Annotated in this window: 58 protein-coding genes and 1 tRNA gene (2 of these 59 cut by a window edge); 17 read left to right on the plus strand and 42 right to left on the minus strand. The window is 67.6% G+C overall.

The features are described 5' to 3' along the window. On the plus strand, positions 1 to 653 hold the end of the coding sequence (locus IPK65_00815; GenBank protein MBK8161725.1) for a peptidoglycan DD-metalloendopeptidase family protein. Its footprint begins 664 nt before the window's first position; only the last 653 of its 1,317 coding nucleotides appear in the window; its start codon lies off the left edge, out of view; its stop codon occupies positions 651 to 653. A 77-nt stretch (positions 654 to 730) separates the two neighbouring features. Next, a complete protein-coding gene (locus tag IPK65_00820; protein MBK8161726.1) occupies positions 731 to 1,852 on the plus strand; it encodes an anhydro-N-acetylmuramic acid kinase in 1,122 nt (373 codons plus the stop codon). 98 nt (positions 1,853 to 1,950) lie between these two features. Here the strand turns inward: IPK65_00820 and erpA are convergent, their stop codons facing one another. The 6 genes from erpA to IPK65_00850 form a co-directional block, all read right to left on the minus strand. After that, positions 1,951 to 2,319 (minus strand): iron-sulfur cluster insertion protein ErpA, encoded by a 369-nt coding sequence (erpA, locus tag IPK65_00825; protein ID MBK8161727.1) that lies wholly within the window; start codon positions 2,317 to 2,319, stop codon positions 1,951 to 1,953. Between the two features lie 51 nt (positions 2,320 to 2,370). Beyond that, the gene (locus IPK65_00830; GenBank protein MBK8161728.1) at positions 2,371 to 2,802 is read right to left on the minus strand and encodes a polymer-forming cytoskeletal protein; all 432 of its coding nucleotides are present in this window, start codon (positions 2,800 to 2,802) and stop codon (positions 2,371 to 2,373) included. A gap of 17 nt (positions 2,803 to 2,819) precedes the next feature. Then, positions 2,820 to 3,545, minus strand: coding sequence for a hypothetical protein (locus IPK65_00835; protein ID MBK8161729.1), 726 nt, complete (start codon positions 3,543 to 3,545; stop codon positions 2,820 to 2,822). 60 nt (positions 3,546 to 3,605) lie between these two features. Beyond that, on the minus strand, positions 3,606 to 4,646 hold the full coding sequence (locus IPK65_00840; protein MBK8161730.1) for an N-acetyl-gamma-glutamyl-phosphate reductase: 1,041 nt from the start codon (positions 4,644 to 4,646) through the stop codon (positions 3,606 to 3,608). Between the two features lie 75 nt (positions 4,647 to 4,721). After that, positions 4,722 to 5,564 carry a c-type cytochrome gene (locus IPK65_00845; GenBank protein ID MBK8161731.1) on the minus strand — a complete coding sequence of 281 codons (843 nt, stop codon included), beginning with the start codon at positions 5,562 to 5,564 and terminating at the stop codon, positions 4,722 to 4,724. A gap of 104 nt (positions 5,565 to 5,668) precedes the next feature. Next, positions 5,669 to 6,724 (minus strand): c-type cytochrome, encoded by a 1,056-nt coding sequence (locus tag IPK65_00850; GenBank protein MBK8161732.1) that lies wholly within the window; start codon positions 6,722 to 6,724, stop codon positions 5,669 to 5,671. A gap of 138 nt (positions 6,725 to 6,862) precedes the next feature. Here IPK65_00850 and IPK65_00855 point away from each other — a divergent pair, with 138 nt between their 5' ends. Both IPK65_00855 and IPK65_00860 read left to right on the plus strand, forming a co-directional pair. Then, complete coding sequence (locus tag IPK65_00855) at positions 6,863 to 7,612, plus strand: hypothetical protein (GenBank protein MBK8161733.1); 750 nt, start codon at positions 6,863 to 6,865, stop codon at positions 7,610 to 7,612. 49 nt (positions 7,613 to 7,661) lie between these two features. Further along, positions 7,662 to 8,777, plus strand: a complete 1,116-nt coding sequence (locus tag IPK65_00860) for a 6-bladed beta-propeller (GenBank protein MBK8161734.1) — start codon at positions 7,662 to 7,664, stop codon at positions 8,775 to 8,777. Positions 8,778 to 8,817: 40 nt separating this feature from the next. On the opposite strand, the gene IPK65_00865 is transcribed toward IPK65_00860, so the two are convergent. The 14 genes from IPK65_00865 to ccmA all read right to left on the minus strand — a co-directional run bounded on the left by IPK65_00865 (position 8,818) and on the right by ccmA (position 21,344). Further along, a complete protein-coding gene (locus tag IPK65_00865) occupies positions 8,818 to 10,725 on the minus strand; it encodes an EAL domain-containing protein (GenBank protein MBK8161735.1) in 1,908 nt (635 codons plus the stop codon). A 31-nt stretch (positions 10,726 to 10,756) separates the two neighbouring features. Next, positions 10,757 to 12,007, minus strand: a complete 1,251-nt coding sequence (locus tag IPK65_00870) for a regulator (GenBank protein MBK8161736.1) — start codon at positions 12,005 to 12,007, stop codon at positions 10,757 to 10,759. Positions 12,008 to 12,130: 123 nt separating this feature from the next. Next, on the minus strand, positions 12,131 to 13,225 hold the full coding sequence (locus IPK65_00875) for a regulator (protein ID MBK8161737.1): 1,095 nt from the start codon (positions 13,223 to 13,225) through the stop codon (positions 12,131 to 12,133). Beyond that, the gene (locus tag IPK65_00880) at positions 13,222 to 13,500 is read right to left on the minus strand and encodes a c-type cytochrome (protein MBK8161738.1); all 279 of its coding nucleotides are present in this window, start codon (positions 13,498 to 13,500) and stop codon (positions 13,222 to 13,224) included. Before IPK65_00880 ends, IPK65_00875 begins: the two co-directional genes overlap by 4 nt. 121 nt (positions 13,501 to 13,621) lie before the next feature. Then, the gene (locus IPK65_00885) at positions 13,622 to 14,152 is read right to left on the minus strand and encodes a TlpA family protein disulfide reductase (GenBank protein MBK8161739.1); all 531 of its coding nucleotides are present in this window, start codon (positions 14,150 to 14,152) and stop codon (positions 13,622 to 13,624) included. Between the two features lie 40 nt (positions 14,153 to 14,192). After that, complete coding sequence (ccmI, locus tag IPK65_00890) at positions 14,193 to 15,434, minus strand: c-type cytochrome biogenesis protein CcmI (protein MBK8161740.1); 1,242 nt, start codon at positions 15,432 to 15,434, stop codon at positions 14,193 to 14,195. Then, positions 15,431 to 15,946 carry a cytochrome c-type biogenesis protein CcmH gene (locus tag IPK65_00895; protein ID MBK8161741.1) on the minus strand — a complete coding sequence of 172 codons (516 nt, stop codon included), beginning with the start codon at positions 15,944 to 15,946 and terminating at the stop codon, positions 15,431 to 15,433. The genes ccmI and IPK65_00895 overlap by 4 nt, the downstream gene beginning before the upstream one ends. Beyond that, the gene (locus tag IPK65_00900; protein MBK8161742.1) at positions 15,946 to 16,479 is read right to left on the minus strand and encodes a DsbE family thiol:disulfide interchange protein; all 534 of its coding nucleotides are present in this window, start codon (positions 16,477 to 16,479) and stop codon (positions 15,946 to 15,948) included. The genes IPK65_00895 and IPK65_00900 overlap by 1 nt, the downstream gene beginning before the upstream one ends. Then, positions 16,476 to 18,488, minus strand: coding sequence for a heme lyase CcmF/NrfE family subunit (locus tag IPK65_00905; GenBank protein MBK8161743.1), 2,013 nt, complete (start codon positions 18,486 to 18,488; stop codon positions 16,476 to 16,478). Before IPK65_00905 ends, IPK65_00900 begins: the two co-directional genes overlap by 4 nt. 29 nt (positions 18,489 to 18,517) lie before the next feature. Next, a complete protein-coding gene (ccmE, locus tag IPK65_00910) occupies positions 18,518 to 18,988 on the minus strand; it encodes a cytochrome c maturation protein CcmE (GenBank protein MBK8161744.1) in 471 nt (156 codons plus the stop codon). After that, positions 18,972 to 19,172 carry a heme exporter protein CcmD gene (ccmD, locus tag IPK65_00915; GenBank protein MBK8161745.1) on the minus strand — a complete coding sequence of 67 codons (201 nt, stop codon included), beginning with the start codon at positions 19,170 to 19,172 and terminating at the stop codon, positions 18,972 to 18,974. Before ccmD ends, ccmE begins: the two co-directional genes overlap by 17 nt. Beyond that, positions 19,169 to 19,912: a heme ABC transporter permease gene (locus IPK65_00920; GenBank protein ID MBK8161746.1), complete on the minus strand. Its 744-nt coding sequence runs from the start codon at positions 19,910 to 19,912 to the stop codon at positions 19,169 to 19,171. Before IPK65_00920 ends, ccmD begins: the two co-directional genes overlap by 4 nt. Positions 19,913 to 19,969: 57 nt before the next feature. Then, on the minus strand, positions 19,970 to 20,653 hold the full coding sequence (ccmB, locus tag IPK65_00925) for a heme exporter protein CcmB (protein ID MBK8161747.1): 684 nt from the start codon (positions 20,651 to 20,653) through the stop codon (positions 19,970 to 19,972). 76 nt (positions 20,654 to 20,729) lie between these two features. Beyond that, positions 20,730 to 21,344 (minus strand): cytochrome c biogenesis heme-transporting ATPase CcmA, encoded by a 615-nt coding sequence (gene ccmA, locus IPK65_00930; protein MBK8161748.1) that lies wholly within the window; start codon positions 21,342 to 21,344, stop codon positions 20,730 to 20,732. Between the two features lie 327 nt (positions 21,345 to 21,671). Here ccmA and IPK65_00935 point away from each other — a divergent pair, with 327 nt between their 5' ends. The 10 genes from IPK65_00935 (at position 21,672) to msrA (ending at position 32,153) form a co-directional block, all read left to right on the plus strand. Continuing rightward, positions 21,672 to 22,628, plus strand: a complete 957-nt coding sequence (locus IPK65_00935; GenBank protein MBK8161749.1) for a MoxR family ATPase — start codon at positions 21,672 to 21,674, stop codon at positions 22,626 to 22,628. Further along, on the plus strand, positions 22,610 to 23,548 hold the full coding sequence (locus IPK65_00940) for a DUF58 domain-containing protein (protein MBK8161750.1): 939 nt from the start codon (positions 22,610 to 22,612) through the stop codon (positions 23,546 to 23,548). Before IPK65_00935 ends, IPK65_00940 begins: the two co-directional genes overlap by 19 nt. Then, on the plus strand, positions 23,545 to 24,030 hold the full coding sequence (locus IPK65_00945) for a DUF4381 family protein (protein ID MBK8161751.1): 486 nt from the start codon (positions 23,545 to 23,547) through the stop codon (positions 24,028 to 24,030). The genes IPK65_00940 and IPK65_00945 overlap by 4 nt, the downstream gene beginning before the upstream one ends. Further along, entirely contained in the window at positions 24,023 to 25,009 is a 987-nt protein-coding gene (locus IPK65_00950; protein MBK8161752.1) for a VWA domain-containing protein, read from the plus strand. The genes IPK65_00945 and IPK65_00950 overlap by 8 nt, the downstream gene beginning before the upstream one ends. After that, positions 25,006 to 26,799: a VWA domain-containing protein gene (locus IPK65_00955; GenBank protein ID MBK8161753.1), complete on the plus strand. Its 1,794-nt coding sequence runs from the start codon at positions 25,006 to 25,008 to the stop codon at positions 26,797 to 26,799. Before IPK65_00950 ends, IPK65_00955 begins: the two co-directional genes overlap by 4 nt. Next, positions 26,793 to 28,415, plus strand: a complete 1,623-nt coding sequence (locus IPK65_00960) for a BatD family protein (GenBank protein ID MBK8161754.1) — start codon at positions 26,793 to 26,795, stop codon at positions 28,413 to 28,415. Before IPK65_00955 ends, IPK65_00960 begins: the two co-directional genes overlap by 7 nt. A gap of 14 nt (positions 28,416 to 28,429) precedes the next feature. Then, complete coding sequence (locus tag IPK65_00965; protein ID MBK8161755.1) at positions 28,430 to 28,876, plus strand: DUF3465 domain-containing protein; 447 nt, start codon at positions 28,430 to 28,432, stop codon at positions 28,874 to 28,876. A gap of 169 nt (positions 28,877 to 29,045) precedes the next feature. Then, positions 29,046 to 30,806: a cytochrome c biogenesis protein DipZ gene (locus tag IPK65_00970; GenBank protein MBK8161756.1), complete on the plus strand. Its 1,761-nt coding sequence runs from the start codon at positions 29,046 to 29,048 to the stop codon at positions 30,804 to 30,806. 16 nt (positions 30,807 to 30,822) lie between these two features. Then, a complete protein-coding gene (gene msrB / locus IPK65_00975; GenBank protein ID MBK8161757.1) occupies positions 30,823 to 31,449 on the plus strand; it encodes a peptide-methionine (R)-S-oxide reductase MsrB in 627 nt (208 codons plus the stop codon). A gap of 17 nt (positions 31,450 to 31,466) precedes the next feature. Next, a complete protein-coding gene (gene msrA / locus IPK65_00980; protein ID MBK8161758.1) occupies positions 31,467 to 32,153 on the plus strand; it encodes a peptide-methionine (S)-S-oxide reductase MsrA in 687 nt (228 codons plus the stop codon). A gap of 42 nt (positions 32,154 to 32,195) precedes the next feature. On the opposite strand, the gene IPK65_00985 is transcribed toward msrA, so the two are convergent. From IPK65_00985 to IPK65_01070, 18 genes are all read right to left on the minus strand, one after another. Beyond that, the gene (locus tag IPK65_00985) at positions 32,196 to 32,837 is read right to left on the minus strand and encodes a thiol:disulfide interchange protein DsbA/DsbL (GenBank protein ID MBK8161759.1); all 642 of its coding nucleotides are present in this window, start codon (positions 32,835 to 32,837) and stop codon (positions 32,196 to 32,198) included. 120 nt (positions 32,838 to 32,957) lie between these two features. Then, positions 32,958 to 33,653, minus strand: a complete 696-nt coding sequence (locus tag IPK65_00990; GenBank protein ID MBK8161760.1) for a tetratricopeptide repeat protein — start codon at positions 33,651 to 33,653, stop codon at positions 32,958 to 32,960. Then, positions 33,650 to 34,498 (minus strand): cytochrome c biogenesis protein CcsA, encoded by an 849-nt coding sequence (gene ccsA, locus IPK65_00995; protein MBK8161761.1) that lies wholly within the window; start codon positions 34,496 to 34,498, stop codon positions 33,650 to 33,652. The genes IPK65_00990 and ccsA overlap by 4 nt, the downstream gene beginning before the upstream one ends. Further along, on the minus strand, positions 34,495 to 35,520 hold the full coding sequence (locus IPK65_01000) for a hypothetical protein (protein MBK8161762.1): 1,026 nt from the start codon (positions 35,518 to 35,520) through the stop codon (positions 34,495 to 34,497). The genes ccsA and IPK65_01000 overlap by 4 nt, the downstream gene beginning before the upstream one ends. Continuing rightward, positions 35,517 to 38,270 (minus strand): hypothetical protein, encoded by a 2,754-nt coding sequence (locus IPK65_01005; GenBank protein MBK8161763.1) that lies wholly within the window; start codon positions 38,268 to 38,270, stop codon positions 35,517 to 35,519. Before IPK65_01005 ends, IPK65_01000 begins: the two co-directional genes overlap by 4 nt. Next, positions 38,267 to 39,331, minus strand: coding sequence for a 6-bladed beta-propeller (locus IPK65_01010; protein MBK8161764.1), 1,065 nt, complete (start codon positions 39,329 to 39,331; stop codon positions 38,267 to 38,269). The genes IPK65_01005 and IPK65_01010 overlap by 4 nt, the downstream gene beginning before the upstream one ends. After that, complete coding sequence (locus tag IPK65_01015; GenBank protein MBK8161765.1) at positions 39,328 to 40,374, minus strand: hypothetical protein; 1,047 nt, start codon at positions 40,372 to 40,374, stop codon at positions 39,328 to 39,330. Before IPK65_01015 ends, IPK65_01010 begins: the two co-directional genes overlap by 4 nt. After that, positions 40,335 to 40,955, minus strand: a complete 621-nt coding sequence (locus IPK65_01020) for a cytochrome c3 family protein (GenBank protein MBK8161766.1) — start codon at positions 40,953 to 40,955, stop codon at positions 40,335 to 40,337. The genes IPK65_01015 and IPK65_01020 overlap by 40 nt, the downstream gene beginning before the upstream one ends. A 31-nt stretch (positions 40,956 to 40,986) precedes the next feature. Then, positions 40,987 to 42,540: a hypothetical protein gene (locus IPK65_01025; protein ID MBK8161767.1), complete on the minus strand. Its 1,554-nt coding sequence runs from the start codon at positions 42,538 to 42,540 to the stop codon at positions 40,987 to 40,989. A gap of 47 nt (positions 42,541 to 42,587) precedes the next feature. Then, complete coding sequence (locus IPK65_01030; protein MBK8161768.1) at positions 42,588 to 43,256, minus strand: cytochrome c, class I; 669 nt, start codon at positions 43,254 to 43,256, stop codon at positions 42,588 to 42,590. 20 nt (positions 43,257 to 43,276) lie between these two features. Beyond that, the gene (locus IPK65_01035) at positions 43,277 to 43,735 is read right to left on the minus strand and encodes a hypothetical protein (protein MBK8161769.1); all 459 of its coding nucleotides are present in this window, start codon (positions 43,733 to 43,735) and stop codon (positions 43,277 to 43,279) included. Between the two features lie 65 nt (positions 43,736 to 43,800). Continuing rightward, a complete protein-coding gene (locus IPK65_01040) occupies positions 43,801 to 44,325 on the minus strand; it encodes a hypothetical protein (protein ID MBK8161770.1) in 525 nt (174 codons plus the stop codon). After that, complete coding sequence (locus IPK65_01045) at positions 44,273 to 45,352, minus strand: hypothetical protein (GenBank protein MBK8161771.1); 1,080 nt, start codon at positions 45,350 to 45,352, stop codon at positions 44,273 to 44,275. The genes IPK65_01040 and IPK65_01045 overlap by 53 nt, the downstream gene beginning before the upstream one ends. 109 nt (positions 45,353 to 45,461) lie before the next feature. Next, on the minus strand, positions 45,462 to 46,448 hold the full coding sequence (locus IPK65_01050; GenBank protein MBK8161772.1) for a peptidylprolyl isomerase: 987 nt from the start codon (positions 46,446 to 46,448) through the stop codon (positions 45,462 to 45,464). Between the two features lie 53 nt (positions 46,449 to 46,501). Further along, the gene (locus tag IPK65_01055) at positions 46,502 to 47,071 is read right to left on the minus strand and encodes a hypothetical protein (protein MBK8161773.1); all 570 of its coding nucleotides are present in this window, start codon (positions 47,069 to 47,071) and stop codon (positions 46,502 to 46,504) included. A gap of 478 nt (positions 47,072 to 47,549) precedes the next feature. Further along, complete coding sequence (locus tag IPK65_01060; protein ID MBK8161774.1) at positions 47,550 to 48,626, minus strand: porin; 1,077 nt, start codon at positions 48,624 to 48,626, stop codon at positions 47,550 to 47,552. A 555-nt stretch (positions 48,627 to 49,181) separates the two neighbouring features. Further along, a complete protein-coding gene (locus tag IPK65_01065; GenBank protein MBK8161775.1) occupies positions 49,182 to 49,349 on the minus strand; it encodes a hypothetical protein in 168 nt (55 codons plus the stop codon). A gap of 35 nt (positions 49,350 to 49,384) precedes the next feature. Continuing rightward, on the minus strand, positions 49,385 to 49,657 hold the full coding sequence (locus tag IPK65_01070; GenBank protein MBK8161776.1) for a hypothetical protein: 273 nt from the start codon (positions 49,655 to 49,657) through the stop codon (positions 49,385 to 49,387). A 456-nt stretch (positions 49,658 to 50,113) separates the two neighbouring features. Here IPK65_01070 and IPK65_01075 point away from each other — a divergent pair, with 456 nt between their 5' ends. After that, the gene (locus tag IPK65_01075) at positions 50,114 to 50,761 is read left to right on the plus strand and encodes an SCO family protein (GenBank protein ID MBK8161777.1); all 648 of its coding nucleotides are present in this window, start codon (positions 50,114 to 50,116) and stop codon (positions 50,759 to 50,761) included. 192 nt (positions 50,762 to 50,953) lie between these two features. Then, positions 50,954 to 52,426: a beta-propeller fold lactonase family protein gene (locus IPK65_01080; protein MBK8161778.1), complete on the plus strand. Its 1,473-nt coding sequence runs from the start codon at positions 50,954 to 50,956 to the stop codon at positions 52,424 to 52,426. A gap of 159 nt (positions 52,427 to 52,585) precedes the next feature. Here IPK65_01080 and IPK65_01085 read toward each other — a convergent pair. From IPK65_01085 to IPK65_01100, 4 genes are all read right to left on the minus strand, one after another. Then, positions 52,586 to 52,659 (minus strand) — tRNA-Gln (locus IPK65_01085). Between the two features lie 160 nt (positions 52,660 to 52,819). Beyond that, positions 52,820 to 53,215, minus strand: coding sequence for a 30S ribosomal protein S9 (gene rpsI / locus IPK65_01090; GenBank protein ID MBK8161779.1), 396 nt, complete (start codon positions 53,213 to 53,215; stop codon positions 52,820 to 52,822). 18 nt (positions 53,216 to 53,233) lie between these two features. Beyond that, positions 53,234 to 53,662 carry a 50S ribosomal protein L13 gene (rplM, locus tag IPK65_01095; protein MBK8161780.1) on the minus strand — a complete coding sequence of 143 codons (429 nt, stop codon included), beginning with the start codon at positions 53,660 to 53,662 and terminating at the stop codon, positions 53,234 to 53,236. A gap of 164 nt (positions 53,663 to 53,826) precedes the next feature. Beyond that, complete coding sequence (locus IPK65_01100) at positions 53,827 to 54,132, minus strand: (2Fe-2S) ferredoxin domain-containing protein (GenBank protein ID MBK8161781.1); 306 nt, start codon at positions 54,130 to 54,132, stop codon at positions 53,827 to 53,829. Between the two features lie 52 nt (positions 54,133 to 54,184). Between IPK65_01100 and IPK65_01105 the strand changes: the two genes are divergently transcribed. Further along, on the plus strand, positions 54,185 to 55,539 hold the 5' portion of the coding sequence (locus IPK65_01105) for a (Fe-S)-binding protein (GenBank protein MBK8161782.1). The gene runs 16 nt beyond the window's last position; only the first 1,355 of its 1,371 coding nucleotides appear in the window; its start codon is at positions 54,185 to 54,187; its stop codon lies beyond the right edge, outside the window.

Consider the following 55,539-nt stretch of genomic DNA (forward strand, 5'->3'; position numbering starts at 1 on the left):
CCGCCGAATTCATCAACCGCGACAAGGTCCATCGCGCGGTGCGTTACGCCGAATCCGGCGACAGGGGGCAGTATTACACCCCGGAGGGCAACAGCATGCGCAAGGCCTTCCTGCGTTCGCCCGTTTCCTTCACCCGGGTGAGTTCCGGCTTCAGCCTGGGCCGCATGCACCCGATCCTGAACCGGATCCGCTCGCACAAAGGCGTCGACTATGCCGCGCCCACCGGCACACCCGTCAAGTCGACCGGCGACGGCAAGATCGCCTTCAAGGGAGTCAAGGGCGGCTATGGCAACGTGGTCATCGTCCAGCACGGCAGCCGGTACAGCACGCTCTACGGCCATCTCTCCAAGTTCGCGCGCGGCCTCGCCCCCGGCAGCCGGGTGACCCAAGGCCAGGTCATCGGATACGTCGGCATGACCGGCCTGGCCACCGGTCCGCACCTGCACTATGAATTCCATGTCGACGGCGTGCACCGCAACCCGCTCACCGTACCGCTGCCGGACGCCGCGCCGCTGCCCGCGCAGCGCATGGCGGCGTTCAGCCGCGAAGCGCAGCCCTATCTCGCGCGGCTCGACGCGCTCAGCCGAACGCAGGCGATGCTGGTCGCGCAGTCGGGCAAACCCGCCTCGATCGCCCTGAATGCCGCGGAATAAGGCAGCACACCTCCCGCCGCAGAATCCTGACCCGCCAGCGCGGCAGCCGAAACGCTGATGCCGCGATTGCACTGATCATGTCTGACCTCTACATCGGCCTGATGTCGGGCACCAGCATGAACGCCATCGATGCCGCGCTGGTCGACCTGCACGGGCACCCGCAGCTGCTGCACACCGCCAGCCATCCCTATGCGCCCGCGCTGCGACAGAGGCTCAAGGAACTGTGCGAAGGGACGCACGATGAGCTGAAGAAATTCGCCCAGCTCGACGCCGAGCTGGGTCACCTCTTCGCGGAGGCCGCGCTCGCCGTCCTGAAGCAGGCAGGGATCCGTCCGGGCGAGGTGGTCGCCATCGGCAGCCATGGCCAGACCGTGCGCCACTATCCCGCGCACGAGCCGAAGTCCAGCCTGCAGATCGCGGATCCGAACATCATCGCGACGGTGACCGGCATCACCACGGTGGCGGACTTCCGCCGCCGCGACATGAGCGTGGGCGGCCAGGGCGCGCCGCTGGTCCCGGCCTTCCACAACCTGCTGTTCAGGCAGCGCGGGCGCGACCGCGTGGTGCTGAACATCGGCGGCATCGCCAACCTGACCATCCTGCCCGCCGACGCGCGCGCGGCGGTCACCGGATTCGACACCGGTCCCGGCAACGTGCTGATGGATCAATGGACCGCGCGTCACCTCCGCCTGCCCATGGACCGCGACGGCTGCTGGGCGGCCAGCGGCCGCATCGACGAGCGGCTGCTGGAGCGCCTGCTGGACGACCGCTATTTCGCCGCCCCGCCGCCGAAATCCACCGGCACGGACTACTTCAATCTCCATTGGCTGGACAAGGCGCTGAAGCGCCACACGGGGCGCATGATCAAGAAGAACGTGCAGACCACGCTGTGCGAGGTGACCGCCGCCAGCATCGTCCGCGCCGTGCATGAGCACGCCCCCGCGACGCGCGAGATCCTGGTCTGCGGCGGGGGCGCCCACAACCTCGCCCTGATGTTCCGCCTGCAGGCGCTGCTGGGAGACATCCAGCTCAGATCCACCGAGGATTACGGACTGCCGCCCGACTGGATCGAGGCCATGGCCTTCGCCTGGCTGGCGCATGAGACGCTCGCGGGGCAGGCCGGCAACCTCACCAGCGTGACCGGGGCGGCAAAGCCGGTACTGCTCGGCGGGATCTATCGGACCGCCCGCAAGGGGTGATGGGGAAATGGAGGCGGCTTCTCAGCAGCCACGGAACGGATTTGAAGACAACAAGGGGACGGATTTGAAATCCGTCCCCGACACTGACTGGATGTCGGTCAGGCGCTGAAGGAGGAACCGCAGCCGCAGGTGGTGGTGGCGTTGGGATTGCGGATGACGAAGTGCGCGCCCTCCAGTCCTTCGGAATAATCGATCTCCGCCCCCGCCAGGTACTGGAAGCTCATCGGATCGACCAGCAGCGTGACGCCGCCGTTTTCGATCACCGTATCGCCGTCGTTGACGGCCTCGTCGAAGGTAAACCCGTATTGAAAACCGGAGCACCCGCCGCCGGTGATGAAGACGCGCAGCTTCAGCGCCTCGTTGGCCTCTTCATCGATCAGGGACTTGACCTTGGCGGCTGCGGCGTTTGTGAACACCAGCAGAGGCGCAGCGGCGTCGGCGGTGACTTCGGAGCTGGCTAAATTCATAGGGTATCTCCTTACTTGTGTTGGGGACTAGTGTAATCCCCCCCCGGGCCTTTAATCAACATGTCCGCCTGATTCACTCAGGTATTTTATCCCCTCGGCGGCGGGGGACGCCTTCAGGTCGGCGTCGTCCATGTGCACCAGGCTGCCGTTCACTTCCGCGCCCATGGCCACCTCGATGCGTTTGTAATAGACATTCCCGGTGATGCGCGCGTGGAGGGCGAGCTCGACCGACTCGGAGGCGTAGATATCGCCGATCACCTGCCCGTTGATCATGATATGGGGGGCGCGCACCTCGCCTTCAATGGACCCCTTGTCGCTCAGGATCAGGGTGGTGGCGGCGTCGTTGCCCGCCTCGATGTTGCCCTTGATCGCCCCATCGATGTGCAGCCCGCCGCTGAACACGATGTCTCCGTGCACCTCGGTGCGCTGGCCGATCAGGGTATCGACCTTGTCGACCCGCTGCTTCCTGGCTCCATTCCACATGACCCGTCTCCTTTCCGTTATGAAAACAATTCGGTCCAGCTGTAGCTGGCCTCCACCGGCGGCCTGGCGGCGTCGCGCGGCGACACCCTGAGCTGCAGCCGCGTCGGGATGAAACCGGCGGGAAGGCTCAGGCTGCCGTCAAGTTCCTGAAAGTGCCGGAACCTGAACGTAAGGGCGGACTTGTCACCACTGAACAGTTCCTGATGCGAGAGTTCGGCCTGGGTCCCGTTGCGCATGCCGTTCAGCGTCATGCGCACCTCACCCTGGACTATGCCGGGCGGGGAGGCATAGTGCGTCAGCACAAGACGGTAACGGAATATCGGCGGCTCCCCGTCCCGCTGCAGCTTGAAGCTCTCGATCTGCAGGCCCTTCTCGCCGTCGGATGTGTTGACGAGCCTGCGGTAGAAGGCAGCCTCCTGCTTCAGCTCGAGCAATTCGTCCTGCAGGGCGGCGAGGCTGAGATCGACCTCCTCGTAGGCCCGGCGGTCGATTTGCTGCGCCTGTTCGATCACCGCGTTCTGTCCGCTCAGACGCTTGTTCTCCGCCTCCAGTTCCAGGACGCGCTGCGCGAGCGCGTCGCGCGCCTCGCGTGCCGCATGGGCGTCGAAGCCCGCGCGCGCGCGGCCGTAATCGAACAGGACCCAGCCGCCGGCCAGCACCGCGACGCTCAGCAGCAGGTACAGCGCCCGGCGGAGCAGCGGATGCCGGGCCTGCACGATGACGTGTGTGGTTTTATTCGCCATTACATAAATAACGCGGAGGCACGCCAGGCAGTTCCGGCCACGCGTTCGCGCGGCGCCGGGTCACGGCAGCAGTGCGATCCCCTCGAGTCCCAGCCCTTCCTCGAAACCATGCATGATGTTGAAATTCTGCAGCGCCTGTCCCGCCGCGCCCTTGACCAGATTGTCGATCACCGACAGGATGACGACGGTACGCTGATTGAGCGGCCGGTACTGCGCAATGCGGCACACATTGGCGCCCTTCACGCTGCGCGTCTCGGGCAGCGCGCCCGCCGGCATCACATCGACGAAAGGCTCATCCGCATATCTCCGCTCGTACAGAGCCTGCAAATCCGCGTCGGGCACCGCCAGCTCCGCGTAGAGCGTCGCATGGATGCCGCGGATCATCGGCACCAGGTGCGGCACGAAGGTCAGTCCGACCGCCTCTCCCCCGCTGAACGCCGCGAGACCCTGGCGGATCTCCGGCCAGTGGCGATGGCCGGCGACACCGTAGGCCTTGAAGTTTTCCGCCGCCTCGCTGAACAGCATGCCGACCTCGGCCTTGCGCCCGGCACCGCTGACGCCGGACTTGGCGTCAGCGATCAGCCGGCCGGGGTCGATCAGGCCGGCCTCCAGCAGCGGCAGGAATCCGAGCTGGACCGCGGTGGGATAGCAGCCGGGATTGGCCACCAGGCGCGCCGCGCGCACGGCCTCGCGGTTGACCTCGGGCAGGCCGTACACGGCCTCCGCCAGCAATTCGGGACAGGCGTGCTCCATGCCGTACCAGCGGCTCCATTCCTGCGGGTCCTTCAGCCGGAAGTCCGCCGCCAGGTCGATGATGCGCACGCCGGCGCCCAGCAGCTCGCGCGCCATGGTCATGGCCGTCCCGTTGGGGGCCGCGAAGAACACCGTGTCGCAGGCCGCCAGGGCCGCCGGTTCCGGCGCCGTGTACTTCAGGGAGACCTGCCCGCGCAGGTTCTGAAACAGGTCCGCGACCGCGCGCCCCGCCTGCTCGCGCGAGGTCACCACGCCCAGCTCGACCCCCGGGTGCCGGGCGAGCAGGCGCAGCAGTTCCACACCGGTGTACCCGGTGCCGCCAACCACCCCCACCTTGAGTCTCGCCATTGCCACCCCTGCCTGATCGAGCAGCCCATTCCTGCCGGCTGCCCAATATAACAGATAAGCCGCGCCGGGCGCCGTTCAATCCCTGTCCGTGCGCTCTCCGTCGACCTCATCCCCCCGGATGAAGGCGGCCTCCACGTAGGCCGCCACCGCGGCGATCTCCGTCTCGTCGAGCACCGTCGCCCAGGCCGGCATCGCGCTCCCGGGCACGCCTTTCGCGATGACCTCGCGCAGCCGTTCATGCGTCATCGCCGCGACGGGCGCGGCGGTCAGATCGCGCGGATGCGGCTGGAGAAAGCCGCCGATCCAGTTGCGACCGGTGCCGTCGCGCGCGTGGCAGAAGGCGCAATTGCGCTGGAATATTTCCTCGCCGCGCTGCTGTTGCGGGCTCGCGCCGGCCAGCTGCGGGGCGATATCGTGCGACGCCGAAAGGGTCGCGGACGATACTGCGTCGGCGGTCCCGTCCGCCCGATGCGAGTAGCCGCCGCGCGGATAGGATACCGTCCTGCGGTCCCACAGCGTGCGATCGTCGATCAGGCGCGCGCGGTCATGGCACACGACGCAGGTGGAGAGGAACAGGCGCTTGCCCCGGCGCTGCGCCGGCGTCAGATCCGCATCCGCCGTATCCAGTGCGAGCGTGCCGAGGGCGTAGGGGAAGGCCTCGGCGTAGCGCTCGTGATCCGGCCAGCCGTTCTCCACGGAATGGTAGCGGACGTTCGTCCGCCGGCCTTCGACGAAGGAGTCGAGGATGAAATCCGCCACGGCCTCGATCTCGCCCCGGCTCAGGATATGCTCGAAGCCCATCATGGCGCTGCCCGAACGTCCCGTGGAGACCGCGCGGATGATGTCTTCACGGTCCAGCTCGCCGGGATCGAGCGCGGTGAAATCGCGCGGCGGCGGCGTCAGGAACCGGCTTGCCACCGTCCGGGCGTCGCCGGCGTAGCCGTGGCAGAAATAACAGTGGTTGTTGTAGACCTCGCGGCCGGTGCGGTCGCCGGCAGGACCGCGCCCCGCCGAACCCGGCGTCAGTTCAGGGCTTTTTTTTTCCGTGCCGCGTCCGCCGCCCCGGCGGGAGGGTCGACAAAGGCCGTGAAGACGAACTCGGCGACGTCCGCGATCTCCTGCTCGCTCAGCACGCCCGCCCAGGCGGGCATGACCGTTCCGCGCTTGCCGGAGGAAATCGCCTCGAACAGCGCCGGCCGGTTCAAGACGCGGCGCGACTCCGGTGCGAGAAAGTTGCGCGGCGGCGGCTTGATGAATGAAGACCGCGGCCCCTGTCCGTCGCCATGCTCGCCGTGGCAGACGTAACAGTTGCCGAGGTAGAAACGGCGCCCCTTGCCGGCGTCACCGCGCAGGCCGCGCGGCAGCGCGGCGGACATGTCCGCCGCGGGCCGCGGCACGGACGCGTTCGTCGTGGCCGGTTCCGGGGCAGCCGCGGCGGCGGGTTCGTCCGCACCCGCCATGAAACTCACGCGCACATAATCGACCACCGCCGCAATATCCTGCGCGCTCATCTGGCCGCTGAAGGGCATCATGGCGGTGCCCGGCCGGCCGTGGGTCACCGAGAGGATCATGCGTTCGCGCGTGAGTTCACGGCGGATAGCCGAATCGGTGAAGTCGCGCGGTGGCGGATTGAGGCTGTTATGCGCCCAGGTGGCCCCGTTGCCACGGTCGCCGTGGCAGGCCGCGCAGTGGCGCTTGTAGAGCTGCTGGCCCGTGTTTCGCTGCGGCCCGGCCGGCGCCTGCATGAAGCTTGCGCGGATGTAGTCGACGACGCCGGTGATCTCGCCCTCGCTGAGGCGGTCTCCCCAGCCGACCATGGCGGTCCCGGGCCGGCCGTGGGTCACCGAGAGGATCATGCGTTCGCGGCTCAATTCCTGCCATGCCGCCGCCGCCGTGAAATCGCGCGGCGGGGGATTCAGGCCGAACTGGGCGCGGCTCTTCCCGTCGCCGTGCTCGCCGTGGCAGGCGGCGCAGTTATGGCTGTACAGGCGCTGCGGCTCCGATGCGGACGCCGCCGCGGCGAACAGCGACAGGCAGGCGGCGATCACGCCGGCGCGGCGCGCATAACGGAAAGACAACGGCATGAGTGATAGGCGATTCCGGCGTACGGGCGGCGTCCTGACAATGATAGCCGCATTTGCATTATAATGTCAGCCACCTGCGGACCAGGCATCGGACCGGCGCGCGTCCCCAACAGGCATCCGAGGAAAACAACAATGAGACGGATCATCGGCAGCTCCATCCTGCATACGGTCCTGGTGCTGGGAAGCGCGCTGTGGACCCTGACCGCCGCCGGCGGCACCATCCTGGGCAGCAAGCACGACTTCACCGGCCTGAACCAGCGCGCAGGCGTGCAGGCAATGTCGGGCGTCGCCTTCTCCGACTACGGCTCGCCCTGCGTGTACTGCCACATTCCGCCGGAGCAACAGGGCGGCGACAGCGCCGCGGCGGGCGGCATCTCGGGCTGGAACCGCTTCACTCCCGCCTCCGATGCCTACAACCTCTACGACAGCTTCACCCTCGACAACAAGGTCCGCACGCCGAGCCCGATCAGCCTGCTCTGCCTGTCCTGCCACGACGGCACCATGGCGGTCGACATGACAGTGTTCAAGCCCAACGGCTTTCGCAGCAGCGAGGACGCCGCGCTGCACCTGCGCATCAACAAGGCGGACGACCTGTGGAGCTGCGGCAAGTGCCACAACGGCAGGGTGGCCCACAGCATCGCCATCAAGCATCTCGACACCGATCTCAGCAATGATCATCCGATCTCGATGACCTATGCCGGACTCAACCACAAGGACCCCGACTTCCGCCTCCCCGACGGACCCTACGGCTTTGACAACGGCGTCAAGCTCTACGATAACCGCGTCGAATGCGCCACCTGCCACAACGTGCACGACCCCGACGTCACCCTGCTGCTGCGCGACCGCGCCGACCGGCTGTGCGAGACCTGCCACATCAAATGACGGTGAGGCGTGAAGGGTGAGGCGTGAAAAGATAGCTTTGAATAATTTCATCCGAGCGCTGCCCCGCAGGCCTCGCCTCACGCCTCACGCCTCACGCCTCACCCTCGTCATCGCCATCTGCCTGCTCGCCTCCTGCGCCGGCACCCCCGAGGCCGAGCGCGAGTTCATCCCCCCGGTCTATCCGCCGCCGCCCGCCGAGCCGCGCTTCGTCTACGAACGCACGCTGCTCTATAACGAGGACGTCGAGGAAGTCAGCTCCGGTATGCGTTTCAAGCAGTTCGCGCTGGGCGAGGCGCGCAAGCTGATGGGACTGGTCAAGCCGTTCGACGTCGCGGTACGCGCGGGTCGCGTCTATGTCACCGATACGGTACAGCGCGCCGTCATGGTGTTCGACATCCCCGGCAAGCGCTTCTTCCAGATCGGCGCCGAGAAGCCGGGCCGGCTGTCCAAGCCGATGGGCATCGACATCGGCGCCGACGGCACGCTCTATGTCGCCGACATCACGGAACGCCGCGTGATGGTCTACGACGCGGACGGCGTGTTCCAGCGCGCCATCGGCGGCGGGGAACTGCTGCAGCGCCCGGCCGACGTGGCTATCGCCCCCGACGGGACGCGCCTCTACGTGGTCGACACCGGCGGAGTGGATTCCATGGACCACGCCGTGCACGTCTTCGATGCGCGCAGCGGCGAGGCGGTCGGCCGCATCGGCGCGCGCGGCGCGGCGGAGGGCGAGTTCAACCTGCCGCTGCAGGCGTCCGTCGCCGCGGACGGCACCCTGTACGTGGTCGACAGCGGCAACTTCCGTGTCGAGGCCTTCGACGGCGACGGCGGCTTCCGCTTCAGCTTCGGCTCGGCGGGGCGCTTTCCCGGGCAGTTCGCCCGCCCGAAGGGCATCGCCACCGACGCCGCCGGCAACGTCTACGTGGTGGACACGGCCTTCGGCAACATCCAGATCTTCGACCCCGCGGGGCAGTTGCTCATGTTCATCGGCGAGCGCGGGCAATCGGGTTATCCCGGGAAATACATGCTGCCGGCGGGGATCGACGTGGACGGCGACGGGCGCATCTATGTCGTCGACCAGTTCTTCCGCAAGGTCGACATCTACCGTCCGGTCTCTCCGGACCCAGGCGCGCCGGTCGCTGCGGCAGACGCGGAACTACCCTAGGGGGAAACAGGGACAGGTTACAAATCTGTCCCCGATGCTGTTAACGCGCGCCCACGGCGGCGGGGCGCCAGGCGGAATCCCGCAGCCAGGCAAGCACGGCGTCCGCCTCCAGCGGCCGGCTGATGTAGAAGCCCTGCACCGAGTCGCAGCGCATGCCGGCGAGCAGATCGTAGGTCGCACGGTCCTCCACGCCTTCCGCCACCACGCGCAACCCGATGTTGTGCGCCAGGTCGATGGTCGAACGCACGATCACCGCGTCGTCGTTGTCGAGCGCCATGGCGGACACGAATGACTTGTCGATCTTCACCTCGTCCACCGGCAGGCGCTTCAGGTAGGCCAGCGACGAGTAGCCGGTGCCGAAGTCGTCGATGGAGATCCGGACGCCCTGCGCGCTCAGGCGGTTCAGCACCTCGAGGGCCTGCGTCGATCCGGGCATGATCGCGGTCTCGGTGATCTCCAGCCTGAGCTGCAGGGGCTGCCCGCCGCCGCCGATGATCCCGCGGATGGTCTCCGGCAGGCCGCCGTCGTGCAGGTTGTGCACCGAGAGATTGACCGCGATGCGCAGCTCCAGTCCGTGTGCCGCCCAGGTGCGGCTGTGCTGCGCGGCCGTATTCAGCACCCACAGGGTGAGCCCCCGGATCAGGCCGGTGCGTTCGGCGAGCGGGATGAATTCATCCGGGGCGAGCAGTCCGCGGGTCGGGTGATTCCAGCGCACCAGTGCCTCCACCCCGGTCACCTGGCCGCTCTGCAGATCGATCACCGGCTGGTAGCACAGCTTCAGCTGGTCGCTCTCCAGCGCCGTGTGCAACTCGGACTTGAGCGCGAGGTACTCCAGGCTGTGCCGGTCCAGCTCGGACCGGTACACGGCGTGGCCGCAGTGCTCGCGCTTCGCCGCGTACATCGCCACGTCGGCGTGGCGCATCAGCGTGCTGGCATCATCGCCGTGATCGGGAAACATAGCGATGCCGATGCTCGCGCCGAGCATGAAATTGTGCCCCTCCAGCTCGAACGGCCGCTCGATCTCGCGCATCACCTTGTCGGCGATGCGCACCGCGTCGCCGGCATCGGTGGCCGGCAGCAGCAGGGCGAACTCGTCTCCACCGAGCCTGGCCACGGTATCCGAGCTGCGCATCGCCGCGCCCATGCGGCGCGCCGTCTCCTGCAGGATGAGGTCGCCGAAGGGATGCCCCAGCGTGTCGTTGATCTCCTTGAAGTGATCCAGGTCGGTGATCATCAGGGCGAGCGGCTGGTGGCTGCGGCGCGCCCCGCGGATGGTGTGCTCGATGCGGTCGAACAGCAGCGCGCGGTTGGGCAGGCCGGTGAGGGCGTCGTGCAGAGCCTGGTGGCGCAGTGCCGCCAGCTGTGCGCGGCGCTGGGTGATATCACGCAGGATGCCGACGTAGTGCGGCCGGCCATGGATCGTCATGCGGCTTACGGTCAGCTCGAGCGGGAACAGTGCACCGCTTTTGTGGCGCCCGCTCGCCTCGCGCATCTCGCCGTCCATGCCGGCGAGATGCGCGGGGAGTCCTTCCCCCGCCGCCGCGCCGATGCCCGGCGGCGGGGGCAGCAGTTCGGCGATTCCCTTGCCGCGCAGCTCGTCGGCGCCGAAGCCGAAGAGGCGCTCGGCGGCGGGGTTGGAGGATTCGATCACGCCGTATTCGTTCACGTAGACGACGGCGTCCACGATATGGTCCAGCACGGCGCGGATGCGGTGCTCCGACACTGCGACCTGCTCCTCCATGCGGTCGAGCGGACGCACGACGCCGTGGTGGGCGAGGCGCCACAGTCCGAAGACGAACGTCACGGCCAGCGCCAGTGCGAACCACGCCCCGGCTGTGCCGCCGGGCATGACACCCGGGAACAACGCATCGACGCTGGCGCCCGCCGCGAGCAGCGCCAGCGCCAGGCCGGCGATCAGCAGCGCGGCGCGGGAACCCGGTGTTTTCATGCGGAACCGGTCGGCGGCGGACAGGCGCGGATCATCCGCCTCCCGCGATGCGGGCGACGCCGCCGAAGCTGCCCACCCACAGGGTGCCGTCGTCGGCCTGCGCCATCGAAAAGACATTGTTCGCGAACAGGCCGTCCGCCGTGGTCATCACGCTGAAGGAGGCGCCATCGTCATTGAGCCGGGCCAGTCCCTGGCTGGTGCCGATCCAGAGCCGGCCGCCGCGGTCCCGGTACAGCATGAAGATGTGGTTGGCGGGGAGTCCGTCCGCGGTGGTGAAATTCTTCCAGGTCGTGCCGTCGAAGCGGGCGAGGCCGGCGCCCCAGGTGCCGCACCATACGGTGCCGTCGCGGTCGACGTCGAGCGAGATGACGTAATTCGGATTGTAGGCGACCTTGAGGTCCTCGATACCCTGCTCCGCCTTCTGCTGCGCGTGGTGCTGGGAGGCTGCGGCCGGATCGCTGGTGAACTGGATCGCGTCACGCACCAGCTCATAGGGCGCCCCGAGTCCGTCGCCGTGCTTCCAGTGCTTCCAGGCGCCGTCCCGATAACGCGCCAGGCCTTCCTCGGTCGCAAACCACATATCGCCGTCGGCGCCCTCCGCCAGATTGTAGACCCAGGGATTGGGCAATCCGCCGGAGGTGTTCTCCATTGTGAACGTCTCCCAGCGGGCGGGATCGTCGAGCGCCCCGCTACGGATGCGATTGACGCCGGACCAGGTCGCAATCCACACGTCGCCGTTGCGCGCCTTCTGGACATCGTAGACAAACTGGTCGGCGAGCCCCTGCGGAATATTGTAGTTTTTCCACTGTCCGGTCGCCGGGTCCAGCAGGGACAGGCCGCCGCCGTAGGTGCCCACCGCGATCCTGTCGTCGAGCCGGCTGATATGGAAGATGCCGTTCGACAGGATGCCCGGGACCTGGTTGTCGAAGATGCTGTGGCTGTCCGTCGCGGCGTCGTAGCGGATCACCCCGCCCGAGGTGCCAATCCAGGCCACGTTCGACTCCACCATGAGACCCTTGACGTTGCGGTTGCCGACGCGGAAGTGGGTGAAACGCCGGTCACCCGCGCCCATGCCCGGCGCGGTTACAGCGCCATCACCGGACGGCGGCAGCGTCGGATGTCCGGCCGGCAGCGGCGCGGCGGGATCGACCTCGTCGAGCGGCGCGCGGATCTCCTGCCCGGTGCCGCGTTTGCCCTGGTTGGCGCCGAGGAGGTAGCCGCCCACCACGAAGACGCCCGCCAGCACGATGAGCAAGGCCCAGGTTTTATGATCGAATTTCATCTCGGTCGTCCGCTCCCGCAACAAGTGGGGACAGATTTATTTATTACGGGCCGGGGACAGATTTTAAATCTGTCCCCTTTGCATGAGAAAAATAAATCTGTCCCCATTTTCCGATGTACCGCCTCAGTCACCGATCCGCGCCACGCCGCCCCGCGTCCCCGCCCAAACCTCGCCGGCGGCGGTCGCCTCCAGCGCGTACACCGCCTCGCCCGGCAGTCCGTCGGCGCGGCGGAAGGTCTGCCATGCGCTGCCGTCATAGCGTGACAGGCCCTGGTCGGTCCCGAACCAGAGATTGCCGCGCGCGTCCTCGGCGACGGCGAACACGATATTGCCGGCCAGCCCGTCGGCCGTGCTCAGGTTGCTCCAGCGCTCGCCATCGAAGCGGCTCACCCCGCCGCCCCAGGTGCCGGCCCATACGCGGTCGTCCTTGCCGACATGGATGCAGAACACGTAGTTCGGGTTGTAGCTCGCCTGGCCGTCAACCAGGACGCTCAGATCGTGACGCGCCCGCGTGCCGAGGCCGGTGTTGCTGCTGAGCGGGAGCTTGTCACGGTTCGGGGCGCCGAGTCCGTCGGCATGGGTCCATTCGCGCCAGCGCTCCCCGTCGAACATCGAGACGCCGCCCTCGGTGCCGAACCACGCGCGGCGCCTGGAATCCACCCCGATACCGTAGACCCACTCGTTGACCAGCTCGTCGTGATAGGTCTCGAATGCGCCGCCTTCCGCCGGCAGGCGGTTGACGCCGGCCCAGGTGCCGATCCAGATCCCGGCGCCGGGATCCTCCGCCAATGCGTACACCCAGTAGTCTGCCAGGCCGTGCATCGGAAACCAGGTCTTCCACTCCGCGCCGCGCAGGCGCGTCACCCCGCCGCCGTTGGTGCCGAACCACTTGTCCCCCGCGCTGTCGACCAGGACGGAAAACACGTATTCATTGGCCAGCCCGTCGCCGCGGGTATACGTCTTGCGTACCTCGCGCGTATCAAGATCGATCTCATGCACCCCGAGCGAGGTCCCCACCCACAGCGCGCCGGCGTCAGGATCCGCCGCCAGGGCGCGCACATAGACGTCCTGGCCGACCTCGAATGTCTCCAGAATCCTGGCGGGCGCCGGTACCGGCTCCGGTGGCGCAGTCGCCGCCGCCTGCTCCTGCCCGTCCCTGGAGCAGGCTCCCAGCGCCGCCGCCAGCAGGATCGCTGCGCCGCAGAACGAACGCTTCATCGATTCAGGCGCAGGGTTCTCAGATAGGCGATGACGTCGAGGAGTTCGGTTTCGGTGAACATGCCCTGATAGGCCGGCATCATCCCGCGCCCGGACTTCAGGGTGCGCATCAGTTCGAGGTCCGGTTTCATCAGGGTGTCGCCGCGCATGAAATCAGGCGCCCCCGGGATCTGCCCGACGCCGCTGGAGCCATGGCAGTTCTCGCAATGGGTCTTGTAAATCTTGCGGCCCTGGAGCGGGTCGGCCGCCATGGCCGGCTGCCAGAGTCCCGCCATCCCCGCCGCGAGCGCCAGCATGCGCAGCCCGCGAATGTACGCATGAAATCCGGTCATCATCCCCCCTTCACCCCGTCGGCACCCTGCTCCCCGGCAGTGAACGCGCCGGGTGTGGGCGCCATTATACATCCTGCAGCCGGTCCAGGCTCCCGCCGGCGGCCGCCTCGAGAATGGCGGGCAGTTCGGGCCGGCCCCAGTCGCGCTCGCCGACGATGCGCTTCAGCAGCACGCCCTCGGGCGAGATGATGAAAGTGTCCGGGTAGACCCGGATCTCGAGCACGCGCCGCACGAGCGCGGCTTCCTTGTCCAGGTAGCTCTTGAAGGTCACGCCCCTCTCGCGCAGGAATTCCTGCGCGATATCGCGCTCCGCATCGACGGACAGGCCGATGACGGCGAAACGCGCCGGATCCAGCGTCTGATGCAGGCGCTCCAGGCCGGGCAGTTCCTGGCGGCAGGGCGCGCACCAGGTCGCCCACACATTCAGCACCACCAGCCTGCCGCGATACTGTTCCAGGGACTCGCGGCTGCCGTCGAAATTGCTCAGCGTCAGCGCGGGAAAACGGCGTCCTTCGACAAGGGCATCGGGGGGCGGCGCCTGGCTGCAGGACATGAGCGCCGCGGCCATGCACAGGGAGGCGGCAAACGCGCGCATGGCGGCGCCCGTCAGCGCGCGCGGCACTGCGCCGCGTTGCTCAGGGCAGTACCTCGCTGATCACCACGTCCACGGGCGCGGCGGCGGCGGTGCGCACGACCGCGCTGCGGCCCTGCAGATCACCGCTCTTGGGCATGGCGCTGCCGTCCCTGGAAACGCGCGCGACCACCACCACCTCGGCGAAGCGCGACAGGTTCAGCGACGGATCCATCGCCATGGAGTCGTCCAGGGCGTACTGCAGCGGCAGGTCACCCGCCTGCGCGCGCAGCACCGCAAGCGGCATGCGCGGTCCGTTCGGCGCCTGGGCGAAGACGAACACCGTATCGGTGTCCTGCACGCGGCCGCGCAGCGCCTGGTCCAGGCGCACGGTACCCTTCAGGGCGGCGGCCGCCGCCGTCTGCGGCGCGGAAACGGACGGCGTTCCCCCGGCCTCGCCCAGCAGGCTTTCCGCCTCGGCGATATTGCCCTCCATCGCCCGCGCCGCCTCGGAATCCTTCGGCACCATGGCGTAGAGCCGGCGCCAGTAGTCGAGCGCGGCGCGGTAGTCGGCGCGTTCGTAGGCCGCGGTGCCGGCCAGCCACAGGCCCTTGTGGTTGTTCGGGTCGAATGCGAGCGCCTGGTTGATCAGTTCCAGCGGGCGCCCCTCGAGCGATTGACCGCTCGCCATCGCCAGCGCGTCGGCGTAATCCACCAGCAGGTCCGGGGTCTGCAGGTTCAGCGCCACCGCCTTTTCGAGCGCGGCGCGCGCGTCGTCGAAGCGCTCCAGCACCAGGTAAGAACGTCCCAGCATGGCCCAGCCTTCGGCGTTTTCCGGCTCGGCGGCCAGGCGCTGCTCCAGCCGCTCCACCATCTGGTTGATCTGGTGTGCCATGTCCCCCTCGCCGCCACCCGCGGCGGCCATCGTCGCCGGCTGCGGCGCCAACAGACCGGGCGCGCCCAGCAGGACGTAGGCGCCGACCGTCAGCAGCGGCACCAGCACCGCCAGCACAGCCGCGCTGGCGCGCGCGGCGCGATGCGGCGGTGCGGCGGGCCCCGGCGCCTCGGCGACGTCCTCGAGCAGACGCCGCTCGAGCTCCTCGCGTCCCTGCCGGTACTGATCCTGCGTCAGCACGTCGTTCTGCAGGTCGCGCCCCATCTCGGCAAGCTGGTCACGGTAGACCGTGATGTTGAGCGCCTTGCGCTCGACGGCCTGGTCAGCCGCCTCGCGCTTGAGCAGGGGGGGCACAATGAACAGCAGGGCCGCGCCCAGCAACAGCACGGCCACGATGATGAACAGGGTCATGAACCGCCTTTATCCTTCGTCTCTTTGACACCCAGCAGGGACTCTGCCTGCCGGACCTCTTCCGCGCTGAGTTCCCGCCGCGGCGCGCGGCGCTGGCGCAGGGTCATCACCACCAGCAGCACCGCCCCCGCTGTCAGCAGGATCAGCGGCCCGGCCCACAGCAGCGCCGTAGTGGACTTGACGGGCGGGCGGAACAGGATGAAATCGCCATAGCGCTGCACCAGGAACTCGGTGATCTCCTGATCGGACTTGCCCGCCCGCATCATGCCCTCGATCTCGGCGCGGATGTCCTGCGCGAACCCGGAGTCGGACTCCGCAATCGACTGCCCCTGGCACACCAGGCAGCGCAATTCCGCCTCGAGGTTCTTGATGCGCGCCTCCAGGGCGGGGTCCAGCATCGATTCCGCCTCGCCCGCGATCGACAGCGGGGCCATGCCCCACGCGCCGATCAGGACGGCCAGCAGCCACGCCGCCGCACCGAGCCGCCGCCGCACCGCTCCACGGGGGCGCATCAGGCCTGCCCCTGCAGCTCGCGGATCAGCGGCAGGATCCGGTTCTGCAGCGCGTCCACGTTGATCGGCCCGATCTGCTTGTAGCGGATCACGCCGCGCGCGTCGATCACATAGGTCTCCGGCACGCCGTAGACGCCGTAATCCAGGCCGACGCGGCCGTCCGCGTCGAAGGCGCTCTCGAGGTAGGGATTGCCCAGCTGCCGCAGCCAGGTGACGGCCTCGTCGCGCGTGTCCTTGTAGTTGAGGCCGTAGATCGGCACGATCCCGCGCCGCGACAACTCGACCAGCAGCGGATGTTCCTGCCGGCAGGAGACGCACCAGGAGGCCCACACGTTCAGCATCCATACCTTGCCCGCCATGTCCCTGTTGGAGATCTGCGCGGCGGCGTCATGCAGGCGCGGCAGGCTGAAATCCGGCGCCGCCTTGTCGATCAGCGGCGACGGCACCTCGCTCGGATTCAGCACCAGCCCCTTGCCCAGAAAGACCACCAGCAGCGCGAATACCGCCAGCGGCAACAGCAGTCGCAACCTCAAGACTTGGCCTCCATCGGCAGCGCCGGCGCGGTGCCGCCCTCGCCTGCCGGGCCGGCGACGTCCTCGTCACGGGCGCTGGCACGCGCGAGGCGGTAACGCCGGTCACTGACCGCCAGCAGGCCGCCCAGCGCCATCAGCAGGCAGCCGCCCCAGATCCAGTCGACGAAGGGCTTGTAATAGATGCGTACGCTCCAGGCGCCGCCTTCGAGGGGTTCGCCGAGCGAGACGTAGAGGTCACGCAGCAGCCCGGTATCGATCGCCGCCTCGGTCATCGGCATGGTCTGCACGGTGTAGACGCGCTTCTCGGGATGCATCAGCACGATGTCGCGCCCGTCCCGGCTCACCTGCACATAACCGCGCTCGGCAACGAAGTTGGCTCCCTTGCTCTCCACCACGCCGTCAAAGCGGAAGGTGTATCCGGCGATGGTGGTGGAATCGCCGACGCCCATGCGCAGGTCCTTTTCCACCTCTAAACCCTGCACCAGCGTGACGCCGATGATGAAGACCGCAACGCCGAAGTGGGCGAGCTGCATGCCCCAGTAGCTGCGCGACAGGCCCGCGAACGGAGGCGTGCCGGCCGCGCGCGCGCGCTGCATGCGGCGCCCGATGTTGAGTCCGATGGTGACGATCAGCCAGGCCGCGAGCAGCAGTCCGAGGCTGATCATCGGCGTCCACTTGCCGAGCGCGAAGGGCAGCGCCAGCGCGACCAGGACGGCGCTGAGGAAGGCCCAGCGCAGCCGCAGCGCGAGTTCGGGCAGTTCAGCCTTCCGCCAGCGCGCGATGGGCCCGATTCCCATCAGGAACACCATCGGCGCCATCAGCGGCACGAACACCGACTCGAAGTAGGGCGGTCCCACGGAAATCTTGCCGAGGTTGAGCGAGTCCAGGAACAGCGGATAGAGCGTGCCGAGCAGGACGGTGCCGCAGGCGGTCACCAGCATCACGTTGTTCATCAGCAGGAGGGACTCGCGCGAGACGACCGTGATACCGCCGCTGGTGCTGACGCGCGGCGCGCGCAGCGCGTACACCAGCAGCGAGCCGCCGACCACCAGCGCGAGCAGTATCAGTATGAACACGCCGCGGCGCGGGTCGTTGGCGAAGGAATGCACCGAAGTCAGCACGCCCGAGCGCACCAGGAAGGTCCCGAGCAGGCTGAGCGAGAAGGCGATGATCGCGAGCAGCACGGTCCAGTTCTTGAACGCGCCGCGCTTCTCCGTCACCGCGAGGGAATGTATCAGCGCGGTGCCCACCAGCCACGGCATGAAGGAGGCGTTTTCGACCGGATCCCAGAACCACCAGCCGCCCCAGCCCAGCTCGTAATAGGCCCACCAGCTGCCGAGCGCGATGCCCAGGGTGAGAAACATCCACGCCACCGTGGTCCACGGCCGCGACCAGCGCGCCCACGCCGCGTCCAGCCGGCCGCTGAGGAGGGCCGCGATGGCGAAGGCGAAGGCGACCGAGAACCCGACGTAGCCCATGTACAGCATGGGCGGGTGCAGCACCAGGCCCGGATCCTGCAGCAGCGGATTGAGGTCGTTGCCTTCGAGCGGCGCCGGAACCAGCCGCTCGAACGGGTTCGAGGTCAGCAGGATGAACAGCAGGAAGCCGATCGCGACCAGGCCGAGCACACCGATCACGCGCGCCACGATGTCATCCGGCAGGTTGCGGCTGAACAGCGTGACCGCGCAGGTCCAGCCGCTCAGGATCAGCATCCACAGCAGCATGGAGCCCTCATGGCCGCCCCATACCGCGGCAATGCGGTAAGGCAGCGGCAGCAGGGTGTTGGAATGCTCCGCCGCATAGAGCACCGAGAAGTCGCTGGTGATGAAGGTGTAGGTCAGGCACAGATACGCGATCGCGACATACACGAATTGCGCCTGGGCCGCGGGCCGCGCCACGCGGATCCACGCCGCCTTGCCGCGTGCCGCGCCGATCAGCGGAAGCGTGCTCTGCGTCAGCGCCATGGCGAGGGCCAGTATCAGGGCGAAATGTCCGATCTCCGGTATCATGGGCACACTCCTCTGCTATCCATCGGGCACTATTCCACGAGGCTCGACGCGCCGGGCATGGCGGCCGGACTGTTGGCGGATTTGGCCTGCTCGAGGGCGTCGGCGACCTCGGGCGGCATGTAGGTTTCGTCGTGCTTGGCCAGCACCTCGTCGGCGTAGAACACGCCGTCTTCGCCGAGCCGTCCCTGGGCAACCGCGCCCTGACCCTCGCTGAACAGGTCGGGCAGGATGCCGGAAAACACCACCGGGACCACCTTCGCGGTGTCGGTCACCTCGAAGCGCACCGTCAGGCCGTCGGATTCGCGCTGGACGCTGCCGTCCACCACCATCCCGCCGAGGCGGAAGGTCTTGCCGACCGGGGCCTCGTTCGCTACCACCTGGGACGGGCTGAAGAAGAACACCAGGTTGCCGCTGAAAGAATTCAACACCAGCCCCGCGGCGACGGCGATACCGGCGAGTCCGATCACGATAAAGGCCAATCGTTTATGCCTGGGTTTCATTGCCCGTCTGCGCTCCCCCGCCCCTCTGTGCATCTCCGTGAATTCGACCCAGGCGGCCCAGAAGAGTCCGCCGCCGCCGCATCACCAGCGCCACCTCGAGCAGCATCAGCACGGCCGTCACCGCGTAGGATCCCCACACATAGAAGGCATAGCCTCCCATGCTGAAAAACTCGGCCGGGTTCATGGTACCTCCCGTGCGGCGACCTCGGCCACCCACTCGCTGTGGCGCTCGCGCTCGAGGATCTCGCAGCGCACACGCGCCAGCACCACTGCGATGGTATACATCCAGAAGGCCAGCGTCATCACCAGCATGGCGGTCAGCATCGTCGCCGCCATGGTCGAGCCCTTGTCCAGGCTGATCGAGGCGCCCTGGTGCAGGGTATTCCACCACTGTACGGAGAAATAGATGATGGGTACGTTGACCGCACCGATCAGCGCCAGCAGGCCGCTCGCGCGCGCCGCCCGGCGCGGTTCGTCGATCGCCGCCTGCAGCGACATGAAACCGAGGTAGAGGAACAGCAGGATCAGCTCCGAGGTGAGCCGCGCGTCCCACACCCACCACGCGCCCCACATGGGCTTGCCCCACAGCGCGCCGGTCCACAGCGCGATGAAGGTGAACAGGGCGCCGGTCGGCGCTAGCGCCCGCGCCATGAAGGCCGACAGGCGCGTATTGAAGACAAGGCCGAGCCCGGCATAGAACGCCATCACCAGATAGATGAACATCGACATCCAGGCCGCCGGCACGTGGATGAAGATGATGCGGTAGGCCTCGCCCTGCTTGTAGTCCGTCGGCGCGACGACAAAGCCGAGGTACAGCCCGGCCAGGGTCAGCAGCGCGGCGGCCACGCCGAACCAGGGGACGAGACGCCCCGCCAGCGGATAGAAGCTGACCGGGGAGGAATACTTGAACCAGTTGGGAGCCATGCGTCCTGCTATACCCGTTTTATCCGTGATGTCATCGCCAAAGTACCGTCACCCGCCTCATTCGAGCGAGATTCGCAGCGCCGCCGCCGTCACCCACGGACCGAAACACAGGGCCAGCACCAGCAGCGCCCCCAGCAGGGACAGGTGGGCGCCCGCCTCGAGGCCGCTCGCCACCGCCTCCACCGCCCCCGCCCCGAAGATCAGCACCGGGATGTACAGGGGCAGAACGAGCAATGATATCAGCGCGCCGCCACCGCGTAATCCCAGCGTCAGCGCCGCGCCCATGGCCCCGACCAGGCTCAGCACCGGCGTGCCGATAAGCAGCGTCAGCATCAGCACCCCGAGCAGGGGCCCGCTCAGGCCGAACTGCAGGCCGAGCAGCGGCGACATGAGCACCAGCGGCGCACCGGTCGTCAGCCAGTGCGCGGCCACCTTGCCGAGCACGATCAGCGACAGCGGATGCGGGCTCAACAGCATCTGCTCCAGCGTGCCGTCCATGTGGTCGGCGGTGAACAGACGCCCCAGCGACAGCATCGTCGCCAGCAGCGCGGCCACCCACAGGATGCCGGGCGCAATCATGCGCAGGGTCGCCATCTCCGGACCGACGCCGAGCGGGAACAGGCTCACCACGATCACAAAAAAGAACAGCGTCGTCAGGACGTCGGTCACGCGCCGGCCTGCAATCGTAAGATCGCGCGCCAGGATGTTGCGGGTGCCGCTCAGCAGTCCGGTGCCGCTCATATCTATCTAACCAGTAGGGGGACAGATTGGAAATCTGTCCCCCGCATCCATATGGGGACGGACTTAAGTCCGTCCCCTAACCTAATCTCAGCTGCTTCACGGCGCCCGCGTCGATCGCCACCTGCTGGTGGGTCGTCAGGACCACCAGGCCGCCTTGCGCGAGGTGATTGCGGATCACCGCCTGCAGCAATTCCACCGCGGCACTGTCCAGCGCGACATACGGTTCGTCAAGGATCCACAGGTGCGCGCGCGTGAGCAGCAGTCGGGCGAGGCACACGCGGCGCCTCTGGCCCTGTGACAGCACCTTCGCCGGCAGGGTCTCGAGCCCGCCCAGGCCCATCTCGCCAAGCGCCCGCACCAGCTCCGTTCCGGACGGGTCGTGGCCGGCGATCCGGCAGTTGATGCGGAGATTCTCCAGACCGTCGAGGTCGTCCTTTACGCCACTCAGGTGGCCGAGATACACCACCTCCGCGCGATAGGCGTCACCCGCCGTGCGGATATCCTCGCCATTCCAGTGGATCGACCCCTCCGCAGGCGCCACCAGGCCGCAGATCATGCGCAACAGCGTGGTCTTGCCGCTGCCGTTGGGACCGTTCACATAGAGCAGTTCGCCGGCATCCAGGGCAAAGTCCAGACCGGCGAACAGCCGGCGGTCGCCGCGTACCGCCGCCAGGGCATTGCCTTGCAGCATGCTTCAGTCTCGGCCCCGGCCGCTAATGCCACGGTATCTTAACATAGTGCCATCTGAACCCTGGGATGAGGCGCGGGTAAATAATCCCGCAAAACGGCGCAAATGCGGAGCCTGGCGCGCCCGTTTCAAGCGGCCGTTAAGTGTGTCATAGATCGGCGTTACGCTCAATCAAACCGTCCGCGGCGTCGTCATACCCCGAAAGTAGTAACGGGAATCGGCGCGGGCTTCCGTGCGGCCGGCTATGGCGCGGCGTCTTGGTATAGTATTGTGGTTTCGCGGCCGCCGCCGCGCCCTGCCAGGACAACGCACTCCATCGGTGTAAATATTATGAAAGGCATCGCACAGTTCCGTGCCCGTCTCCAGCACAGTGTCATCGGCCAGGCGCGCCTGATCGACCGCCTGCTCATCGCCGTGCTGACCGGCGGGCACGTGCTGCTCGAAGGACTGCCCGGGCTTGCCAAGACCACCGCCGTGCGTGCGCTCGCCGGCGGCATGGCGCTGGGCTTCCAGCGCATCCAGTTCACGCCCGACATGATCCCCGGCGACATCACCGGCAGCGACATCTTCCTGCCGCAGGACGGCCAGTTCCAGTTCATCCCCGGCCCGGTCTTCAACGAGATCATCCTCGCCGACGAGATCAACCGCGCGCCGCCCAAGGTGCAGTCCGCCCTGCTCGAGGCGATGCAGGAACGCCAGGTGACCGTAGGCGGGACGACGCGCGCGCTGCCCGGGATCTTCATGGTGATCGCGACGCAGAACCCGATCGAGCAGGAAGGCACCTATCCGCTGCCGGAGGCCCAGCTCGACCGCTTCCAGATGAAGGTGCGCCTCGGTTATCCCTCCGCCGAAGACGAGCTGAGGATCCTGCATCTCGAACGCGGACGGATGGCCGGATCGGCGCAGGCGGCTCCGGCGGATCCCGCGCTGGCGGCGGCCGAGGTGCTGGAACTGCGCCGCACCGTCAACGCCGTCTATCTCGACGAAATGCTTGAACGCTACATCGTCGCGCTGGTCGGTGCGACGCGCGAACCGGCGCGCTGGGACGCGGAGCTGGCGGACTGGCTGACGCGCGGCGCCTCGCCGCGCGCCTCGCTCGCGCTGGCGCACACCGCGCGCGCACAGGCCCTGCTCGCCGGACGTGACTTCGTCGAGCCCGACGACATCCTCCAGCTCGCGCCCGATGTGCTCAATCACCGCATCGGCATCAGCTTTGCCGCGCGCGCCGCCGGCGTCTCGGCGGACGGGGTGATCGAGCGTATCGTTGCATGCGTGCCGGTCCCCTGAAGCAACCCGTTCCGGCCGCTCCGCTGCTGGCACCGGCGGAGCTGGAGCGTCTGCAGCAGCTCGCGCTGCAATACCGCAGCCGCAGCGGGCGCGCCCGCCAGGCGCCCGGCCCGGGCAGGCACCAGGCGCTCGCGCGCGGCCAGGGCATGGAGCTGTATGACGTGCGCCCGTACCAGGCGGGCGACGACATCCGCAGCATGGACTGGCGCGCCACCGCGCGCAGCGGCCGGCCGACCACCAGGGTCTTCGTCGAGGAGCACTCACGCCGCCTGTTCCTGTTCATCGACCGCCGCCCCGGCATGATGTTCGGCACCCGGCGCGAACTCAAGGCGGCCACCGCCGCCCGCGTCGCCGCGCTGCTTGCCTTCACCGCGCTGGCGGAAAGAGAACCCGTCGCCGGCCTCGTGTTCGGGGAAGACGTCCGCCATCATGCGCCTGCGCACACCCCGGAAGGCGTGCTGCCCCTGCTGCAGCATGCCGCCGCCGCGCCGCCGCCAGCGGCGGTCGCCGCCGGCCATGCGCCGGCGTCACCGCGCGAAGCGATGCGGTCCGCCGCCGTGCGCCAGTCCGCCGCGGGCGCGCTGATCTACCTGATCGGCGATTTTGCCGACGTCGCAGACGGCCAGGCCACGCTCGCCGACTACCTGCCGCCGGCGGACCGGATCCAGGCAGTCGCGATCCGCATCGTCGACACCGCGGAACAGGAGCTGCCCGCGGCCGGCCTGGTGCGCCTCGCCGCGCCGGCGGGGGGGCCGCCGGCGCTGATCGACACGTCCGATCCCGCGTTGCGCCGGCGTTACCGCGAACGCATGGCGGCGCGCGAGGCCGCGCTGCGCGACGCCTGCGCACGCCACCACGTCCCGCTGCACACCGTCAGCAGCCGGCACGACCTGCTGCCGCAACTGGAACCGCTGCTGTGAACCCGGCCGACACCCTCGCGACGCTCGCCGACATCGAACTGCCCGCGCCGCCGGACTGGTGGCCGCTGATCACGCTAGCGGCGGCGCTGCTGGTCGTGGCCGGAGCAATCCTGTTTCGTACGGCAACGAGGAGACAGACACATTCTGCCGCCGTCGCGCCGGCAAGCGGCGACGACAGCGCCCGCGAGGCCCTGGGGCGACTGGAGCAGTTGCAACAGGAATGGGCATCAGGCGCGCTCGATGCGCACGCGGCCGCCTACCGGCTGGCCACACTGCTGCGTCTCGGCCTCGGCCTGCCTCAGCTCCATCCCGCCGCGCCGCCCACCGGCCTCGACACGGAGCTTTGGCGGAATACGCTGGCGCTGCTGCACGAACTGCGCTACGCCCCGGCGCCGGCACAGACACTGACGCCCGAGACATTCACGCGCGCACGGCACTGGCTCAGCACGCATGAACCCGGAGGAGCGGTGCGCGATGTTTGAATTCGCCGCGCCGCTCTGGCTGCTGCTGCTCCCGCTGGCACCGCTCGCATGGTGGCTCACCCGGCGCCGCGCCCCGAACCGGGCCGGTGCGCTGCTGCATCCACAGGCGGAACTGCTCGCCGAGCTGCAGGGCAGAAGCACGCGCCTGCTCCGGGCGCCCTGGTTCTGGCTGATTTCCTGCACGCTGCTGCTGCTCGCGCTGGCGCGGCCGCAGTGGCTCGACGCGCGTGCGCCCGGACTCGAACCCGGTCACAACGTGATGTTCGCCATTGATGTGTCAGGCTCGATGCGCGCGCTCGACTATGTCATCGACGGCCGCCCGGCCAGCCGCCTCGACGCACTCAAGCGCGCGCTGCGGGAGTTCCTCGCGCTGGCGCACGGCGTGCGCGTCGGCGCCGTGGTGTTCGCCGACGACGCCATGACCCTGCTCCCGCTCACCGCCGACCTCGCGCTCGCGCGCGAGCTGGTCGCCGAGATCGACAACAGCCTGGCCGGCGAGAAGACCGCGCTCGGCGACGCCATCGCGCTGGGGGTGAAACGCCTGCAGGCCGTCGACGATCCCGTGCGCGTGCTGGTGCTGCTCACCGACGGCAGCGCCACCGGGGGACTGATCACTCCCGACGCCGCGGCGGTGATCGCGCGCGCTTCGGGCGTTCGCCTCTACACGGTCGGCTTCGGCCGTGCGGGCAAGGTCGCCTTCCCCGGCAGCCCGGTGGAGGCGCCGATGAGCGCCGAACTCCCGCCCGACGAGGCCCAGCTGCAGCGCCTCGCCGCGGCGACCGGCGGCGCCTATTTCGAGGCCGCCGACGCGGAAACCCTGTCCGGCGTGCTGGCCGAGATCGAACGCCTGGAGCAGGCGCGCATACCCGCCGCGCGCCGCGCCGCCGTCCACGAATGGTACTGGCTGCCGGCCGCGGCCGCGCTCATCATCCTGCTGCTCGCCGAGCAGCGCCGGCGCCGCGAGGGGGTCCCCGCGTGAACGACTGGCTGCCCATCGCGCTGCGTGCACCGTGGTGGCTGCTGCTCCTGCCGCTGCCGTGGCTGGCAGGGACGGACTCCCATCCCTGGAAGAGGCTGAAGCATTTTCTGTCATTCCAGCGAAGACGGGCCTCCGGAAGCGCTGCTGATGCGGTCATGGAAAACCGCTGGCTTCCCGCTTTCGCGGGAATGATGAAAAAGGATCCCGGTCGTTACCGGAACTTCGCCGACCCGCACCTGCTGCAGTGGCTGCTCATCGGTTCCGCGCATGCGGCCGGATCCAATCTCATCCGTCTGGTCTGGCTGCTGATCGTCATCGCCGCGAGCGGCCCCTACCTGCCGCAGGCGGGCGAGACTGCGCGTCGCATCGGCATGGACCTCGCGGTGGTTATCGATATCTCGCCCTCGATGGCGGCGGATGATGCCGAACCCACGCGGCTCAGGCGTGCCGCGCTGGAGCTGCACGACCTCGTCGGCCGCCTCGGCGACGACCGCGCCGCGCTGGTCGTCTACTCGGCCTATGCCTACCGCATCCTGCCTCTGACGCACGACCTCACGCTGCTCGATTACTACGCCGGGGCGCTGGCCCCCGAACTCACCCGCCGCCATGGCAGCAACCTGGCGCAGGCACTGGAGTACGCCGGGCAGGCGCTCGGCGACGAGCGTACGCGCGGGCGGGCGGTGGTGCTGCTGAGCGACGGCGAGACCGCCGACCGTGCCGGCACACTCGCCGCGGCGGACCGGTTGAAGGCGCGCGGCATCCCGGTCTACGCGCTCGGCATCGGCAGCGCGGCCGGCGCGCCCGTCCCCGGCGCGAGCGGCTTCCTGCGCACGGCCGACGGCCTCGTGGTCTCGCGCCTGGACCGCACGCTGCTCGCCGAAGTCGCGCGGCGCAGCGGCGGTGTCTATGCCGACGCGCGCGCCGACGACCGCGACTGGGACGAACTCCTTCCCGGCCTCGAATCCCTGCGCCGCAGTTCCCTGCCGCCGCCCCGACCGCACACGGGCTATCCGCTGCACCCCTGGCTGCTTGCCGCCGCGTTCGCGCTGCTCGTGTGGAGTGGCGTGCGCCGCCCCCGCGCCGCAACAGCCCCGCTGTGCCTGCTCCTCGTCGCCGGCAGCCTGGCGCCGCAGGCCGGGCACGCCGCGCCGTGGCAGGAGCAGGCCGCCTACGACGCCTTGATGCGAGGCGAGAACGCCGCGGCCGCGACACGCTATCAGGCGCTCGACAATTACGCCGGCTGGCTCGGGCGCGGCGCCGCCCATTACCGGCAGCAGCAGTGGGTACCGGCGCTTGCCGCCTTCGCCGCCGCGGTCGAGCAGGCCGGCGACGACGAGGAGCGCGCGATCGCGCTGTATAACCAGGGCACCACGCTCGCCCGCCTGGGCCGTTACGCCGAGGCGGAACGCGCGCTCGCACACTCCCTGCAACTGCGGCCGAACCACCCGCGCGCGCAACTCAACCTGAACCTCGTCAGGCGCGCCGGTACGAAGCCGCCGCACGCGCCCGCGTCGGGGACGGCGCGCCGGAGCGATTCCGCGGAGCGCATCACCAGCGCCCCCGATGCGACAAACCGGAATGCCGCCGCACGCGGCAACAACGCCGCATCGCCGACAGCCGGCAGCGGCAAACGGGTGGCGGGAGACGCGTCGATGTCGCCGGACGCACGGCTGACACGCAGCCTCGGCGACCTCGCCGACCTGCGCGACCGTCCGGACGAGATCCTGCGCCATCGCTTCCTGGTGCAGGATACCGGGCACCCGCTGGTGGCGGAGGAACAGGCATGGTGAGACTCGCGCTGCTGATGCTGTGCACCCTGCTCGCCGCACCCGAGGGCCACGCCGCGGGCGGCAGCTTCACGGCCGCAGTCGACCGCAGGGAGCTGTACCAGAATGAGCACGTCGTGTTCACGCTGTCGCTCGCCGATAGCGACACCCGCCTGCGCGCCGAGGGCGTGGCACCCAACATCGACCTCACCCTGCTGACCGGTCTGTTCGAACTCGGCGTGCCGCGCAGCGACTTCCGCTTCAACATCGCACGCGCCGAGCGGCGCTCGACCTCGGAGCTGACGGTTGAACTGTTTCCGCGGCGCAGCGGAAACCTGATCATCCCCGCGTTCACCGTGGACGGCCTGAGCACGCAGCCGATCGCCCTGAAGGTGCTCCCGCTGCCCGCCGACGCCGGGCCTGAGGTGTTCACACGCAGCGGCATCACCCGGCGCACCCTGTACGTCGGTGAACAGACCCAGCTCTATCTCGACCTGTATTACCGCACCAGCCTGAAGACGGCCGAGTTCGGTGCCGGGCTCGAGACCGAACCGCTGCAGATCGAGGCGCATGCCCTGCCGGTCGCGGAGCGCAGCGAGGATGTCGGCGGCCTGGAATACAGCGTGACGCGCAGCGCGTGGGCCGTGAGCCCGCAGTCGGATGCGCCGGTCACCTTCCATCTGCCCGCGCTGTGGATCGAGACCCGCGCGGGGAAAAAGTGGCGCCTGCCCGCGGAGGTGCAGAGGCTCACGGTGCGGCCACTCCCGGCGGATGTTCCGGCCGGGACACTCGCCGCGCGGCCGCTTCTCGCGCAAACCGCATTCGAAACTGCGGTCGCCGGACGCATCGTGCCCTGGCAGATTACGCTGCAGGCCGCCGCCGGACTCAACACACTGCCGGAGCAACTGCCATTCGCGCCCGCGCCGGGAGATTTCAAGCTCTACTTCGACCCGCCGGAACGCCGGCTGGAGACCCGGGCGGACGGCGGCGTCGACAGCATCGCAGTCTATAGTGGTTACCTCATGCCGCTCACCGCGGGCGCCTTCACCGCGCCGGCGCTTGAGCTTCCTTATTACGACGCAGAACGCGGCACGGTGGAGCTCGCCGTGCTGCCGGGACAGGCGCTGCAGGTCGCGGCGGGGGAATCACCCGCACCAGAGACCACCGTTTCAATACCCGAAACGCCCGCACCCGTGCCAAGCGCTGCGGGCAATGGAATCGCCGCGCTGACCGTCTGGCAGTCCGCCGCCGCCATATTTCTTCTCGCCTGGCTGATCACCCTCGGCCTGTGGTGGAGACGACCGGAGGGCCGCCGCCTTCGACGGGGAGAAACAGCCTCCGGGCCCGACTCAGCGGGACATCCTTTGAAGCAGAAACTGCTCGCCGCACTGGGAGGTGCGCGCACCCTGGAACAGGGCTTGCGAGAGTGGGAACGCCATTATGGAGCGGATCAGGAGCTGCGCGCGGCGGTGCGGGCCGTGCAGCACCTGTGCTATCAGCCCTCCAGCGCTGTTGACGAAACCGAGATCCGGAAGCTCGTAGCGCGTGCGATCAGCGGTGCGCGCGACCGGCGCCCTGTGGACGATTCATCCCCGGATGATTGGTCGCCGCAAGTTTTCAGGCCGGTCAAACGGCAATAGATCATCCCTCGACGATGAAAAAGCTCATCCTGATTGTCGCAATCGCAGCCGCCGCTGTTTACGGCCTGTCGCGCAATGATCCGTCAGCGCCGCCGTCCGCCACCACCGATGTCACGTCCGCAGCGCACGACGGTAACTCCATCGCGCGCGCCTTCGAATACCGCCGCAGCAATATCCAGGTCGAGGGACAGGGCACGGTCACCAGGATCCTGCCGGACGATGCCGACGGCAGCCGGCACCAGCGTTTCATCCTCCGGCTCGATTCCGGGCAGAGCCTGCTGATTGCGCACAATATCGATCTCGCGCCCCGCATCGACGATCTCGGGCAAGGCGACCGGGTTGCCTTCCATGGCGAATACGAGTGGAACCAGAAGGGCGGCGTTATCCACTGGACGCACCACGATCCCGACGGCAGCCACCAGGACGGCTGGATCAGGCATGACGGGCGCATCTATCAGTGAAAAACCCGCACACCAAATGACCGTCAATTGATACGGGATCCTTCGACTGCACCGATCGCCATGAGACGGAACCCGGCGCGGCGGTTTGTGTTCCAATGTAAGGTACGCCGTCCCGCCGCGACTAACCTGTAGTTCAACGATTGGCGCGGCAATTCAGGAGCATACCCGGATGACCTTCCTCATTCTTTCCTACCTTGGCGGCCTGATCACCATCGCGAGTCCCTGCATCCTGCCCGTGCTGCCCTTCGTGTTCGCGCGCGCGGGCGAGCCGTTCCGGACCAGCGGGCTGCCCCTGCTGGCCGGCATGGGCATCACCTTCGCGGGCGTCGCCACAATCGCGACGGTGGGTGGCAACTGGGCCGTGCAGGCGAATCAGTACGGGCGCCTCGCGGCGCTCGTCGTGCTGGCCGTGCTCGGCCTGACGCTGCTGTGGGACGGACTCGCGGAACGCCTGACGCGGCCGCTGGTGCGCCTCGGCGGCCGACTGTCGGAATCCGCCGGCACCGGTTCCGGCGCTTCGCGCTCCTTCGTGCTCGGCATCGCCACCGGACTGCTGTGGGCGCCGTGCGCCGGGCCGATCCTCGGTCTCGTTCTGACAGGCGCCGCGCTGCAGGGCGCCAATGTGCAGACCAGCCTGCTGCTGCTCGCCTATGCCGCCGGCGCCGCGACCTCGCTTGCGGTCGCCCTGCTCGCGGGCGGGCGCGCGTTCCAGGCCATGAAGCGCGCCCTCGGCGCGGAGGCGTGGATCCGGCGCGCGCTCGGCGTCGCGGTGCTCGCCGGGGTGGCGGCAATCGGACTGGGCGCCGACCGCGGCATCCTTACCGAGGTATCGCTCGCCAGCACCACGCAGCTCGAGCAATGGCTGCTCGATCGCTTCCACTCTCCTGGCGGCGGCGCGGCTCCGGAGTCCGGCGTGGCCAGCGGACCGGCCTCCGACACCAGGCCCGTGGCCGAGCGGGAGGACGGACTGAACCCGCTGCTCAACTTCACCGGCGCGACCACCTGGCTCAATTCGGCGCCGCTGGACGCGGCCGCGCTGCGGGACAAGGTGGTGCTGGTCGATTTCTGGACCTACTCCTGCATCAACTGCCTGCGCACGCTGCCCTACGTGCGCGCCTGGGCCGACAAGTACCAGGACCGCGGCTTCGTCGTCATCGGCGTGCACACGCCGGAGTTCGCCTTCGAGAAGGACCTCGGAAATGTGAAGAAGGCGCTGCGCGACCTCGGCATCGCCTACCCGGTCGCGCTGGACAACGATTATGCCGTGTGGCGCTCCTTCAACAACCGCTACTGGCCGGCGCACTATTTCTTCGACGCGACGGGGCAGCTGCGCCATCAGCACTTCGGCGAGGGCGACTACATGGAGTCCGAGGCCGTGATCCAGACGCTGCTCGCCGAGCGCGACGGCAGGCTCAGGCCGGCGCCCTTCGTGCAGCCCGAGGCAACCGGGGCCGAGGCCGCCGCAGGCAAGCGCGCCGGACGCTCGCCCGAGACCTATATCGGATTCTCCCGCGCCCGGCAGTTCGCCTCGGCGGGCGGGATTACGAAGAATCAGCCCAGGATCTACGCCACCACGGACCCGCTCGAACGCAACGACTGGGGCCTCGCGGGGGAATGGCAGGTCGGCGCCCAGGCCGCGACGCTGCTCGCGCCGTCCGGACGCATCGTCTACCGCTTCCACGCGCGCGACCTGCACCTGGTGCTCGGACCGGGCGACGCAGGCCGCCCGGTGCGCTTCCGCGTGACGCTGGACGGGCAGGCCCCGGGCGCGGACCACGGCGTCGATATCGACGCGCAGGGCGCCGGCGCCGTCAGCGAGCACCGCCTGTACCAGCTCGTACGGCAGACCAGGGACGAGATCGGCGACCGCACCTTCGAGATCGAGTTCCTCGACCCGGGCGTACGTGCCTACGCCTTCACCTTCGGCTGAGCCACGGGAGTTGATCATGCCGCACACACCTGTTGAACGTACCACCACCGCACGCACCTGCACCCGCCGCCGCGTGCTGCTCGCGGCCGTCGGCGTTGCACTGGCCGCGGTGGCCGGCTACCGGCCGCGCGGCCTGCTCGCCGCGGACAGGGAGGCACACGACGGTGATGATGCCTGGGTGTGGATCGTCCCGGTCTCCGCCGCCGGCCAGGCGCTGGCGCAGGAGCGCGTCGGGAAGGTAGTGAAGAGCGATTCCGAATGGCGCAGGCAGTTGTCGAAGCTCGCCTACGAGGTCACGCGCCACGACGGCACCGAGCGCGCATACAGCGGGGCATATACGAAGCTGCACGACAAGGGGATCTACCGCTGCATCTGCTGCGATACCGCGCTGTTCTCCTCGGCGACCAAGTTCGATTCGCGCACCGGCTGGCCGAGTTTCTGGGAGCCGGTTGCGGCGCAGAACATCGTCGAGTCGGCCGACCGCAGCTTCGGCATGCTCCGTACCGCCGTCTCGTGCCGGCGCTGCGACGCGCATCTGGGCCATGTTTTCGACGACGGCCCGAAGCCGACCGGACTGCGCTACTGCATCAACTCGGTGGCGCTGAACTTCGATCGGGGACAGATTTCAAATCTGTCCCCATAAAGACAGGAGCCACCACCATGACACATGCCGCGCTGAACAGACTGATACCTTTCCTGGCATCGCTACCCATGGCCGCCCTGCTCGCCTGCGCGCAGGCCGCGCCGCTGCCGGCGCCCGTCGTCGACATCCCCGCGACGTCACCCGGCCGGGAGACCGCCGTGCTCGCCGGCGGCTGCTTCTGGGGGATGCAGTCGGTGTACCGGCACGTCAAGGGCGTGATCGACGTCAGCGCGGGCTATTCGGGCGGCACGGCGGAGACCGCCACCTACCGCATGGTCAGCTCGGGCCGCACGGAACATGCCGAGGCGGTCGAGATCACCTTCGATCCCGCGCAGGTGAGCTTCGGCTCGCTGCTGCAGATCTATTTCTCGGTGGCCCATGATCCGACACAGCTCAACCGGCAGGGACCGGATCGCGGCACGCAGTACCGTTCCGCCATCTTCTATACCAGCGCGGACCAGCAGCGCGTCGCACGGGCCTACATCGATCAGCTCCACGCCGTCGAGGCCTTCCCGCGCCGGATCGTGACCCAGGTGACGCCGCTCGAGGCCTATTACGTCGCCGAGCCGCATCACCAGGACTACGCCGAGCGTCACCCCGACGATCCCTACATCGTGATGCACGACGCGCCCAAGGTGCGCGCCCTGCGCAAGGAATTCCCGGCGCTGTACCTCGCTGACATCGAGAACGGGGACAGACTTTAACGTCACCAGGCAAGGGGACAGATTTTAAATCTGTCCCCGGGTTTACTTACCGCCCTTCAACTCCCGCTCGACGAGTAAATTCACTTCCTCGATCATCGCCTCGGGGCTCGCCACCATGGTGGGATCGACGCGGTACTTGCCGTTGACGACGAGTGTCGGCGCGCCCTGCACGTCATAGCGCCGGTTCATCACCTGCGCCTCGCGTACCCTGGCCATGGTGGCGCTGTTGCGGAACACGCTGAGGAAGCGCGCGCGTTCCACGCCGAGGTCGCCGAAGAACTCGACCAGCCTGTCATCGCTGTCGAGCGGGCGGGCATAGCGGTGGATGGCGGCGAACAGCGCCGGGGTGGCCTGGTCCAGCACCCCGAGGGCATTCGCGGCGTAGAACACGCGGGCAAAATAGACCATATTGTCCCCGGTCACAGCCGGGACGCGACTGTACGCCACGCGGTCGCGGTTTTCGGCCAGCCAGCGCTCCAGCAGCGGCTGCATGACGTAACAGGTCTGGCAGTCGTACCACAGGAATTCGATCACCTCGACCTTGCCGGCCGGGGCCGCGGTCGGCTGCGGCGTGGTGATCACCTTGTGGTTGATCCCCGCCTTGCTGCCGTGGTCCTGCGCCGGAACCCCGGAGGACCCCGACAGCAATGCGGCCGCAATCAGGAACACACGCATCATTTTCATGACAGTCAACCTAAGAAAGACCCAAGGATAGACATACCGGGCAACGGTGTAACGGTTCGTCGCGGACAATCTCGTCAATTCAACCGCCGGAGCGCCGAGACCTCACCCCCTTCAGGGGTTTCAATTCATGTCCCGCACCGGGATGCGCTGGCGCTCGTCCCGCGCCGGAGCATCGGCATCCGGGCGGTTGCGCGCGTCCCATTCCTCGCCGCGCCGGAGCATCCATTCGGCCTCGGCCTCGGGCAGCGGGCCGCGCGCGAGCCGCGTGTCCCACTCCCACAACGCCGCGCGCGCGCGCCGCACATAGGGATCGTCCGCCGGGGCGAGGTGGATGTAGGTGCGCATCGCACCGAGCGCACCCGGGATGTCGCCCAAGTTCTCCAGCGCCGTCGCCAGTCCCCAGTAGGCGTTGCCCTGGTAGGGCCTGAGGTCGATCGCGCCCTGGAAGAAATCGCGCGCGGCTTCGTCGCGACCCAGGCCGAGCAGTGCGTAGCCCATGTTCACCTGCGCGTCGACCAGGCGCGGGGACAGCTTGAGCACCTGGTGGAAGGCGGTGACCGCCTCGTCGTAGCGCTTCGCGTGCAGCATGACCACCCCCTGCTGGAAACGCAGGTCGATCTCGGCGAGGCGGGGGTCGCGCAGGGCCGCCTGCCGGGCCCGCGCCCCGAAGTCTATCCAGCCGCTCGCGGCGGAAGCGGAGGCGCTGAGGCGCATCAGGTCCGGCTGCGCCGCCATCATGACGAGCACGCACGCGAGCACGCCCACCAGTACAAGCGAGAGGGAGGCGACGGCGGATTCGTGGCTGTGGCGCCTCATATCACGCCCTTGTGCGCCGCCTCGCTGTAGAACGGCGTGCCGAAATAGGTCATGAAGGCGAACACGAATATCGCGATGATGAGCGCGGAGGTCACGCGCAGCGGGATGCGGAAGGTGTTGCGCGCGTGGATGGACGCGCCGAGCAGCAGCCAGTTGAGGAAGGCGGAGGTCTCGAGCGCGTCCCACGCCCAGAAGCGGCCCCAGGCGTCCTGCGCCCACACCGCGCCGGCGATCAGCATCAGGCTGTCGAACACCAGCGCCAGCAGCATGAAGCGCCAGGCGACCGTATCGAGCACGCTGTCCGCCGGCATGTGGCGGAACAGCGGCGCCAGCGCGCGCACGCCGCGCAGCAGGATGATGCCGGCGAGGCCGCTGCCGACCAGGCAGAAGGCGAGGAAGAACTTGCCGAAACCGACGTGGGCCCACAGCCACTTGTTGTGGTAGGTCGGCGGATAGGGCGCGCCGGCCGGGTCCAGCAGCAGGACCCATACCCCGAGCACCCAGATCGCCGGGAACACCACCACCGCGGTGGTGCGCAATATCGGCAGACGCCAGTACACCACGGTGTACACCAGGCCGAGGCTGAACAGCTGGCTGATCAGCAGCTCGAACAGGTTCACGAACGGGCCGTGGCCGATGCGCAGCCAGCGCTCGGCGAGCGCGACGGCGAGCAGGATCACGCCGGCGGCGGACAGACCGAGCACATAGGGCTCGTATGTCCGGCTGATGGCGGACGCCACGCCCGCGCGAGCGAGCGCGGTGAAGCTGAGCAGGGTGGCCAGCGCATAGGCGGCCAGGCCGGCGTACAGCCAGGGCAGTTCCGCAACGAGCCCGTTCTCGTTCATGCAGCCTTGCCTCCCATATCATCCGGCGCCTTGCCCTTCGCGGCCTCCTGCGCCACGGAATAGGCCTGCACCGCGCCGAACTTGCGCCAGAAGTGCGCGGAGAGTCCGAGCACGGCAATCATCGAGGCGATGAACAGCCAGTGCAGCGTCGGATCGTAAAACAGCTTGTAGCCCATCCAGCTCGACAGGCGCTCGTAGCGCACCACGCCGCCGTTGAGGCGCTGCGCCTCGCCCGGCCGGAGCTCGACGCGGCGCTCGCCCGCGCGCACCACCAGGACGCCGGTCGTATTCACCGGATCGAGCCTCCAGTCGGCCTGCGGATCCATGCCGGTCTCAAGCTGCAGCCAGAAACGGATCTCCTGCGCGCCGGACGGCGTCCAGCGGTTTGCCTGCCGGTGCTCGAACAGCGGATACGCCGGCATGTGCACCGAGCCGGTCACCGGCGCGCCCTGGTCGGGGATCCAGGTCAGGATCGGCGCGAAGCCCTTGTTGAAGGTGGTGTAGAGACGGTAACTCTCCAGCACCAGCGGCCTGTCGTCGCCGACCACGCGCTGCTCCCAGCCGCCCTGCCCGTCGGGGATAAGCACCGTGCTGCGCGTCGGGCCGCGCGCCATGCCGGCGGTATAGTCGACCGTATAGGGACCCTGCACGAACTCCACGCGATCGAGCGCGCCGGTGTGCCACGGGCCACGCTGGACCTCGGTCAGATCCTCGGCCGCAAAGGCGCTGCCCTCGGTCAGCTCGATGCGGCCGTCCATGCGCGTGAGGCGCCCGACGGCGGCGAGGACGACGATGAGCAGCAGGCCGACGTGGAACAGCAGCAGGCCGCCGCGACGGTTGATGTGCGGATTGCTGAGTATCGCGGCGAACAGGTTGACGGAGAGCAGGGCGAGCGGGACGACCAGCACCCACACCGGCGTCCCCACCGGGTTGTCATAGGACAGGGCCGCGCCGAGGCCGAGCAGCCCCATCCCGACCAGCGTCAGGCGCAGCGAGGCGAGTTGGCGCAGGCGCTTCATCATGGCATGTTCACGCAGGCCTCGCCGCTGTTGTTCATCCAGGTGACGCCGGACACGCCGTTGCCGGGGGGGCCGGCCGAGCCGCAGTTGACGTCCAGCCACTCGCCGCTGCGTGCGAACTTGCGCACCTTGAGCGCGGCGCCGTTGTAGTACGGACCCTGGTAATAGCGCCCGGTGCCGGACGGCGCGAAGCCGGAATAGCGCACCTGGGTGCCGGCCGGGAGCGCGGCCTCCAGGCCGACGTCGTTCAGATTGGCGAGAAAGACCTTGTTCTTCCAGCCGTGCGGGATCGCCACGTGGCAGTAGGTGCAGCGGAAGTTGTTCACCACCGAGGCGTGGCCGACATGCAGGTTGAGCCCCATGAACTGCAGGCAGCCGCCGCCGCCGACCTGGCGGCGGAAACCGCTCGGCAGCACCTGCGGGTCGGGCGAGATCGCCGTGCGCGCGTACTGCTTGGGATCGTGGCAGCGGAAGCACAGGTCGTTGTTCGGGTCCGCCTCGTTGGCGAAGTTGACGGTGTTTTCACCGGTCTGGTCGGTCCAGCGGCCCTTGAGCAGGAAGTTCTCGTTGGAGCCGTGCGGTCCCCACGGATAGCCGTTTTCGCCGTTGACCGGCACCACGGTGTTGCCGTCGGTGCGCGAGCCGTGGCAGTCGGTGCAGTACATCGTCTGGGTGCCGACCGCGGCGTTGAACGGCGCGCGCCAGTCGTTGGCGTCGGCGTTGCGCACGGCGGGCGTGCGGCCGGTCTCGCGCATGACGGGGTGCCAGGAGCGGTGATTGTCGTTGACGTAGTCGCTGCAGTTGCCCTGCGGGTCGAGCCGCCCGGTGATCACCAGCGGCGTGCCGTTGCCGTCCAGCGTGGTGCTGGTGCACGCCGCGCCGGTATCGTAGGCGCCGGTCGGGGTTGCGGGGGTGCCCTCACCCATGTGGTCGACCGGCGACTGGTATTCCATCGCCTGGTTGGTATAGGTGAACAGCGAGTTGGTGCCCGCCGGGGTCAGGCCCGTGGTATAGCCGAGCGGCGGCGGCGTGCTGCCATAGGCGTAGTTGCTGTGGCATTTCAGGCACAGCTGGTATTCCCGCGTCAGGTACGGCGCGCTGACGTCGGTGCTGCCGCCGGTGCCGGGGTCGCCGCGCTTGACCTCGAACGTGACCGGCTCCGACAGGAAGGCGGTGTTGCTGTAGACCGGCTCCACGCCCCAGATGCCGCGCAGCACGCCGGAGGCGAGATTGCTGGGCGGCACGCCGGCCTCGTGGCGGTGCGTGCCGGCCTCGGCCGGCACGGTGTTGTCATCGTTGAACAGGCGGGTCTTCGCGACGCGGTGGGGATTGTGGCAGTCGGTGCATTCGGCGTGGCGGTTGAAGGTGCCGGTGCCGAGGCCGAGGAGCTCGCGCGACTCGATGAAGTCCTGGCCGAGCTCACCGCCGCCCTGCGTGGCCGGATCACCGGTGCCGATGCTGTGCACCTCCTCGCCGGCGATCTGGTCCGCGCTCGAGATCGGCATGTGGCGCAGCATGGTGGTGAAGTCGGTCTCGATGTCCGGCACCTCGAAGGCGGTGTTGTTGCTCGGGTTGATCTGGCCCTGCAGGGTCTGCGGGGTCGGCAGGCCGTTGGCGGGATCGCCGTGGCAGGAGTAGCACACGTACTCGATGCCGGGATTGCCGCCCTGCCTGTACTGGGCGCCGGTGACGGGGTCGCTCAGCAACGGTCCATCGGTGCCCTCGCGCAGGATGCGGCGCGCACCCTGCACGGTGTGCGGGTCGTGGCAGTTGAGGCAGGCCGCCTGCCAGACGCGCGTGTCGCGCGGGAATTCGCGCAGGTCCGCGGCGGCATCGGCGTAGCGTTCATCGGCGACGGCGGGGTGGGCGTGCGCGGAACCGATCCAGCCGGCCTTGTCATGGCAGGCGAGGCAGATGATGTCGCGGTTGCCGTCGAACTGCGTCTCGACGGGGGTGGCGCTCTGCAGGCGGTTGGCGCGCAGGAACTTGATGTTCTCGCCGGGCACGTCCGAGCGGATGTGCGGGTCGTGGCAGCTGATGCACTCGACCTTCGGGCCGGCGCCGAGCGCGTCGCGCTCCAGCGGCAGGTAATTGCCCTGCGGCATCGCCGGCTGCGGCGGTTCCGGAGCGCTGATGCGCGTACGCTCGTAGACGCGCTGGTGGGGGACGGTCGGATTGTACAGCTCGCCGTCGCGCGCCGCCTGGGCGCTGTCGTAGGTGAACGAGATCGGATGGTCGTTGGTCAGGTCGACGCCGAGCCGGCGCGTGAAACCGGTGGTGGAGCCAAGCCCTTCCGGTATGCTGCCGGCGGGCGAGTTGCTGGTGCCCTGGAAGGAGATCGGCTGGCTCAGGTGGTCGGTGCGGTTCAGCACGTTGACGGTGCCGAGCGCGATGGTGCCGTCATGGCAGGACAGGCACAGCTTCGACTTTCCGCCCGGCTGGTCGAGGTCGGTGGCGTCGAGCGAGGTGGAGTCGTAGGGGATGTAGGTCGCCTGCGACAGACGGCGGTTCCATAATGGTGCCTTCGGCGCCTCAGTGAAATCTGTTGCCCCATGCGGCGTGTGGCAGAAGGCGCAGATCTGCGATTCGCTGGTGGCGGACGCCGTGCGTTCCACTCCGGCGGGTGACACGGTGGCCGAAAAATTGTGCTTGGTATTGCTGACGTCGGAGATCTTGGCTGCCTCGAGCGGACCCGACGCCAGCCACAATATCGCGACGACCGCCGCTGAAATACTAGGCCACTGACGCCTCATGTCCCACCCAAGTATTGAAATACCATGATGCGGCCGTTGAATGCATCGGCTACATAGACCTGGTTGCGGTCATCGATCCAGATGCCGGCAGGCAGAAAGAACTCGCCGTTCCCGCTGCCCGTCCCTCCGATGGGTAACAGCAGTTCGCCTCGACCGTTGAATACTAGCAGATAATCGTAATACGATTCCACCACATAGATGTTGCCGTCACTGTCGGCGGCGACGCCTTTCGGGCGCGTGAAATCGCCGACGTAGAGGCCGCGGCGACCGAACTGTGCGACGTATTCCCCCGCGGCGTCAAAGATCTGGATGCGCGCGTTGAGCGTGTCCGCGACCAGCAGCTGTCCGCCGGCGTAGCTCAGATAGGTCGGCGAGTTGAACTCGCCCGGTCCCTCGCCGCGCCGGCCGATGGCGCCGATGCGCTCGCCGGCGTCATTGAAGATCACCACCGTATCCGCCTGCGCGTCCGCGACGAAGACGCGTCCGCCCGCGGCGTCACGCGCCAGGCCCACCGGCCGCAGCAGCTCACCCTGGCCGAAAGCGCCGAGCGGGCGTCCGTCCGCGTCGAGGCGCACGATCCGCCTGAGTTCGGCGTCCGCCACCAGGATCTCGCCGGCGCGTCCCGGGGCGATCCCGACCGGGGTGTCGAAGCGGGCGCGCTGGTCGGCCTGCTGCCATACCCGCATGCGGCCCGCCGGCGCGTCGAATACATAGACCGCGGCGCGGCTCACGTCGGTGACATAGACGCGCCCCTCGGCGTCGGTGAAACCGCTCTGGGGACGCTGCATCACGCGCGGGACCTCCCGGCCGGTAACCATGCCGGCCAGCCAGCCGAGCATGCGCCGGCCCAGGCCCTGCGCCGCGTCATCCCTGCTGAAATTGGCCTCGCCGGTAAGCTGCCCGACCAGGCGGTAGCGCGCCACGTCCGGCGCCGGCGGCCACACCTCGCCCTCCGGCGCGGCGGTGTTCTCGATACTCATGACCGAAGGCGTGGAGGCGCAACCCGCGCAGAGGGCGAGCAGGCCGACGATCGAAAACGCGCGCAACCGGCGTCCCATCAGGGATTCCCGGCCGGCGCCAGTGCCTCCGACGTCAGTGACAGGATCTGGATGCGCCCGTTCAGGCTGTCGGCGACGTAGAGGAGATTCCCGTCCAGCCACAGGTCGGTGATGCGGCGGAAGAGGCCGGGCGCGCCGCCGTGGCCGCCGAGGGTATGCACCAGTCTGCCGTCCGCGAACACCTTGATGTCGTCGCTGAGGTAGTCGCTGACGTAGGCGTGGTTGTCGGCGCGCACGGCGATCGCAGTCGGGAAGGTGACGGTGTCCGGCTGGAACGAGGAGAGATAGCTGCCGTCGAATCCCATGACCTGCACACGCGCGGCGCCGTAGCGCGTCGCGACATAGTAGCCGTCGGGCCCCTGAGCGAGCGCCATGATGCCGCGGAACTGGCCCGCGCCGCTGCCGCGGATGCCGATGGCGCCGGTAAGCAGCCCGGCGGGGTTGTACACCAGTACGTCGTCGTTGAACCCGTCGGCGACGAAGATGTAGCCGGTCTGGTCGTTGACCGCGACCGCCACCGGTCGCCCGATGTTGACCGGATCCTGCAGGGTCTTGATCAGCCTGCCCTCGCGATCGAAGTGCAGCACACGGCCGCCATCGGTGTCGGCGAGGTAGAACGAGAGATCGGGCGCGACGAAGATATCGGACACCTCGCCTCGCGCAACACCCTTCAGCTCCATCACCACGCGGAGGCGGTCGAGCGCGGTGTCGTAGCTGAACACGCGGCTGAGGCCGGCGTCCACGATGTAGACCAGCGGGTCGCGCGCAGCGACCGCCACCGGCCGCATGAAGCGCACAAAGTCGGGGCCGGTCAGCATGCTGTCGCTGAGGACGCCGCCGTCGATCTCCCTCCATACGAGCACGCGTTCGGATGTGCCTCCCGCTGACGACGCCTCCGCGGCCGGAATTCCGGCGTCGGGCGCGGACACGGCGGCGTTCGCGGGCGGCGGCGCATCCCGGCCGGGCAGCGCGCAGGCGTTCAGCCCGAGCGCGGCGCCGGCGAGGATCAGCGCAGCAAGGTGGCGTCTTTGGCTACGGAATGGCATCGGCCGCAGTTCATCGTGGGAGGGAATGCCACCTTGCCGTGGCAGACGCCGCAGTATTCCCCCTGGATGATCGACGACATCGACACCGGGTTGGCGCCTTTCTGGGGGATGAAGATCAGCGGATGACAGTTGGCGCAGGTCAGCCATTCGGTATGCTGGCGGTGCGGGAAGCGCACGTAGGGCATCGACTGGGTGTTCTTGAAGATGATGTCGAAGTCGACCGGGAACATCTCGCCGGTGCCGTCGAGCGACTTGCGCGGATCGATCAGGCCGGTCTCCAGGGTCTTGACCCAGTCGATGACGCCCTGGCCGTCGCGCGGGAAATTGGCCATGGCCTCGAAGGGCTGCTGCAGTACCTGCACCGAGGCCACCGCGGGATCGTGGATGCCGTCCTCCGCCACCGGGACCACCTCGCCGGTCAGCTGGAAATGATTGCCGCGGATCCAGTAGGGCGCGTCCTGTCCGGCCGGAAAGGCGGCGGCGGCAGCACCGTCCTGCGCCGTCACGGCGGGTGCGGCGAGCAGAAGCGCCGCGCATGCCGCGAGCAGGGCCAGGATACGATGGGATGCGGCTGTGGTCATCTGCGCAGCTCCCGGCCGAAACGCGGCCCGCTCACCGGACCCCGATCACCCGCAGTGCGCGCTGGACATGATCCGTCGCGCCCTGCAGCATCAGGATGGCCTCCTGATAATTGCCCTTGGCAGCCTCGGGCTCGGACAGTTTCCTGATCTCCTTCGCGCGGTTCACGAACTGATTCATCATGTCCACGGTCTCCTTGGGCGGCTGCTTCTGCTCGATGGCGAGCGGGACCAGCTCCTCGTAGCTGAGATACCGCGACAGCTCGTGCTCGTACTCGTCCTTGGGCGTCTCGAAGACGAGCTCGTAGGTAATGGACTCGTCGTCGAGCAGGTGCGTCAACGCCGTGGTGAGCGTGTTCTGGGCCTCGGTCAGGATGCCGATCGCCTGCGGATACTGGCCGTCATTCGCCAGCGTCTGGGCCTGATCCATGGCCTGGTGGATCTGGTCGAGGTCGATGGCCTGGATGTTGCCCTTGCCCTTCTTCGCCGTGACATGCTCGAAGTTGCGCTGGTAGGAGGCCTCGTAATCCCGCGTACCGCGCAGCAGCTCGTCGAAGCGCTGGCGCTGCCCCTCCATCTGCGCCTCCTTCGGGATCGCACGCGCGGCGTCGCTCATGATGCGCAGGGCGTCATCCACCAGGCCGACCGATTCGCCGTATGCGCTGCGATCGTACGCCTGCCGCGCGGCGGCGAACTGACCGCGCGCGGATTCGTAGAGGGCGAGCGCCGCGGTATTGCCGCTGTCCTTGATGCGTCTGGCGGAATCCGACTGGTTGATGAACATGTCGGCGAACTGGATCTTCTGCTCGACCTGCTGCTTGCTGACAGTGGTCTGCGTGCGCGCCGGTGCGGCGCCCCCGCCGGAAACGGCGGCGGCAGATTTCACACGCGCCTCAAGCTCCGCCAGCGGGGTGTTTTCATGCCCCGGATCGACCACGTAGATGGCCCCGCCCATGCTCTTGTGGTTACGGCATGCGTAGTACACCACGTCCGGCGTTTCCGCGCCCGGCGTGAAAGTGGCGACGCCCTTGTAGATGAACTGCCCCTCCACGCCGTCGGTATATGCCGTGCTGCCCCAGCCCGCGCTGGAAAGGGAGAAATAGAAGTCGTGCTGAACCCCGGTATCCACCTTGAAGGTGTAGGTCTTGCCGCGCACCAGGACGAGCGGCTTGCCCTGCACCCCGTTGACGAGGAAGCCGTGCTTGCTGCCAAGACCGTAAAAGGGATGCGTGGTGTCCTTCTCTGCCGCCGTGACCGCGAAGACGAAAGGCGAGGCGGGTATTTCCACCGCCGGCGCGGGCGCATGCTGGGCATGTGCGGCCGGCGCGGGCGCAGAAGATACCGGTGCCCGTACAGGCGCACCGGTCCCTCCCTCCCCACTATCGGTCGCGACCTCGGACCGCATCGCCGCGTTATCTTCCGGAACCGCCACCGGCGGCTCGGCTCGCGCTGCCGCGGCCTGCGGCGTCGAAGGCACGGCGACGTCCTCGCCGGACCCGCCTGCCTGTTGCGGCGGCGCGCCAGCGCAGGCGGACAACAACAGCAGCGCCACGGCCGACGCCAGCCAGCCCCCGGTACGTGAACGCATATATCCCTTACACCATAGATGCGCGGGCAATCAGATACTACCTCTGATCACTTCCACGGGTTCTTGACGGTTGCATCGCTCAGTGGTGGCGTCCAGCCCTCGGGTTTCGGCTTGGAGTGGCACTTCTTGCACGAGGCGGTCGTGATCGGGAAAGACACCTTGCCGTGGCACACGCCGCACTTCTGCCCGAGCAGGATGGCCGACATGTTGATCTGGTTGGCGCCCTTCTGCGGCACGAAAATGGCCGGGTGACAGTTCGAGCAGAACAGCCACTCGGTGTGCTGGCGGTGCGGGAACACCACGTCCGGCATCGAGGCCTTCACCGGGCGCACGATGTCGAGGTCCATCACGAAGGGATCCTCGTTGGAGTTGATGCGGTCCCAGCGCGGCTTGATCATCCCGTCGTCGAGCGCCTTGACCCAGTCCACGTGGTTGCCGTAGCTGCTCTTCGGCAGGCCGACGTAGGCCTCCTTCGGCGGCTGCAGGGCGTGCGTCGCCTCGTTCTCGGGATCGTGGATGCCGTCCTCCCACGGCGGCAGGTTCGGATCCACCCCGGCCTTGAGATTGCGGTTGAAAATGTTGGCATCGGACACGGCCGGAGCGGGAGCGGCGGCCTCGGCCTCGGTGGCGACAAGCAGCGGCATGCCGCCCAGTACTACGGCCCCCGCCAGCAGGATCGGCAGCCCCCGTGCATTCAGAATCGCTATGATGTTCATGGCTCTCCCCCCACTCGCTTCTATTTATTCTCGTACTTCACACCGGCGGTTTCCTTGGGATCCAGCGGCTTGTACGCGGGCGCGATCAGACGCTGGAGCGTGCTGCCGTGGAAGTGCGTAGGTGTGCCGGGAATGCCGGAGTGGCACATGGCGCAGTTTTCCACCGACCATGCAATCTCGCCGTTATGGCAGGCGCCGCAGAACTGGCCTTCGATGATCTTCGCCATGGTGATCTGGTTGCCGCCCGCCTTGAACTGGAATCCCAGGTCGGCGTGGCAGACCTTGCAGCGGAAGCGGATGCGATGGAACCAGTGCGGGAACACGGCGGGGCGCATGCCGGCCGCATCGGCATAGTTGTTGATCACGACATCGGCATATTCGGCCTTGGATTCCTGCGGTGCGATCCACAGGCCCAGACTGATCAGGAACCCCAGAATGAGCGCGTTCCGGGTGTGTTTCCGCTCGATAGTTGGTGACATAACGAACCTCTCCTTACTTGTGTTGCGTACACTGTCTTGTTGTTTTGAGTTCGGTCTGCGCGACTTCAGAAGCGCCGGTTCACCTGAAAATAGATAATATTGAAGTCCTCATCGCCGTTCAGATCAATCCAACGCCAGCTGAGGCTCGTATCCAGCAGTCCGATTGCATAGTCCAGGCGGTTTTCCCACTCGGTGCGGTCGACCCCTTCGTCAGTGGCCGCCTGGGAGAGCCGCAGATCGGATAGGAACCGCAGGCGGGGCAGGGTGAAAAGCCCGGTCTGCTGGTAGTTCAGTTGTCCCGTGGCCGTTACTGTATCATCATCGCCCAGATCGTTGAAGTCCCGGCGCACCGACTGGACGGTGAGGTTGCCGGACAGCGTGCTGCGGTCTGTGAGCGTCTGGCTGCGCAGGAGCTGGGCGTTGGCGAACTGCTGGCTGTCCTCCTGGTCGCCGAAGGCGCGGGAATCGGCCAGGGTAAGCTGAACCATGGTCGTGCTGAAGGCGTCATACTGGTCCCAGGACAGGCTGCCGGAGTGGTCAAGCCGTTCGCTCGTGGCGTCGGCGTCGCCCGCCAGCCGGCTTCCGCTCACCGCCTGGGTCAGGCTGAGGCGGAACGTGCCGCGGCCCTCCGTCAGCCACAGCCGCTGGGCGTCGTGGCCGAGCCTGACCTGCGCCGTCTGCACGGCCTCCTCCCCGGTGTCCTGGTTCTGGAACGAGCCCGAGGTATGCCACTGGTAGGTGTAGCGGGAGAATATCTCGCGGATGTCCGACTGGAACAGCGCCCCCATGCGCTCCCTGGAGGCGGTCACCGAATCCTCGCCGTTGTCGTTCGTCCGAGCTGTCGCCCTGGTTGGTGCTGTTGAGCGGCTGATCGGAGGCGGTATCGGTGCCGTAATAGCTCGCCATCGAATCGACGCGCAGCGCCCGCCCCGGATGATAGAAATGGTCCACGTTGAACACCGTGGTCTCGGTGTTCTGGTCGAGCACATTGCGCTCGGTCTCCTGGTAGCTGGTCTTGGCGGTCAGCGTGTGCCGCTGCCGACGCAGGTCCATCTCGACGCCGAATAGGTAGTCCTCGTAAGAATCGCCGTCGCGCGCGGACCATTTGTTGCGGTCATAGCGCGCCTGGAAGCGGTCCCCCTGTTCGGTGAAGTAACTCTGTTTCAGCGCCAGGCGCCGGGTTTGGAACTCCTGGCTGCCCAGCGTGGTAAGCGGGCTGGCCAGGGAGATCACGTCGACGCGGCTGTCGCTGGCGTTGTAGGTCAGGGAGAACGGGGTGCGGCTCTGCGACAGGACGTTCAGGTCGAGGTCGCCGCTCACGATGGAGGTGTCGGTCGAGGATGCTCCGCCGTCGTAGTCGCTGCTGTCCTGGGTGAAGCGCAGGCTTGCGTCGGCGGTGGCGAACCACGGCTGCCAGATGTAACTGCGTGCGTTCACGACGCCGCGCAGCTGATTGCTGGTGGTATCGAGGCTGGAACTGCCGCGCAGGGTGCGCAGGGCATAGCCGACGCTGCCAGAGAGGTCGAGCAGCTCCACGGCGGCAAAGGACGGCAGCGTCCACAGCGCCGCAGCCACTCCCGCCACCATGCGTCTCAATTCAGGCCTCGCCACCGGCATGTATCAGGTCTTTGCGTATTTCGGTCGCCGCAATGCACGGCGGGCGGAGCCCGGCCGGCAAGGTTCGACATCCTGCGCTGCGGCGTTCACGCTGCAGTCTCATCGCCGGCTAATCCCCCGCACTCAACACCGTCTCGTTGATCTTGATGCTGACGGCGCTGCGCAGGCCCGCCAGCATCCCCTCCCACGCGGCCTCCTGCCGTTCGCGCTGCAACAGGCCCCGCGCGCGTTCCTCCGCCAGGGCGAATTCGTTCAGGCGCGGCGGGACGCGCTCGTCGAGGCGGAACACCGCGAATCCCTGCAACAAGCGTACCGGGGCGGACAGTGCGCCGGGCGCCAGCTCGTCGATTACCCGCTGCGTCTCCTCCGAGAACATGCCCCGATGCACGTAACCGAGATCGCCGCCGCGCTCCGCCGAGGCGTCGGCGGAGTGCAGGCGGGCCAGATCAGCGAAATCGGCGCCGCCACGCAATCGCTCCAGCAGGCGCGACGCCTCATCCTGCGCCGCCGCCCAGCTCTCCCCCGGCGCCCAGGGCTCGACCTTGAGCAATATAATGGAAACGCGCACGCGCTCCGGGGTGGTGAACTTGTCGGGGTGGGAGCGGTAGTATTCCCGCACCGCCGCGACATCCGGTAAGGGCACCGCCTCCACTTGCTGCCGGAGCTGCCGGATCACGCTGTCGTCATCCAGTTGCCTGCGCCCCTCCCGGAGCGATCCGTCGCGTATGGACAGCCAGCGCGGATCGGCCGCGAGGCGTGCATCCAGCTCATCGAGCCTGGCGTCGACCCAGCCCGGTTCGGGCTTGATGCCGCGCCGGCGCCCCTCCTCCGCCAGCAGCACGCGATCGACCAGCGACTGGGCCACCTCGCGCCGCAGCGCGGCGAGCTCGTCGGCCGGCACCTGGCCGTGAAAATAGCGCTGGCGTATGCCAGCCTGCAGGTTGGCCTGGTACTCCTCCGCCGTGATGACCGTGTCACCCACGATCGCAAGCACACCGGCGCCCGGCTCCGCCGCCTCCGACCCGTCCACCGGGGCCGCGCCCGCAGCAGCCGCCGCCGCGATCAGGACTGCGCCCGCAACATTACGCCATGTCATCGCACAAGCCATTCCGGTCACCGCGCCGCGCCCTGCCCGCGCCGGGCGTGACTCTATTTGTTATGACAGGTCAGGCACACCGCGCTGCCGGCAGGGTCGATGCGCAGAAACGTCGGATTGTAGTCCACATGGGGATCGTGGCAGGAGGCGCACTCCACATACGGCTGCTGTTCACCGACGAAGGCGCCGCGGGTCGCCGTACGGGTGTAGAGCTTCATATCGGTCTTTTCGAAATCCGAGGAGCCGCCTTCGGTGCTCGTATTGACCCACCATACCCGCGTGGCGCCGACGATCTTGCTGTTTGCCTGGTTGAAATCGGTATCGCGTCCCGGCCCGAACGGATTGGAGATCGAATAGCCGCCGCCGGCGAACTGCACCGAGATCGGATGGTCGTTGGTCAGGTCCTTGCCGAGGTTGGTGATCACCGTCGGCGGTCCGAGGCGTCCATTGACGCTCGCGGCCTGACCGCTCCAGCGGCCGGCGCTGAACGCCCACACGTCGGCGCCCGAACCGGGCTCGTTGATGAGCGAATCCATCGCCTGGGTGCCGTCGTGGCAGGACAGGCACGCGATGGACACCGAGCCGATCGGCTCGATCTGCGCGTCCAGCGTCGTGGTGCCCATCTGGTCATAGGTGGAAAAACCGCCGGCGACGGGACCGAGGTTGCGGTTCCACAGCGGCACCGCGGCGGACGCATCCGCGCCGTGCGGCGTATGGCAGAAGACACAGATCTCGGACGTGCCGCTGAAATTGCTCGCGGCGTTGATGCCGGTGCTGCCGAGATTGTGTTTGGTGTTGAATATGCCCGCACTCGCCAGCGACACCAGCGAGAACAAGGCCCCTCCCAAGAGCAACTTCGACCATCCCTGTGCGCGGATAGGGTGTTGCCGTCGCATTATAGTGTCCTTCTTATCCCCCATGACCGGAGCCGCCGGCCGATCACGCTGGTCTATGAATGAGTCGGAACTTTAGCATATCGATTAATACTTTTCGATGGGGACGGCGCCGGCGCGGACACGCGATCATCGGCACAGACATCGGTGGAGAACGCGGGGACCGGCTCGCCGCCGGGCGCGCACGGACCGCGCCGTGCGCCGGCGATCAGAACCCGACGGCAAAGCGATGCATCACTCCGAGGGAGAGCGCATCGGCCGTGTCGCCCGCGGCCGCGACGGCTCCGCTGCCGTCGTGGTCGGGCTGCAGGCCGTAACTCCCCGCGTCGTCGTTCATCACCGCGCTGTAGAGCAGATAGACCTCGGTGCGCGCCGACAGCGCATACGTGCCGCCGAGCGCGGCGAAGTGCGCGCCGCTGTCGATCGCGCCGTCGATCTCACCCGCCAGCCCGTACGCCAGCTTGCAGGTCAGGTTGCCCTGGATGTGCGCCAGGTTCAGGTAATAGGCGTCGCGCGCCGCCTCCCCGCCACCGCTGAACTCGCCGGTGCGGGCGTCCTCCCAGATGAAACTCATTCGCGTCCCCTGGCCGAAATCCCAGCCCAGACCGAGTTTTTTCGCCTTGCCGTCGCCGAGCCCGGGACCCGTCAGCTCGCCCAGGGTTTCGTACGCAAATCCGAGATACAGCGGTCCGCTGGCGAACTCGAGGGCCGCGCTCCAGGCCTCCTGCCGCGACTCCGCGGTGGTCAGCGGCAGGTCATCCTCCCCCGCGACGCGCGTCGAATACGCGAGCGCGAAGCGCAGGCGCTTGTCCCGCGGCGTGAGATACAGCAGGGCGTTGTCCGCGCGGTTGTTGAACAGGCTTTCGCCGCCGACGCTGCCGATGACGGCGTTATAGTCGGCGCGGGTGTCGGCGAAGAGGTCGAGACTCTCGGTGCTCATGCGATACGGCGTGGCGTGCTTGCCGATCAGCAGGCTGCCGAAGCGCATCTCCAGACCGGCGAAGGTGTCGCGCCCGGGGCCCCAGCCGCCGGCGTCGATATCGACCGTGTTCTCGGCCTGCCAGAGGACCGCCATCTGGTTGCTCAACACCTCGCGCCCGCGCAGGCCGAGATAGGAGTGTTCGCTGGTGAGGGAAAGGCTGCGGTCTTCATTGGCGGGATCGGGATCGTCGTTGCCGACGTGATCCAGCGAGACATGGGCGACGCCGTAGACCTCGCCGGCGGCATGGGCGGCGGGAGGCAGCAGCAGCGCGGCCGTCAATGGCAGCCAGTATGACTTGTACATGCGCAACAGACTCTCTCACAGAGGTGAGGCGTGATGAGGGGTGTACTGCGCGTGAGGCGGAAATCCAGCCCTGTTACCGCCAGTTACTGCCTGACGCCCAACATCTCACGCCTCACGGAAAAAAACCTCCGCGCACTCTACCGTAATCCGTCCGTACCTGCAAAAGACCCGAAAAAAAAAAGCCGGGCACGAGGCCCGGCTTCGAGTGACTGCAAAAAAGCTGTTACGTGCTTAGAACGTGGCCACGAACTCGATCGAGTTGGTGTCGAGTCCGAGTCCGTCGTCCAGGTCCTGCGTAGAGTCCAGCGCGACCAACAGGTTATCGGACAGGGCGTAGCTGGCATAGAGTTCGGTCGCCTCGAGATCATCGCCATCGGCTTCGAAGGCTCACGTTCTCGATGCGGCCTTTGACATTGAAGCCGTTGCCAAGTCGTATAACCGGCCCAGAAGCTGTAGCCGGTATCCGGCTCGCCGTCCTCGGGGTCACCTGTGGTCATGAAATCTGCGCCGACGGTGAAGCCGTTGATCGCGTAGGTGCCGTTGAGGTCCACCAGGTTACCCACTGCTCCCGGGGTGGTGGTCCGGATCGTCTTCCTGGGTCAGCAGGCCGAGTTCCAGATTCAGGCCTTCCATCGGCATCGCGTTCAGCAGGGCCATGACCGAGTTCTTTCCTTCCTCGCCCGCGTTGATGCTTTCATCGTTCGCATAGGCGACCGTCAGCATCGCCGGACCGACGTTGCCGGCGACGGCAAGGCCCGTCAGGACCCCAGGCTGAGATCGTCCAGATCGGAGGCATGGCTATCGACCACCAGGTAATCCGTGGAGAAATTGACCTCGGCAGAAGGCACGGAGAACTGGCCCTCGTCCAGATCGTCGGTGCTGGTACCACCGATATCCGTCTCACCGGCGAGCTTCCAGATTACGTCCGCCCATCCTTCGACGTTGACATGGCTGTTCATATCTTCGGCCATCGCTGCCGTGCTGCCCATGACGGCGCCAGCAACAGCTATTGCAATTAATTTCTTCTTCATTGTCTCTCTCCTAGTCTGATCAAACTGTTGGTTCCGTTGGCCCATGGCGGGCAACGACGCATTTTTATATCGCAGGATTTGCAGCAATGCAACAGTATTTTTTCAAAAATCTCCTGTATTTGCAAAATATGTCTCATAAACACAACGTCGAAATGATGGCGGGGTGCTGCAAGAACCAGGAACTATGAACCGCCAAAGACTATAACATTTAATACATTGGTATTGCTGTAAGACAAAGACACTGGGCAGGGTGCGGTTCCAGGACCTTTTCCGGGGAAACACCGGATGCCCGGCCCATCCAGCGGGGAAAGCCTATGGGACGGAAGCCCGGTACTGTGTCTACCGTCGCATCATGATGCAGGCGCCACCTTCCGGCCCCGGCGTTGGCGGACCCTCGAGGGACGCTCCGCCGGCCTCAACTCCTCCTGCCCTGCCTCGCCACCGGACTGCTGGCCCTTGCGGCAGGCCTGCTCCTCCGCTCCGCAGAAGGTCTCCGGCACCGCCGAGTTCACGCCCCCCCTGCATCGTGAAACGCATGACGGCCTGGTCGTGCCGCGGACGGGGCTGACGGTGCCGGCGCTGAATCTGGTCGACCAACAGGGACGGCCCTTTACCGGGGACCGCCTGCTCGGCCGATGGACCCTGCTGATGCTCGGCTACACCCATTGTCCGGACTACTGCCCCGCGACCCTGCTGACCCTCAACCGCGCGCTGCAGGGGCTGGAGCAGGGAGATCCCGCCCTGGCCGCGCGCGTGCAGGTGGTGTTCGTCTCGGTCGATCCGTTCCGCGACACGCCGGCCGTGCTGGCAGATTACATCGCCTTCTTCAATCCGCGCTTCCTCGCCACGACCGGCCAGCCCGCGGACCTGAAGCGGCTCGCCTTGCAACTGGGCGCGAACTACAGCTACACGGACGCCGGCAGCGGTCGCCTGATCCACGATGTGAACCGCCAGCCCGCACGCGACTACGCGGTGAACCACGACGCCGGTCTCTTCGTCTTCGACGAGCGCGCGCGTTTCTTCGAGCGGCTCGACCCTCCCCTGGACAGCGAACGCATCGAGGCGCTCCTGGCGCGTATCCGGGATCACGGCGACATCCAATAGAGTCTCCGGGGGCCGCCGCACGGGAATTCCTGTCCATGGGGACTGCCGCCCCGCGGAATTGGATTTATACTCTGGCGCCATGCCGGGACCGGAAGGTCCACATCACGCCATGGCCTGACCGCCCGTGCGGCCGTCATATCGTGCCGGCGGCATGAACCACCGCAACACACCGACCAAGAGATCAAGAGGAATATGAGACAGACATACCGGGCCTTCCTGCTCGCCACCCTCGGCCTGGCTCTCCCGCCTGCAAGCCACGCTGCGGCCGAACTCCCCGCCGAGGCGCTGGCGGTCAAGGGGACGGTCTCCGGCCTGAGCGGACCCGGGCTGGTACTTCAATATAATGGCGGCGCCACCCTGCCGATCGACGCGAACGGCGCCTTCAGCTTCGACGCGGGACCCGCGGGCGGCGACTACGAGATCACGATCCTCGCCCAGCCGGCCGGATCCCTCTGCAACGCCACGGAAAACCGCGGCAGGCTGGCGGCAGACCGCACCGTACTGGTGAAGGTAGACTGCATCCCCGCCCATACGATAGGCGGGACCGTTGCAGGATTGCTCGGGGCAGGGCTGAGCCTGCGCAACAACGGGAAGGAGACGATTGCAGTCGACGCCGATGGCGGCTTTGCCTTTCCGGCCGCACAGCCGGCCGGCAGCGCCTACAGCGTGACGATCGTTACCCAACCCGATCAGTCGGTCTGCGCCGTCGGCAACGGCGCTGGCCGTGTCGGCATCGACAATGTCACCCGGATCGCCGTGACGTGCAGGACGAACGCCCTGGGCTTCGCCTATGTGCTGGACAGCGCCGCGAAGAGCATCTTCACCTTCCGCATCGACGCCGCGAACGGCGCGCTGACGGCAACGGGCGCACCGGTTCCCGCCGGACAGGATCCCCTCTCGCTCACCATCGATCCGCTCGGGCGCTTCGCCTACGTGGCGAATTACGGTTCCAATGACATCCTGGTATACCGCATCGATCGCGCCACGGGAGCGCTGACGGCGGCCGGCGCGCCCATAACGCTGGGCGCCTACCCCATCTCCATCGCGCTCGACCCGGCCGGCGTCTTCGCCTATGTGGCGAATTCCGGCTCCAACAGCGTGGGCGTATACCGCGTGGACCCCGCAAGCGGGGCGCTGACCGCCGCGGGCGCACCGGTTGCGGCCGGGGCATTCCCGATCTTCGTCACCCTGGATCCCGCCGGCCGCCACGCCTACGTCGTCAATTACGGCTCCGACACCGTCTCGGTCTACCGCGTCGACGCCGGAAACGGCGGGCTGAGCCTCGCGGGGACCCCGGTCGCGACCGGGGCATACCCCTTCTCGATCACCATGGATCCGGCAGGCAGGTTCGCCTATGTCGCCAATTCCGGCGCGAACTCCGTGTCGAGCTACCGCATCGACGCCGCCAGCGGTGCATTGACCGCCACGGGGAGTCCGGCGGCGGCGGGGGCCGATCCCCAGTTCATCAGCGTGGATCCCGGCGGCCGCTTCGCCTACGTGACGAATTACAGCTCCGACAACGTCTCCGTGTACCGCATCGACGCCGCCACGGGGGCATTGAAGGCCGCCGGGCCACCCGTCGCCGCGGGCGGGATTCCGATCTCCATCTCGATGGATCCCGCGGGAAGATTCGCCTACGTGGCGACCGCTGAACGGCGGAAATAATGTCTCGGCCTTCCGCATCAACACCCGGTCGGGCAGGCTGAGCGCCATGGGCCCGCGCAGGGCGACGGACTCGAGCCGGTTTTCCTCCACGGTGAGGTAAACCGCCGTGGTCGTGAGCCACGGCGCACCGGAGCGGGAATCAAGGAAGCGGGCGGGGAATGGCTGGGGGACTAGGATTCGAACCTAGATTAGCGGAGTCAGAGTCCGCTGTCCTGCCGTTGGACGATCCCCCAGAAGTGCAGCTACAAGGGAATGAAGGATAATCGGAACCGGCCGTCCGAATCCACCAGGCGCGACCACTGTGGTCATGCAGACCCGGCTCGGCGTGCCATCAGGCGGCAGGTTCCGATAAGCGGCAATGCTTCCGTATGACGTCTTTCGATCCGGAACGCGTCAGCGCTTCGAGTACTGCGGACGCTTGCGCGCCTTGTGCAGGCCGACCTTCTTGCGCTCCACGATGCGAGCATCGCGGGTCAGGAACCCGCCCTGGCGCAGGGTTTTCTTCTGCGTCTCGTCGTAGGCGAGAATGGCGCGGGCGATGGCGTGGCGGATCGCGCCGGCCTGGCCGGTGGTACCGCCGCCGCGCACGGTGACGCTGACATCGACGCCGCTGATGAGACCGGTGGCCTCGAGCGGCTGGCGCACTACCATGCGGGCCGTCTCACGGCCGAAATACTTGTCCAGTGAACGATCGTTCACCACGATGGCGCCGTTGCCGCGCGACAGGAACGCGCGCGCCGTGGAGCTCTTGCGGCGGCCGGTGGTACAGATGGATTGGCTTGCTCTCATTGGGGTGACCTGCCTGGGTTAGATCTCAAGGGGTTTCGGCTGCTGCGCCGCGTGCAGGTGGGAATCCCCAGCATACACGTGGAGCTTGCGGAACATGGCGCGCCCGAGCGGATTCTTCGGCATCATGCCCTTGACGGCGATCTCGATCACCCGCTCCGGGTGCTTGGCCAGCATCTCTTCGAAAGTGGCGGACTTCAGGTTGCCGACATAGCCGGTGTGGTGGTGATACACCTTGTCCTTCGCCTTGTTGCCCGTCATGCGGACCTTGGCGGCGTTGACCACGACGATATAGTCGCCGGTATCGACATGCGGGGTGTATACCGCCTTGTGCTTGCCGCGCAGGCGGTTGGCGATCTCGGTGCAGAGTCGTCCCACCGTCTTGCCGGCCGCGTCGATGACGTACCAGTCCCGCTTCACGGTCTCGTGTTTTGCGCTAAAGGTTTTCATATTCCCAAGAACCTCGATCTCGCGAAAAAAATGCGGGCCGATTGCCCGTCTGATGCCCAGCCGTAAAAAGCGAGGATTCTACCCAATTACCGCCCCAGCGGCAAGCCGGACCGCCGCGCCGGCCGAATCCGGGCGATTACCGGGGCTGGTCCCGGCCGGCAGGCTCAGATCCTGAGCCGATCGACCACACGGCCGTGCAGCAGGTGTTCCTCGATGATCTCATCCAGGTCCCGCTCGCTGCGGTAGGTGTACCAGACCCCCTCCGGGTATACCACCATGGTCGGCCCTTGCGCGCAGCGCCCCAGACAGCCGGCGCTGTTGACGCGCACCCCGCCGGGCACGGTGAGACCGAGCGACTTTGCCCGATCCTTGGCATAGTCGCGCAGATCCTCGGCATGGTGATCGCCGCAGGCGGCGCGGCCGTCCTCCCGCCGGTTGGTGCAGAAAAAAAGATGGCGCTGATAGAACATGGGCACACGATACAAGATCCGTCAGGAAAGGGGAAAGGGTGCGAAGCAGGGCATGGTCTGCCGAAACGGCGCGGGCGTGCCTGAGGCGTGCGCCCTTTCCACGCCGCCGATTTCTCTTTACTCTTTCCTCTTTACTCTTCGCAACTTAGACCTCGAGACACCCGTGGACCTCCGCACGCTGATCAAACAAGAAGCCGACCAGTGCGTCAAATGCGGGCTGTGCCTGCCGCAGTGCCCCACCTACCGCGAGACGCTGGATGAGGGGGATTCACCGCGCGGCCGCATCGCCCTGATGCAGGCATTGGCCGAGGAGCGCCTGCCGGCCGCGGGGCGGCTGGCGTACCACCTGGACCGCTGCCTGGCCTGCCGCGCCTGTGAACGCGCCTGTCCCTCCGGCGTGCGCTACGGCACGCTGATAGACTCCGCGCGCGCGCTGCAGGAAACGGGGGACGCCTCCCGACGGGACAGGTCATGGCTGCCGAGGCTGCTAAACCGGATGGTGGCCAGCCCCGGACGGATCCGCACCGCCGGTCGCGCCCTTCGGCTCTACCGGACCAGCGGTCTGCGCCGGATGGTCCGTCGCAGCGGCCTCTTGGGCCACCTGCCCGGGCTTGGCCGCCTGGACGACCTGCTGCCCGATGCTGCGGCCGCGCCGCGCCCGCGCCACGATTTCTATCCCCCCGCAGGTCGCGAGCTCGGACGGGTCGCGCTGTTCACCGGCTGCATGTCGGACACCTTCAGCCCGTCCGTCCTCGACGCCTCCATCCGCCTCCTCAGGCGCGCCGGCTTCGGCGTCCACCTTCCGCCGGGACAGGGCTGCTGCGGCGCGCTGCACCTGCACGCGGGGGAGCTGGCACGGGCGGGAGAGATGGCGCGGCGCAACCTGGATGCCTTCAACGCCCTGGCGGTCGACGCGGTGCTGTATACCGCAAGCGGCTGCGGTGTCACCCTGTGGGAGTACCCCGCCGGATCCGGTCGTGCGAACGGCGCCCCCGGCGCGTTCACCGCCCCGGTGATGGACGTCACGCGGTTTCTCGCCGACCTCGAATGGCCGGCGGATGTCCCGCTCGCGCCCCTCGCGCGCCGGGCGGCGATCCAGGATCCCTGCCTGCAGCGCAACGTGCTGCGGGACACGACACCTCCCTATCGCCTGCTGGGGCGCATCCCCGGCCTCGAGATCATCGCGCTGCCGGGCAACGAGCTGTGCTGCGGCGCGGCGGGCGCCTATATGCTAGAGCAGCCGGAGATGTCCGCCGCGCTGCGCGCCGACAAGCTGGTGGCGCTGCAAGGCTGCGGGGCGGAGTTGCTGGTGACCTCGAACATCGGCTGCGCGATCCATCTGGCCGCCGGACTGCGCGCACAGGGTTCAGAGGTGGAAGTGGTTCATCCGGTTGTGTTGCTGGAGAG

This window comes from Gammaproteobacteria bacterium (genome assembly GCA_016712635.1).
GTDB lineage: Bacteria > Pseudomonadota > Gammaproteobacteria > SZUA-140 > SZUA-140 > JADJWH01.

Coding starts and splice junctions, on each gene's coding strand:
- IPK65_00820 (MBK8161726.1), top strand. CDS start 731: ATGTCTGACCTCTACATCGGCCTGATGTCGGGCACCAGCATGAACGCC.
- IPK65_00870 (MBK8161736.1), bottom strand. CDS start 12,007: ATGAAATTCGATCATAAAACCTGGGCCTTGCTCATCGTGCTGGCGGGC.
- IPK65_00950 (MBK8161752.1), top strand. CDS start 24,023: ATGTTTGAATTCGCCGCGCCGCTCTGGCTGCTGCTGCTCCCGCTGGCA.
- IPK65_01030 (MBK8161768.1), bottom strand. CDS start 43,256: ATGAACATCATAGCGATTCTGAATGCACGGGGGCTGCCGATCCTGCTG.
- IPK65_00830 (MBK8161728.1), bottom strand. CDS start 2,802: ATGTGGAATGGAGCCAGGAAGCAGCGGGTCGACAAGGTCGATACCCTG.
- IPK65_01005 (MBK8161763.1), bottom strand. CDS start 38,270: ATGAGGCGTCAGTGGCCTAGTATTTCAGCGGCGGTCGTCGCGATATTG.
- IPK65_00940 (MBK8161750.1), top strand. CDS start 22,610: ATGCGTGCCGGTCCCCTGAAGCAACCCGTTCCGGCCGCTCCGCTGCTG.
- IPK65_01070 (MBK8161776.1), bottom strand. CDS start 49,657: ATGAAGAAGAAATTAATTGCAATAGCTGTTGCTGGCGCCGTCATGGGC.
- IPK65_00885 (MBK8161739.1), bottom strand. CDS start 14,152: ATGCGCGCGTTTGCCGCCTCCCTGTGCATGGCCGCGGCGCTCATGTCC.
- ccsA (MBK8161761.1), bottom strand. CDS start 34,498: ATGAACGAGAACGGGCTCGTTGCGGAACTGCCCTGGCTGTACGCCGGC.
- msrA (MBK8161758.1), top strand. CDS start 31,467: ATGACACATGCCGCGCTGAACAGACTGATACCTTTCCTGGCATCGCTA.
- IPK65_00985 (MBK8161759.1), bottom strand. CDS start 32,837: ATGAAAATGATGCGTGTGTTCCTGATTGCGGCCGCATTGCTGTCGGGG.
- ccmI (MBK8161740.1), bottom strand. CDS start 15,434: ATGACCCTGTTCATCATCGTGGCCGTGCTGTTGCTGGGCGCGGCCCTG.
- ccmD (MBK8161745.1), bottom strand. CDS start 19,172: ATGAACCCGGCCGAGTTTTTCAGCATGGGAGGCTATGCCTTCTATGTG.
- rplM (MBK8161780.1), bottom strand. CDS start 53,662: ATGAAAACCTTTAGCGCAAAACACGAGACCGTGAAGCGGGACTGGTAC.
- ccmA (MBK8161748.1), bottom strand. CDS start 21,344: ATGCTGCAAGGCAATGCCCTGGCGGCGGTACGCGGCGACCGCCGGCTG.
- IPK65_00965 (MBK8161755.1), top strand. CDS start 28,430: ATGAAAAAGCTCATCCTGATTGTCGCAATCGCAGCCGCCGCTGTTTAC.
- IPK65_00865 (MBK8161735.1), bottom strand. CDS start 10,725: ATGAAAACACCGGGTTCCCGCGCCGCGCTGCTGATCGCCGGCCTGGCG.
- IPK65_00990 (MBK8161760.1), bottom strand. CDS start 33,653: ATGAGGCGCCACAGCCACGAATCCGCCGTCGCCTCCCTCTCGCTTGTA.
- IPK65_00875 (MBK8161737.1), bottom strand. CDS start 13,225: ATGAAGCGTTCGTTCTGCGGCGCAGCGATCCTGCTGGCGGCGGCGCTG.
- IPK65_00855 (MBK8161733.1), top strand. CDS start 6,863: ATGAGACGGATCATCGGCAGCTCCATCCTGCATACGGTCCTGGTGCTG.
- erpA (MBK8161727.1), bottom strand. CDS start 2,319: ATGAATTTAGCCAGCTCCGAAGTCACCGCCGACGCCGCTGCGCCTCTG.
- IPK65_01080 (MBK8161778.1), top strand. CDS start 50,954: ATGAGACAGACATACCGGGCCTTCCTGCTCGCCACCCTCGGCCTGGCT.
- IPK65_01065 (MBK8161775.1), bottom strand. CDS start 49,349: ATGCTGACGGTCGCCTATGCGAACGATGAAAGCATCAACGCGGGCGAG.
- IPK65_01045 (MBK8161771.1), bottom strand. CDS start 45,352: ATGCCGGTGGCGAGGCCTGAATTGAGACGCATGGTGGCGGGAGTGGCT.
- IPK65_01015 (MBK8161765.1), bottom strand. CDS start 40,374: ATGCCATTCCGTAGCCAAAGACGCCACCTTGCTGCGCTGATCCTCGCC.
- IPK65_00905 (MBK8161743.1), bottom strand. CDS start 18,488: ATGATACCGGAGATCGGACATTTCGCCCTGATACTGGCCCTCGCCATG.
- IPK65_00970 (MBK8161756.1), top strand. CDS start 29,046: ATGACCTTCCTCATTCTTTCCTACCTTGGCGGCCTGATCACCATCGCG.
- IPK65_00960 (MBK8161754.1), top strand. CDS start 26,793: ATGGTGAGACTCGCGCTGCTGATGCTGTGCACCCTGCTCGCCGCACCC.
- IPK65_01000 (MBK8161762.1), bottom strand. CDS start 35,520: ATGATGAAGCGCCTGCGCCAACTCGCCTCGCTGCGCCTGACGCTGGTC.
- IPK65_00895 (MBK8161741.1), bottom strand. CDS start 15,946: ATGCGCCCCCGTGGAGCGGTGCGGCGGCGGCTCGGTGCGGCGGCGTGG.
- IPK65_01035 (MBK8161769.1), bottom strand. CDS start 43,735: ATGTCACCAACTATCGAGCGGAAACACACCCGGAACGCGCTCATTCTG.
- IPK65_01025 (MBK8161767.1), bottom strand. CDS start 42,540: ATGCGTTCACGTACCGGGGGCTGGCTGGCGTCGGCCGTGGCGCTGCTG.
- msrB (MBK8161757.1), top strand. CDS start 30,823: ATGCCGCACACACCTGTTGAACGTACCACCACCGCACGCACCTGCACC.
- rpsI (MBK8161779.1), bottom strand. CDS start 53,215: ATGAGAGCAAGCCAATCCATCTGTACCACCGGCCGCCGCAAGAGCTCC.
- IPK65_01055 (MBK8161773.1), bottom strand. CDS start 47,071: ATGGGCACCACGACGCTGGACGCGCAGATCGAGCCGATCGGCTCGGTG.
- IPK65_00835 (MBK8161729.1), bottom strand. CDS start 3,545: ATGGCGAATAAAACCACACACGTCATCGTGCAGGCCCGGCATCCGCTG.
- IPK65_00920 (MBK8161746.1), bottom strand. CDS start 19,912: ATGGCTCCCAACTGGTTCAAGTATTCCTCCCCGGTCAGCTTCTATCCG.
- IPK65_01100 (MBK8161781.1), bottom strand. CDS start 54,132: ATGTTCTATCAGCGCCATCTTTTTTTCTGCACCAACCGGCGGGAGGAC.
- IPK65_01060 (MBK8161774.1), bottom strand. CDS start 48,626: ATGTACAAGTCATACTGGCTGCCATTGACGGCCGCGCTGCTGCTGCCT.
- ccmB (MBK8161747.1), bottom strand. CDS start 20,653: ATGAGCGGCACCGGACTGCTGAGCGGCACCCGCAACATCCTGGCGCGC.
- ccmE (MBK8161744.1), bottom strand. CDS start 18,988: ATGAAACCCAGGCATAAACGATTGGCCTTTATCGTGATCGGACTCGCC.
- IPK65_00935 (MBK8161749.1), top strand. CDS start 21,672: ATGAAAGGCATCGCACAGTTCCGTGCCCGTCTCCAGCACAGTGTCATC.
- IPK65_01020 (MBK8161766.1), bottom strand. CDS start 40,955: ATGACCACAGCCGCATCCCATCGTATCCTGGCCCTGCTCGCGGCATGC.
- IPK65_00840 (MBK8161730.1), bottom strand. CDS start 4,646: ATGGCGAGACTCAAGGTGGGGGTGGTTGGCGGCACCGGGTACACCGGT.
- IPK65_00880 (MBK8161738.1), bottom strand. CDS start 13,500: ATGGCGGGACTCTGGCAGCCGGCCATGGCGGCCGACCCGCTCCAGGGC.
- IPK65_01050 (MBK8161772.1), bottom strand. CDS start 46,448: ATGACATGGCGTAATGTTGCGGGCGCAGTCCTGATCGCGGCGGCGGCT.